50 protein-coding genes and 2 pseudogenes (2 of these 52 running past the window's edge) are annotated in these 56,502 nt (G+C 61.1%); 28 read left to right on the top strand and 24 right to left on the bottom strand.

Going from position 1 to position 56,502, the window contains the following annotated elements:
- The 3 genes in view from ACEPAJ_RS04375 to ACEPAJ_RS04365 are tightly spaced (at most 36 nt apart) and all read right to left on the bottom strand, a layout consistent with a single transcriptional unit that may run on beyond the window.
- Positions 1-161 carry the 5' portion of a DUF4399 domain-containing protein gene (locus ACEPAJ_RS04375; RefSeq protein WP_274089502.1) on the bottom strand. It extends 274 nt beyond the left edge of the window, so 161 of the gene's 435 nt are visible here — the first part of the coding sequence; the start codon lies at positions 159-161; the stop codon falls past the left edge of the window.
- A gap of 36 nt (positions 162-197) precedes the next feature.
- Positions 198-713 carry a DUF523 domain-containing protein gene (locus tag ACEPAJ_RS04370; RefSeq protein WP_274089503.1) on the bottom strand — a complete coding sequence of 172 codons (516 nt, stop codon included), beginning with the start codon at positions 711-713 and terminating at the stop codon, positions 198-200.
- A gap of 21 nt (positions 714-734) precedes the next feature.
- Positions 735-1,367, bottom strand: a complete 633-nt coding sequence (locus tag ACEPAJ_RS04365) for a 2OG-Fe(II) oxygenase (protein ID WP_274089504.1) — start codon at positions 1,365-1,367, stop codon at positions 735-737.
- Between the two features lie 122 nt (positions 1,368-1,489).
- Between ACEPAJ_RS04365 and ACEPAJ_RS04360 the strand changes: the two genes are divergently transcribed.
- Entirely contained in the window at positions 1,490-2,257 is a 768-nt protein-coding gene (locus tag ACEPAJ_RS04360; RefSeq protein WP_274089505.1) for a hypothetical protein, read from the top strand.
- Here the strand turns inward: ACEPAJ_RS04360 and ACEPAJ_RS04355 are convergent.
- Positions 2,254-3,186, bottom strand: a complete 933-nt coding sequence (locus tag ACEPAJ_RS04355; RefSeq protein ID WP_274089506.1) for an alpha/beta hydrolase — start codon at positions 3,184-3,186, stop codon at positions 2,254-2,256. The genes ACEPAJ_RS04360 and ACEPAJ_RS04355 overlap by 4 nt on opposite strands.
- Before the next feature lie 122 nt (positions 3,187-3,308).
- Between ACEPAJ_RS04355 and ACEPAJ_RS04350 the strand changes: the two genes are divergently transcribed.
- Both ACEPAJ_RS04350 and ACEPAJ_RS04345 read left to right on the top strand, forming a co-directional pair.
- The gene (locus ACEPAJ_RS04350; RefSeq protein WP_274089507.1) at positions 3,309-3,881 is read left to right on the top strand and encodes a DUF6436 domain-containing protein; all 573 of its coding nucleotides are present in this window, start codon (positions 3,309-3,311) and stop codon (positions 3,879-3,881) included.
- A 282-nt stretch (positions 3,882-4,163) separates the two neighbouring features.
- On the top strand, positions 4,164-5,663 hold the full coding sequence (locus ACEPAJ_RS04345; protein WP_274089508.1) for a methyl-accepting chemotaxis protein: 1,500 nt from the start codon (positions 4,164-4,166) through the stop codon (positions 5,661-5,663).
- Here ACEPAJ_RS04345 and ACEPAJ_RS04340 read toward each other — a convergent pair.
- The gene (locus ACEPAJ_RS04340) at positions 5,613-6,686 is read right to left on the bottom strand and encodes an AraC family transcriptional regulator (protein ID WP_274089509.1); all 1,074 of its coding nucleotides are present in this window, start codon (positions 6,684-6,686) and stop codon (positions 5,613-5,615) included. The genes ACEPAJ_RS04345 and ACEPAJ_RS04340 overlap by 51 nt on opposite strands.
- A gap of 117 nt (positions 6,687-6,803) precedes the next feature.
- Here ACEPAJ_RS04340 and ACEPAJ_RS04335 point away from each other — a divergent pair, with 117 nt between their 5' ends.
- The 4 genes from ACEPAJ_RS04335 to ACEPAJ_RS04320 all read left to right on the top strand — a co-directional run bounded on the left by ACEPAJ_RS04335 (position 6,804) and on the right by ACEPAJ_RS04320 (position 10,934).
- Entirely contained in the window at positions 6,804-9,188 is a 2,385-nt protein-coding gene (locus ACEPAJ_RS04335; protein ID WP_274089510.1) for a penicillin acylase family protein, read from the top strand.
- A gap of 146 nt (positions 9,189-9,334) precedes the next feature.
- Entirely contained in the window at positions 9,335-9,913 is a 579-nt protein-coding gene (locus ACEPAJ_RS04330; protein ID WP_425913747.1) for a hypothetical protein, read from the top strand.
- A 232-nt stretch (positions 9,914-10,145) separates the two neighbouring features.
- Complete coding sequence (locus ACEPAJ_RS04325; protein ID WP_274087323.1) at positions 10,146-10,478, top strand: YegP family protein; 333 nt, start codon at positions 10,146-10,148, stop codon at positions 10,476-10,478.
- Positions 10,479-10,682: 204 nt separating this feature from the next.
- Positions 10,683-10,934 carry a TIGR03643 family protein gene (locus ACEPAJ_RS04320; RefSeq protein ID WP_274087324.1) on the top strand — a complete coding sequence of 84 codons (252 nt, stop codon included), beginning with the start codon at positions 10,683-10,685 and terminating at the stop codon, positions 10,932-10,934.
- Positions 10,935-11,049: 115 nt separating this feature from the next.
- Here ACEPAJ_RS04320 and ACEPAJ_RS04315 read toward each other — a convergent pair whose 3' ends face one another.
- The 8 genes from ACEPAJ_RS04315 to ACEPAJ_RS04280 all read right to left on the bottom strand — a co-directional run bounded on the left by ACEPAJ_RS04315 (position 11,050) and on the right by ACEPAJ_RS04280 (position 20,082).
- Positions 11,050-11,943, bottom strand: coding sequence for an ABC transporter permease subunit (locus ACEPAJ_RS04315; protein WP_274087325.1), 894 nt, complete (start codon positions 11,941-11,943; stop codon positions 11,050-11,052).
- On the bottom strand, positions 11,940-12,821 hold the full coding sequence (locus ACEPAJ_RS04310; RefSeq protein WP_274087437.1) for an ABC transporter permease subunit: 882 nt from the start codon (positions 12,819-12,821) through the stop codon (positions 11,940-11,942). Before ACEPAJ_RS04310 ends, ACEPAJ_RS04315 begins: the two co-directional genes overlap by 4 nt.
- Positions 12,822-12,847: 26 nt before the next feature.
- Positions 12,848-13,990, bottom strand: coding sequence for a polyamine ABC transporter ATP-binding protein (gene potA / locus ACEPAJ_RS04305; protein ID WP_274087326.1), 1,143 nt, complete (start codon positions 13,988-13,990; stop codon positions 12,848-12,850).
- A gap of 53 nt (positions 13,991-14,043) precedes the next feature.
- Positions 14,044-15,135, bottom strand: coding sequence for a polyamine ABC transporter substrate-binding protein (locus ACEPAJ_RS04300; RefSeq protein WP_274087327.1), 1,092 nt, complete (start codon positions 15,133-15,135; stop codon positions 14,044-14,046).
- 68 nt (positions 15,136-15,203) lie between these two features.
- The gene (locus tag ACEPAJ_RS04295) at positions 15,204-16,301 is read right to left on the bottom strand and encodes an extracellular solute-binding protein (protein WP_274087328.1); all 1,098 of its coding nucleotides are present in this window, start codon (positions 16,299-16,301) and stop codon (positions 15,204-15,206) included.
- A gap of 158 nt (positions 16,302-16,459) precedes the next feature.
- The gene (locus tag ACEPAJ_RS04290) at positions 16,460-17,833 is read right to left on the bottom strand and encodes an aspartate aminotransferase family protein (protein WP_274087329.1); all 1,374 of its coding nucleotides are present in this window, start codon (positions 17,831-17,833) and stop codon (positions 16,460-16,462) included.
- Between the two features lie 94 nt (positions 17,834-17,927).
- A complete protein-coding gene (locus tag ACEPAJ_RS04285; RefSeq protein WP_274087330.1) occupies positions 17,928-19,286 on the bottom strand; it encodes a glutamine synthetase family protein in 1,359 nt (452 codons plus the stop codon).
- 43 nt (positions 19,287-19,329) lie between these two features.
- Entirely contained in the window at positions 19,330-20,082 is a 753-nt protein-coding gene (locus tag ACEPAJ_RS04280) for a gamma-glutamyl-gamma-aminobutyrate hydrolase family protein (RefSeq protein ID WP_274087331.1), read from the bottom strand.
- A 276-nt stretch (positions 20,083-20,358) separates the two neighbouring features.
- Between ACEPAJ_RS04280 and ACEPAJ_RS04275 the strand changes: the two genes are divergently transcribed.
- Positions 20,359-21,735: a glutamine synthetase family protein gene (locus ACEPAJ_RS04275; protein WP_274087332.1), complete on the top strand. Its 1,377-nt coding sequence runs from the start codon at positions 20,359-20,361 to the stop codon at positions 21,733-21,735.
- A 147-nt stretch (positions 21,736-21,882) separates the two neighbouring features.
- Complete coding sequence (locus ACEPAJ_RS04270) at positions 21,883-22,941, top strand: polyamine ABC transporter substrate-binding protein (protein WP_274087333.1); 1,059 nt, start codon at positions 21,883-21,885, stop codon at positions 22,939-22,941.
- A gap of 132 nt (positions 22,942-23,073) precedes the next feature.
- Here the strand turns inward: ACEPAJ_RS04270 and ACEPAJ_RS04265 are convergent, their stop codons facing one another.
- Positions 23,074-24,438 carry an inorganic triphosphatase gene (locus ACEPAJ_RS04265; RefSeq protein ID WP_274087334.1) on the bottom strand — a complete coding sequence of 455 codons (1,365 nt, stop codon included), beginning with the start codon at positions 24,436-24,438 and terminating at the stop codon, positions 23,074-23,076.
- A 112-nt stretch (positions 24,439-24,550) separates the two neighbouring features.
- Between ACEPAJ_RS04265 and ACEPAJ_RS04260 the strand changes: the two genes are divergently transcribed.
- The 4 genes from ACEPAJ_RS04260 (at position 24,551) to argA (ending at position 29,178) form a co-directional block, all read left to right on the top strand.
- Positions 24,551-25,228, top strand: coding sequence for a TIGR00153 family protein (locus ACEPAJ_RS04260; RefSeq protein WP_274087335.1), 678 nt, complete (start codon positions 24,551-24,553; stop codon positions 25,226-25,228).
- Between the two features lie 39 nt (positions 25,229-25,267).
- Positions 25,268-26,533 (top strand): inorganic phosphate transporter, encoded by a 1,266-nt coding sequence (locus ACEPAJ_RS04255; protein ID WP_274087336.1) that lies wholly within the window; start codon positions 25,268-25,270, stop codon positions 26,531-26,533.
- A gap of 65 nt (positions 26,534-26,598) precedes the next feature.
- Positions 26,599-27,780 carry an acetylornithine deacetylase gene (argE, locus tag ACEPAJ_RS04250; RefSeq protein ID WP_274087337.1) on the top strand — a complete coding sequence of 394 codons (1,182 nt, stop codon included), beginning with the start codon at positions 26,599-26,601 and terminating at the stop codon, positions 27,778-27,780.
- Positions 27,781-27,879: 99 nt separating this feature from the next.
- The gene (gene argA / locus ACEPAJ_RS04245; protein ID WP_274087338.1) at positions 27,880-29,178 is read left to right on the top strand and encodes an amino-acid N-acetyltransferase; all 1,299 of its coding nucleotides are present in this window, start codon (positions 27,880-27,882) and stop codon (positions 29,176-29,178) included.
- 194 nt (positions 29,179-29,372) lie between these two features.
- Here argA and ACEPAJ_RS04240 read toward each other — a convergent pair whose 3' ends face one another.
- The 3 genes from ACEPAJ_RS04240 to trpB form a co-directional block, all read right to left on the bottom strand.
- On the bottom strand, positions 29,373-30,017 hold the full coding sequence (locus ACEPAJ_RS04240) for a TetR/AcrR family transcriptional regulator (RefSeq protein WP_274087339.1): 645 nt from the start codon (positions 30,015-30,017) through the stop codon (positions 29,373-29,375).
- A gap of 254 nt (positions 30,018-30,271) precedes the next feature.
- A complete protein-coding gene (gene trpA / locus ACEPAJ_RS04235; RefSeq protein WP_274087340.1) occupies positions 30,272-31,081 on the bottom strand; it encodes a tryptophan synthase subunit alpha in 810 nt (269 codons plus the stop codon).
- On the bottom strand, positions 31,078-32,289 hold the full coding sequence (trpB, locus tag ACEPAJ_RS04230) for a tryptophan synthase subunit beta (protein WP_274087341.1): 1,212 nt from the start codon (positions 32,287-32,289) through the stop codon (positions 31,078-31,080). Before trpB ends, trpA begins: the two co-directional genes overlap by 4 nt.
- A gap of 135 nt (positions 32,290-32,424) precedes the next feature.
- Between trpB and ACEPAJ_RS04225 the strand changes: the two genes are divergently transcribed.
- From ACEPAJ_RS04225 to ACEPAJ_RS04210, 4 genes are all read left to right on the top strand, one after another.
- On the top strand, positions 32,425-33,312 hold the full coding sequence (locus ACEPAJ_RS04225) for a LysR family transcriptional regulator (RefSeq protein WP_425913742.1): 888 nt from the start codon (positions 32,425-32,427) through the stop codon (positions 33,310-33,312).
- Between the two features lie 74 nt (positions 33,313-33,386).
- On the top strand, positions 33,387-33,602 hold the full coding sequence (locus ACEPAJ_RS04220; RefSeq protein ID WP_425913741.1) for a dodecin: 216 nt from the start codon (positions 33,387-33,389) through the stop codon (positions 33,600-33,602).
- Between the two features lie 177 nt (positions 33,603-33,779).
- Positions 33,780-34,775, top strand: a complete 996-nt coding sequence (locus ACEPAJ_RS04215) for an LLM class flavin-dependent oxidoreductase (RefSeq protein WP_425913740.1) — start codon at positions 33,780-33,782, stop codon at positions 34,773-34,775.
- 82 nt (positions 34,776-34,857) lie between these two features.
- Positions 34,858-35,283: an OsmC family protein gene (locus ACEPAJ_RS04210; RefSeq protein WP_425913739.1), complete on the top strand. Its 426-nt coding sequence runs from the start codon at positions 34,858-34,860 to the stop codon at positions 35,281-35,283.
- Between the two features lie 150 nt (positions 35,284-35,433).
- Here ACEPAJ_RS04210 and ACEPAJ_RS04205 read toward each other — a convergent pair whose 3' ends face one another.
- The gene (locus ACEPAJ_RS04205) at positions 35,434-35,853 is read right to left on the bottom strand and encodes a hypothetical protein (RefSeq protein ID WP_425913737.1); all 420 of its coding nucleotides are present in this window, start codon (positions 35,851-35,853) and stop codon (positions 35,434-35,436) included.
- An 88-nt stretch (positions 35,854-35,941) separates the two neighbouring features.
- Here ACEPAJ_RS04205 and ACEPAJ_RS04200 point away from each other — a divergent pair, with 88 nt between their 5' ends.
- Positions 35,942-37,012, top strand: coding sequence for an aminopeptidase (locus tag ACEPAJ_RS04200; protein WP_425913736.1), 1,071 nt, complete (start codon positions 35,942-35,944; stop codon positions 37,010-37,012).
- A 46-nt stretch (positions 37,013-37,058) separates the two neighbouring features.
- On the top strand, positions 37,059-37,289 hold the full coding sequence (locus ACEPAJ_RS04195) for a DUF1161 domain-containing protein (RefSeq protein ID WP_425913735.1): 231 nt from the start codon (positions 37,059-37,061) through the stop codon (positions 37,287-37,289).
- Positions 37,290-37,392: 103 nt separating this feature from the next.
- Here the strand turns inward: ACEPAJ_RS04195 and ACEPAJ_RS04190 are convergent, their stop codons facing one another.
- On the bottom strand, positions 37,393-38,040 hold the full coding sequence (locus tag ACEPAJ_RS04190; protein ID WP_425913733.1) for an HAD family hydrolase: 648 nt from the start codon (positions 38,038-38,040) through the stop codon (positions 37,393-37,395).
- A 2-nt stretch (positions 38,041-38,042) separates the two neighbouring features.
- Complete coding sequence (locus tag ACEPAJ_RS04185) at positions 38,043-38,585, bottom strand: gamma carbonic anhydrase family protein (RefSeq protein ID WP_425913731.1); 543 nt, start codon at positions 38,583-38,585, stop codon at positions 38,043-38,045.
- A gap of 172 nt (positions 38,586-38,757) precedes the next feature.
- Here ACEPAJ_RS04185 and prlC point away from each other — a divergent pair, with 172 nt between their 5' ends.
- The 4 genes and pseudogenes from prlC (at position 38,758) to ACEPAJ_RS04165 (ending at position 41,875) form a co-directional block, all read left to right on the top strand.
- Positions 38,758-40,806, top strand: coding sequence for an oligopeptidase A (prlC, locus tag ACEPAJ_RS04180; RefSeq protein ID WP_425913729.1), 2,049 nt, complete (start codon positions 38,758-38,760; stop codon positions 40,804-40,806).
- Complete coding sequence (locus ACEPAJ_RS04175; RefSeq protein WP_425913728.1) at positions 40,803-41,090, top strand: YheV family putative zinc ribbon protein; 288 nt, start codon at positions 40,803-40,805, stop codon at positions 41,088-41,090. The genes prlC and ACEPAJ_RS04175 overlap by 4 nt, the downstream gene beginning before the upstream one ends.
- Positions 41,091-41,095: 5 nt before the next feature.
- Positions 41,096-41,446: pseudogene (locus ACEPAJ_RS04170) on the top strand (DUF1835 domain-containing protein); the annotation flags it as partial.
- 45 nt (positions 41,447-41,491) lie between these two features.
- Positions 41,492-41,875: a DUF3658 domain-containing protein gene (locus ACEPAJ_RS04165; protein ID WP_425917932.1), complete on the top strand. Its 384-nt coding sequence runs from the start codon at positions 41,492-41,494 to the stop codon at positions 41,873-41,875.
- Here ACEPAJ_RS04165 and ACEPAJ_RS04160 read toward each other — a convergent pair.
- The 4 genes from ACEPAJ_RS04160 to recC all read right to left on the bottom strand — a co-directional run bounded on the left by ACEPAJ_RS04160 (position 41,865) and on the right by recC (position 51,542).
- Positions 41,865-42,632, bottom strand: coding sequence for a substrate-binding periplasmic protein (locus tag ACEPAJ_RS04160; protein ID WP_425913727.1), 768 nt, complete (start codon positions 42,630-42,632; stop codon positions 41,865-41,867). The two genes, ACEPAJ_RS04165 and ACEPAJ_RS04160, sit on opposite strands and share 11 nt — an antisense overlap.
- Positions 42,633-42,704: 72 nt before the next feature.
- On the bottom strand, positions 42,705-44,528 hold the full coding sequence (gene recD, locus ACEPAJ_RS04155; RefSeq protein WP_425913725.1) for an exodeoxyribonuclease V subunit alpha: 1,824 nt from the start codon (positions 44,526-44,528) through the stop codon (positions 42,705-42,707).
- 181 nt (positions 44,529-44,709) lie between these two features.
- Positions 44,710-48,255, bottom strand: a complete 3,546-nt coding sequence (gene recB / locus ACEPAJ_RS04150; protein ID WP_425913723.1) for an exodeoxyribonuclease V subunit beta — start codon at positions 48,253-48,255, stop codon at positions 44,710-44,712.
- On the bottom strand, positions 48,252-51,542 hold the full coding sequence (recC, locus tag ACEPAJ_RS04145) for an exodeoxyribonuclease V subunit gamma (protein WP_425913722.1): 3,291 nt from the start codon (positions 51,540-51,542) through the stop codon (positions 48,252-48,254). Before recC ends, recB begins: the two co-directional genes overlap by 4 nt.
- Positions 51,543-51,676: 134 nt before the next feature.
- Here recC and ACEPAJ_RS04140 point away from each other — a divergent pair, with 134 nt between their 5' ends.
- From ACEPAJ_RS04140 to ACEPAJ_RS04120, 5 genes and pseudogenes are all read left to right on the top strand, one after another.
- Entirely contained in the window at positions 51,677-51,988 is a 312-nt protein-coding gene (locus ACEPAJ_RS04140) for a hypothetical protein (protein WP_425913721.1), read from the top strand.
- Positions 51,989-52,148: 160 nt separating this feature from the next.
- Positions 52,149-54,398, top strand: a complete 2,250-nt coding sequence (locus ACEPAJ_RS04135) for an EAL domain-containing protein (protein ID WP_425913720.1) — start codon at positions 52,149-52,151, stop codon at positions 54,396-54,398.
- Positions 54,395-55,093 (top strand): annotated as a pseudogene (locus ACEPAJ_RS04130) (PAS domain-containing protein); the annotation flags it as partial. The gene ACEPAJ_RS04135 and the pseudogene ACEPAJ_RS04130, both read left to right, overlap by 4 nt.
- 87 nt (positions 55,094-55,180) lie before the next feature.
- Positions 55,181-55,984 (top strand): methyl-accepting chemotaxis protein, encoded by an 804-nt coding sequence (locus ACEPAJ_RS04125; protein WP_425917930.1) that lies wholly within the window; start codon positions 55,181-55,183, stop codon positions 55,982-55,984.
- A 348-nt stretch (positions 55,985-56,332) separates the two neighbouring features.
- Positions 56,333-56,502, top strand: the 5' end (the start) of a protein-coding gene (locus tag ACEPAJ_RS04120) for a PilT/PilU family type 4a pilus ATPase (RefSeq protein WP_425913718.1). Its footprint extends 961 nt past the window's final position; only the first 170 of its 1,131 coding nucleotides appear in the window; the start codon lies at positions 56,333-56,335; its stop codon lies beyond the right edge, outside the window.

The raw sequence follows: 56,502 nt of genomic DNA, 5'->3' as shown, positions 1-56,502 counted from the left end.
TTAACGGTGAAGGTCTGATCGACCGTGGCGCCGTCTGCCGGCTCAATGAAATACACCGCGGCATCCGCTGGCGCAGCGCTGCGTGGCATCTCTGCCCAGGCCGACGACGCGGCGCCGAGCAGGGTGGCGCACAGGCCGGCGCCAATCATTAAGGCTTTCATAGTGACTCCTTCAGGTGAATGTTGCTGAAGTCGACCCTAGCCCGCCTCGATTGTTCCGCCGGCGCCCTGTTCCAGCGCCAGTAACGCGGCCTCGGCAGCCGGCAATTCTTCTTCGCTGAACACCTGCACACCCATGCGCCGCAAGGCGGCCGCGGTAACGCCCTCACCGGCCACCTTGGTGCCGCTAAACGTGCCGTCGTAGTTCTCGCGGTTACCGCACGAAGGGCTGCGCGCCTTCAGTAGCGCGATGTGAATCCCATGCTGAGCGACCAAGGCCAGCGCCTGCTTGGCCCCGGCAATAAAGGCGGCGCTGACATCCTCGCCCTCCACCGTCAGCACGGGTATCCGCCCATCCAGCACCTGCGCGCCCTGACCACCGGCAATTTCCGCAGGTGGGCGTGGGGTTGGCAGGCCACCAGCCACTTCCGGGCACAGCGGCACAACCCGGCCTTGCGCCTGCCAACGCTCAAGCAGGCTAAACGGGCCATGGGCACCGCCGTCATAGCGCACGCGTTGGCCCAACAGGCAGCGACTCACCAGAATTTTCTGCATACCCCCCTCTCGCTATGCCGGTTACAGCGGCCCGCTACCCCGGCGACGCAGCCAACCGGTCAGTGACAGCCGCTCGCGGGTTGCCGGCAGCACTTCATGGGGCATCTCTGCCGAGAGAAATACCAGCAGGCTGCCCGCCACAGGCAATACGTCATGGTGGCTGCCGTCGGCTAAATGCAGGCGCAACTCACCGCCTTGCTCAGCCTGCCATTGCTCATTCAGATAAAACACCACCGACACCGCACGACGGTCATCATCACGAAAACGATCCAGGTGCCTTTTGTAATAAGCCCCCGGCGGATACAGGGCAAAGTGGCTTTCAAAATCTTCCAGCCCCAGATACAGCGCCTGATTAAGCGCTTGGCGCAGGCCATCCATCAGCGCCAGGTATTGATCACAGGCGGGGTTTTGCCCGGCCTCCAGCCACTGAATATGGTCACCGCGCAGCCCTTCGTTGATCACCGCCAGGGCGCTACGACCGACGCCAGCCCGCACCAATAAGCCGGCGGCCGCACGTTTACGGCACTCTTCGGCCAGTTCAAGGGTCAGAGTGGGGGCAATGAAGTGTGTTTGCAGTGACCAGCCACGTTCGGCCAAGTCATCGATAATGCACGCCACACGGGCGTTGAGGTCGTTAGATGAGCAGGTGTTCAAGGATCGCCCCGAAGGAATGAGTACCTGCCTAGATACAGGTTTGCGATTCTAGCAGCCCGCTGACTGACCTCGACAAGCTCTTAATGCACACCGAAAATAGCCGCCCCACGAATGGAGTCACTATGCGCGCCCTTGCCGTTGTTCTAACCCTGCTGCTGAGCCTGCCCGCCTTGGCGGATGATTACCTGCAGCTGTATCAGGCGGCCGGCTGGCCGCAGCAGCGCATGCACTTCAGCGACGCCTTGCAGGCCGCCCAGGAACGCTACCGCAGCAGCTTGCCGCCGGCGGTGCATCAGGCGTTGGTGAATAACAGCAACCAGCGCTTTGCCGCTGCCGCCGTGGATCAGCGCGCGCAACAGGGCTTGCGTCAGAACCTCGAACAACCCACCGCCGCCTTGCAGTTTTTCCAGTCGCCCGTGGGCCGCAAGATTGTCGATGCCGAACTGCTCGCCACCCGTAGCGACCAACTGGCGCGCTACGCCAACGGCTTGCCGCGCAGCGACGCCAGCGCCACCCGACGCCTACAGATCCGTCATCTGGCTCAGGCTCTGCCCGCCAAAGAGGCCGGTGCCGAAGTCAGCCTGGCACTCGCTGGCGTGGCCGCCGACAGCCTCAGCCAGATGCTCCCCGGCTTACTCGGTGGCGACAGCGCGCAAGCCCTGCTTAACAGTCAACGCCAGCGCCTGATGGAGCAAATCGGCGCCGACCTGGATAACACCCTGCTGCACGTTTACCGTGAGCTGAGTGATGCCGAGCTGGAGGAATTTGTCAGCTTTTCCCAGTCAGACGCCGGCAAGGCCTATTACCAGGCTGCCCTGGCCGCCATCCGCAGCGGCCTGGCTGTTGGCCAGAACACGGCTAACCTGGCCCCGGCCCCCAGCGGCATCTAGCCCAGCCGCTGGCTGAGAAAGTCGAAATAGCGCTGGCGCAAGGCCGGCGCTTCATTGGCCAGATGGTGGCCCGCTTCGGGCAGGCGCAGGATCTGCGGCGCGGCGAACTTGTCCTGTAACACCTTGAGGTTATGCCGCCAAGCCACGGTCATGTCCGCTTCCCCCTGCACGATCAACGGGCTGCGCGTACTGCGCGGCGCGGCCTCAATGTGCGGCACCCAGCGGCTCAGCGCCCCAACCCAGGCGGTCGGTAAATTACGCGGCTGCAACGGATCGTGGTGATGGACGAACTCGATAAACGCCGCATCGCTGGAGTTAACGCTAAAGCGCCGGGGGATCTCGCTGACGAAGTGGCGCATCACCCGGTAGCTCAGCTGCGACCAACCCCAGGCACGCGGACGCACCAGCGGGGCCAGCAGGATGGTTTCGCCAATTTGCGCGACAGGCTCACCCGTCAGCAGGTAGTCAATCAGGATCGCCCCACCCGTGCTCTGCCCACACAGGTGCCAGGGCGGCGGCAAAGCCAGCTCAGCAGCAGCGGCCAGCAGCGCACGTAACACCGTCTGGTACTCAGCAAAATCACCAATGCTGGCGCGCGCACCGCTGGATAAGCCATGCCCTGGCAGGTCGCAGGCGAGCACGGCAAAGCCTTGCCCCAGCGCCCACTCGATCACATGCCGATACAGGCCCACATGATCGTAATAACCGTGCAGCAGCAGCAGAGTGGCGCGCGGCTGCTCTGGCCACCACGCTTGCGCGGCAATCTGATAGCCCCCCGCCTGCAACCAACCCATGCAGGTGCATGTAGCCAACGCATCGCTGAAGCCATAGAACTGCCGATACGCCTGCTCCGCTGACGACAGCGAATGCGCTGCGGCCAAGGGTCGCAGACTGGCAATCAGGTTTTGCGGCTGAAACGGCTCTGGCATGGGGCTTCCAACAATCACACAGGGGCACTCGCAGGGCATCTGGAGCGGCTTTATCCGGTGGCCGATATTCTGCTGTCGCGCCAGCCATGGCAAGCTGCACGCCTGTTTAACGAAGACTGCTCATGACCCTACCCTCGCGTAACACCCTACTCGCCAGCCTGCTGATTCTGCTCTGGGCCGCCGCCATGCTTGTTGCCTACTGGTGGTACGAGGCGCGCTACCTGCGCAGCTTCAGCGACCAGACCGCCCTGTTCTATGGTGAACAACTGCGCCTACCGGACGAACTGGCCGGCCCTGGGCCGATCCGCCTGGTGCACTTCTGGGACCCAACCTGCCCGTGCAATATCGGCAACCAGCAGCACCTGGCCGATTTGACCGAGCGTTTTGGCCCGCAAGGCGTGAGCTTTTATGCCGTACAAAAGCCTGGCACCAAAGGCCAACTGCCGAGCATTCTGAGCGCCTTGCAACCACTGGCAGCACTGCCTGGTAGCGATCAGATTCCGGCCAGCCCGGCGGTGGCCGTTTGGGACCGAAACGGTCAACTGGCCTACTTTGGCCCCTACAGCGAAGGGGCCACCTGCACCTCAAGCAACAGCTTTATCGAACCGATTCTCGACGCCCTGATCGAAGGCCGCGCGGTGAATGCCAGCAACACCCTGGCGCTCGGCTGCTTCTGCGACTGGCAGGACAACTGACGCCGGCAATCGCTCTGATACTGGCTGCCGAGTGCAGGTGCTACCGACGGAGCCAGTAGTCGCGCCGCTGCAAAAACGCACAGACCCGCGTTCATGCCTAGACTGAATTTGTCGATATAGGGGTTGTAAGGCCCATCGCTGGCTCAATACGAGGCCTATAAATTCTCAACAAGAATTGTACAAAGCTACTATAATGTACAAGTATTATGTTTAAAAAAGACATCACCACGTGACGGTTACCAGCCCATCACGACGGCAACGCAACCTTTCGAGTCTCTCGCCATGCCTAACAGGCTTTCCCCACTGCAGCAGCACTACCGTAAAGCGGATCGCATCATGTTGGGTGTGCTCTGGCTGATGGTCCTCTTCTCGCTCGGTCTCGCGGCATGGCATGGCACCTGGGGCCAGGCACTGCTGGTGGGTGGCGGTACGGCGGCGGTGGTGAGCGTGCTTAACCAACTGATCAGCGGCCAACGCCTGCTGCGTTGCGTGATGGGCGCGGCGTTTATGGTGATGTCGGCGCTGCACATCAACCAAGCCGGCGGCATGCTGGAAATGCACTTCGGCATCTTCGTGCTGCTGGCCGTTCTGGTGTACTACCGCGACTGGCTGCCGATTGTGGTCGCCGCCCTGGTGATTGCCGTGCATCACCTGAGCTTCTACGCCCTGCAAGCGCGCGGAGTTGATGTCACGGTACTGCCGAATGGCAGCTGGCCGATCATCTTCCTGCATGCGCTGTATGTGGTGGTGGAAAGCGCAATTCTGATCTATCTCGCCGTGCAGACACACTCGGAAGCCGTTGAAAGTGCTGCGCTGATGCAAGCCGCCGAAAAACTCACTGAGAACGATGACGAGGTCGACCTCAGCTACCGCAGCAGCGCCCAGGGCAAAGTGAGCAAAGGCTTTAACCACTTTCTCGACACCCTTGATGAGCTGGTCGGTGAAGTGATCAAAGACACCCAAGGCCTGCAACGCATGGGGGACAGCCTGCTGCAAGCCACCGACCAACTGCGCACCGGCGCAGACAAGCAGCAAGGTGAAATCATCTACATGAGCTCAGCCATGCTGCAGATGAGCACCGCTATTGATGAGGTCGCCGGGCATGCTGATGGCGCCGCCACCGCCGCCCAAACCGCCAACCAGCAAGCCGCCGAGGGCAGCCGGTCGGTCAACCATGTGCGCAGCGAGATCGGCAAACTGGCCACACAAATCGACGTCACTGAGACCGAGGTGAAGGCGCTGGCTGCGCAGTCCGAGCAAATCGGCAAGGTGCTGGAAGTGATCCGTTCGATTGCCGACCAAACCAACCTGCTCGCCCTCAACGCAGCGATCGAAGCCGCCCGCGCCGGCGAGCATGGCCGTGGCTTTGCCGTGGTGGCGGATGAGGTGCGTAACCTGGCGCAGAAAACCGCACTGTCTACCGCTGAAATCCAACAAATCATCAGCGGCCTGCAACAAGGTAGCCGCCAAGCCGCGACTGCCATGCAGGAAAGTCGCGACAGCGTGCGCAGCTGTGTGCAGGACAGCCAGGCCACTGCCGAACTGCTCGGTGCCGTGGCCCAAGACATCAACGCCATCACCCAAATGAACGAGCTGATCGCCGCCGCCACCCACGAGCAAGCCGCCACAAGCGCGGAAGTCAGCCAGCACCTGCACAGCGTGCAGCAAGTGGCCGAAGAAGCCCTCGCCGATGCGCAAAAGCTGAGTAACGATGGCCAGCAACTCAGCCAGCTAGCGCAGCGCTTGAGCCGTTTGAGCGGGCGCTTCCGCGTCAGTCGCTAATAGGCGATAGGCCTGCGGCGTGTCGCCCTGCCAGCGGCGGAAGGCGCGGTAGAACGGCGACAACTCGGCAAAGCCGCAGGCGCGGGCCACTTCGCGGATGGCCAGCCCTTGCTCCAGCAGGCTTTGCGCGCGCAGGCGGCGCACTTCATCGTGCAGTTGGCGAAAGCTCTGCTGTTGCTCAGCCAACGCCCGCTGCAACGCCCCCGCGCTAAAACCAAGGGCCTTGGCGCAATGCGCCAGCGCACACAGCTGCACCCCCAAGTTGACCTCCAACCAGTAGCGCACGCGATTGAGCAGCTGGTTTTCCTGCAGCTCCGCCAACTCCACTTCAGCCTGCGCCCACAGCACCGCAAACAGCCTGGGGTTGGCGCTGCGTGACGGCCGGCCGAGCCAGGCACGCGTAAAAATCAGCGCATCGTGGGCCTGGGCAAAGCGCGGCAGCAGGCCAAACAAGCGCCGGTGCTCACTTTGCCGACGCGGCGCCGGATGGCGGAAATCCAGCCCCGACAGATGAAAACTACCGTCGTTATTAATGCTCGCTAGCATCTTCTGCAGCAGCAACGCCAGGCACTCCATCTGCTGGCGCAACGAGCCAACGCCGCGGTAATTGAGGTCAACAATCAGCCGCGCCTGCTCACCCTCCAGCTCCAGACGCGCGGCAAAGCCACCGGAGAGGATGTGCTGGAAACGCACAAAGCTCTCCAAGGCCTGCCCCAGGTCACGGCTGGCCAGCAGCAGGTAGCCGACCACATCCATCGGACGCGGCTGCATGGTCTCGCCCAGGTGCAGGCCAATGTCCACATCACCGCTGATACCTTCCAGCGCCTGCCAGAAGCGTGGCGCATTGTCGTGGTCTTCACGGGCATTGAGCAGCGGCGGCGCCAAGACCACCCCCTGATAGGCCTGCCGGTAGGTGTCGGTTGGGTCAAGGCCAAGCGCGGCCAAGGCCTCATAGAGCAGGCGGCGCAGGGTCGAGGAATGGGTCAACGTGCTGGCAATGCTGTTATGCGGATCGTGCTTCATATAAACCCCATCAATTGACCAAAGACTTTCACTCCAGCTCTATTTGGTCAATGCCTGCGCACCCGGCAGCCCGCACAATGGCAGCGCTGATAAAACCTATAAAACAAGGAACACCCGATGAAACGCACCCTGACTGCCCTGGCCGTTATCGTTGCCGCCACTGCTGGCGGCGCTTACTGGTACATCGACAGCAAGCAGCCGCAACGTGCCGGCGAGCTGCAGCTGAACGCCCTGCAGGCGGCAGTCACGGTTGATTACGACGAGCGGGGCGTACCGCATATTCAGGCGCAAAATGAGGCCGATATGTACCGCGCCCTGGGTTATGTGCACGCCCAGGACCGCTTGTTCCAGATGGAAATTCTCCGCCGCCTGGCGCGTGGCGAGCTGGCGGAAATTCTTGGCAGCAAACTGGTCGACACCGACCGCCTGTTCCGCACCTTGGGCATCCGTGAACATGCCGACCGTTACGCCGCGAAGATGGACATGAGCGCCACGGCGAGCAAAGCGCTGCAGGCTTACCTCGACGGCATCAACCAATACCAGGCCAACCATCCGGCGCCGATTGAGTTCGATGTTCTGGGCATCGACAAACGCCCCTTCACCACCGCCGACACCCTCAGCGTTGCAGGCTATATGGCCTACAGCTTCGCCGCGGCGTTTCGCACAGAACCGGTGCTGACGCATATCCGCGATCAGCTGGGCGCGGACTACCTCAAGGTCTTCGACCTCGACTGGCACCCGCAGGGCGTGGTGGGGCAACAACTGGCCGCTGGCGACTGGCAGGATCTGAACGCCATCGCCGAGCTGAGCCTCGCCGCCTTGGAAGAAGCCGGCCTGCCGCAGTTTGAAGGCAGTAATGCCTGGGCTGTATCCGGCAGCCGCACGGCCAGCGGCAAACCGCTATTGGCCGGCGACCCGCATATTCGCTTCGCCGTGCCGTCGGTGTGGTACGAGGCCAACCTCAGCTACCCGGGTTTCAGCCTGTACGGTCACCACCAGGCGCTCAACCCGGTGGCTTCGCTGGGGCATAACAACGAATTTGCCTGGAGCATCACCATGTTCCAGAACGATGACCTCGACCTGATCGCCGAAAAAACCAACCCGGACAACCCCAATCAGGTCTGGTACCGCGGCCAGTGGGTCGACCTGCAAAGCCGCGAAGAGCAGATCAGCGTCAAGGATGCCGAACCGGTCAGCCTGACCATTCGCCGCTCGCCGCACGGGCCGATCATCAACAGCGCCCTGGGTGAAACCGCCGGCAGCACACCGATTGCCATGTGGTGGGCGTTCCTCGAAACCGACAACCCGATCCTCGACGGCTTTTATCAGCTCAACCGTGCCAACAGCCTGGATACGGCACGCGCCGCCGTGGAAAACATCGAGTCGCCAGGCCTGAACATTGTCTGGGCCAATGCCAGCGGGGACATTGGCTGGTGGGCTGCGGCGAAACTGCCGCGTCGCCCAGCCGGGGTCAACCCGAGCTTTATCCTCGACGGCGCCAGCGGTGAAGCGGAGAAAGACGGCTACTTCCCCTTCAGCGCCAACCCGCAAGAAGAGAACCCCGCGCGCGGCTATATCGTCTCGGCCAACTACCAGCCCGTGTCGCCCACCGGCATGGCGATTCCCGGCTACTACAACCTGCCCGACCGCGGCCAACGCCTGAATCAGCGCCTCAGCGATAACAGCGTGAAATGGGACCTGAACAACAGCCAGGCGCTGCAACTGGAACCCGGCACTGGCTACCCACAACGCCTGCTCACGCCGCTGGCCGCCGACCTGCGCGCCGCCGCAGGCGATGCCGAAGAGCAAGCGCTGGTCGAGCAACTGCTGGGCTGGGATGGCCAGCACACCCTCGACGCCACGGCCGCCACGCTGTTCAACCAACTGGTATATCAGCTGACGGTTGAGGCCATGGCCGACGAGCTGAGCGAGGCCTTTTTCGCCACGCTGCTGCAAACCCGCGTACTCGACAGCGCCCTGCCGCGCCTGGCCAGCGACGCCACATCGCCGTGGTGGGACAAACGCGGCAGCGACGCCGTGGAAAGCCGCGCCGATACCGTCAAGGCCGCCTGGCAAGCCAGCCTCGCCCACCTGCGCAGCACCCTCGGCAATGACGCGAGCACATGGGCCTGGGGCAACGTGCACACCCTCACCCACAGCCACCCGCTGGGCCAGCAAAAGCCGCTGGATAAGCTATTCAACGTCGGCCCATTCGCCGCACCGGGCGGCCATGAAACGCCGAACAACCTCTCGCAACCCATCGGCCCGGCGCCCTGGTCCGTGGTCTACGGCCCCTCAACCCGCCGCCTGATCGACATGGCCGACGCCAGCAGCGCCTTGGGCATCAACCCGGTCGGCCAGAGCGGCGTGCTGTTCGATAAGCACTACAAAGACCAAGCCGAGCGCTATATGCGCGGTGAGTACGTACCCATGCACCTGGATGCCGAAGCGATCAAAGCCAACAGCCGCAGCCAGCTGGTACTGCAACCACGCGCGGATTAAAGCAAACGCCGTGCTGCCGTTCGCGGCGAGAAACAGCGATGTTTCTCGCCAGACGACACATCACCTACCGCTCGCGCAAAGCACGCACCTTAACCAAAAGTTAGCTTCTTCTCTTTAATCCGTAGCCAGGCCAAAGGACTTAAAAATTGGAAAATCTAGGAAATGTAACTTTGGCTGCACTCACATCACTCATTGAGTTTTGGGGCCAAAAAGAAGTCATAGGTATCCTCGTTGGCGTAGCGGGAAGTGCTATTTGGTACCGCGTTACTGGTGCCGTGGAACAAAAACAGAAAAACGAGCAGGTTGTTTCAATAATCCGAGCAGCAATAGATGAAACAGCAAGGATAGCGAATCAAAATCTCGGAATCGTCGCAAATGAACTAGTCAGACTACGTGAAGAAAAATTAACATTAGAACCGCAAACAGATTTCTCACCGACATCAGCAGACTTACTGCTTTTAGTTTCAAACTTCAAACCAAACAAAAGCATTGAGTTATGGAGCTCTCTTAAGAAAATTGAGGCGTTAAGCAGTCAAGCAGAAAGGCTCGCATTAGAAACGGTTCAATTGAGGCGTGCAATAAAACTAGAAAGCAAAACAGAAATTTATCTGTTTGAGCTAATCCCATATTTACAGTTACATGATGAGCTGCATGCGAGAGTTCTAAGTCAAATCATTGAAGAATGCAAAAAATCCAGCATTCTACTAGAGAGTTTCAGTAGCTAACAATGTATATGCACTCTCCCACAAGTAGTGAGCAAAGCTTTCCTAGCCCTGTCGTCAGTTCGATTACATTCGTATAGCCGGTCTATTGTTGGCTTTTTCGCCTTGGCCATTCAGCAGTTCACTCAGCGGGATTCAATCAATCACGAAGATCATCATTGCTATCCGCCGCCCAGCCTTATTCTTTCGACTACACTCTTCACGCACATTAGCAATCTAAATAACGGAGATGCATATGGCTGGCTGGTATGAGTTGACGAATAGCAGTGACGGGCAGTTTCGCTTTGTGCTTAAAGCGGGCAATGCGGAAATCATTCTCACAAGTGAGTTATATAAAACCAGAGCAAGCGCCGAGAACGGTATTAGCTCGGTGCAAAATAACTGCCAAGCAGATGAGCGTTACGACAGGAAAGAGTCGGCGAACAATAAGTTTTACTTTAATTTAAAGGCAGCTAATCATCAGATCATTGGCTCCAGCCAGATGTATGCGACGGCGGCGGCGCGTGATAAGGGCATTGAGTCCGTAAAAAATAACGGGACGTCTGAGACAGTCAAAGACCTGACGTAAGCCATCAGCGCTTATGCGCTGAACGCTGTCGCTCTACCGGACACTGCGCCGCACGCTCTGCAGTGTCCGGCTTTACCGCCGCCCGCCTAAACGCCACGCCACGCACAGTTCACCTCGGCTACAAAGACTTTCACAGCCTGCGGCCAGCCTCTTATGATGGGCGCCGTATCAGCGCCAGATTAATCAGCATGCGATGAGGTCAGGGTGGTGTTTTCAGAGAGTGAGTTATCACGTGTTATCGAGATGGCTTGGGAAGATCGAACGCCGTTCGAAGCCATTCAATTGCAGTTCGGCTTGGATGAGGCTGGGGTGATTGCGCTGATGCGACGCAGCCTCAAGCCCGGCAGCTTCAAGCTATGGCGTGAGCGGGTCAGTGGTCGGCAGACCAAGCACCTGCAGTTGCGCGACCCGCAGGTGGGCCGAGGGTATTGCCCGACGCAGTACAAACACCGTTAAACGCCATTCGGTCTGGACGGTTATCTGCCAGCACTTGCGAGCCCCCTTTATGGGGTGAGCGCCACAGCAAAAAGGGCCACATGTGTGGCCCTTTTTGTTTTAACCCGCTGTGCGATCAAGCATGCACTTGCGAGGGGTCGCGGCGGTTATCGGGGCCGTCTTGCAGGTGGGCACCGGTGGATTCATCCATCGCTTGCTGCAGGGCTTTCTTGCGCTTTTCTTCGGCACGGTGGGCGAAGAACCACACCAGGAAGGTGGCGAAGGACACCGACAACAGGATCAGGCTGGCCACCGCGTTGATTTCCGGCTTCACGCCCAGACGTACGGCGGAGAAGACTTCCATCGGCAAGGTGGTCGAGCCCGGCCCGGAGACGAAGCTGGCGAGTACCAGATCGTCCAGCGACAGGGCAAAGGACATCATTGCGCCGGCCGCCAGCGAAGGCGCGATCATCGGGATGGTGATCAGGAAGAACACCTTCCACGGCTTGGCACCGAGGTCCATGGCCGCTTCTTCGATGGACAGGTCCAACTCACGCAAGCGCGACGACACCACCACGGCCACATAGGCCGAACAGAAGGTGGTGTGGGCGATCCAGATGGTCAAGATGCCGCGCTCAGCCGGCCAGCCGATCAGCTGGGCCATCGCCACAAACAGCAGCAGCAACGACAGACCGGTAATCACCTCGGGCATCACCAGCGGGGCGGTGACCAGGCCACCGAACAGCGTGCGGCCCTTGAAGCGGGTGACGCGGGTCAGCACGAAGGCGGCCATGGTGCCCAGCGCAACGGCGGCAATCGCGGTGTAGCAGGCGATTTCCAGCGAGCGCATCACCGAGTTCATCAGCTGGGTGTTGTCGAGCAAGCCGACGTACCACTTCACCGACCAGCCGCCCCACACCGTGACCAGGCGCGACTCGTTGAACGAGTAGATCACCAGGATCAGCATCGGCAGGTAGATAAAGGCAAAACCGGCCCACAACATAAAGTTGGAGAAACTAAAACGCTTCATGGCCGGCCCTCCATTTCTTTCGCTTGGTGACGGTTAAACAGAATGATCGGGATGATCAGGATCGCCAGCATGACCACCGCCAGGGCGGAGGCTACCGGCCAGTCGCGGTTGTTGAAGAACTCTTGCCAGAGCACCTTGCCGATCATCAGGGTTTCCGGGCCACCGAGCAGTTCAGGAATCACGAACTCACCCACCACCGGGATAAACACCAGCATGCAGCCGGTGATGATGCCGCCTTTGGCCAGCGGTACGGTGATTTTCCAGAAGCTGTTGAAGGTGCTCGACCCCAGGTCGGCGGCGGCTTCCAGTAGGCTCTGGTCGTGTTTAACCAGGTTGGCGAACAGCGGCAGGATCATAAACGGCAGGTACGAGTAAACGATACCGATGTACACCGCCAGGTTGGTGTTGAGGATCTGCAGCGGTTCGTTGATCACCCCCAGCCACAGCAGGAAGCTGTTGAGCAGGCCGTTGTTGCTGAGGATGCCCATCCAGGCATACACGCGGATCAGAATCGCCGTCCAGGTCGGCATCATGATCAGCAGCAAAAAGACCATTTGCTTGGCTTTGTCGGCCCGCGCGATGGCATAGGCCATGGGAAAGCCAATCACCAGGCAAAGCAGCGTGCTGATGGCGGCGATTTTCAATGAGCCTAAGTAAGCCGCCAGGTACAGCGCATCTTCACTGAGGAAGATGTAGTTACTCAGGTTAACTATCAGGGTGAAGGTGTTGTCCACCCAGCTGAACACCTCGGTGTAGGGCGGGATGGCAACGTCGGCTTCGGCAAAGCTGATTTTCATCACAATGATGAAAGGCAGCAGGAAGAATAGGAACAGCCAGAGGAAGGGCACCCCAATTACCAGGTGCCGGCCCTTGGGCATACGGCGGCTGATGCTTCGGCTGATATTCATGAGCGTAATGTCACCCCGCTGTCGTCCTCCCACCAGACGTAGACTTCATCGTCCCAGGTAGGCCGTGCGCCACGCCGTTCGGCGTTGGCGACAAATGACTGGACGATCTTGCCGCTTGGCAGCTGCACGTAAAACACCGAGTGGCCGCCCAGGTAGGCAATGTCGTGCACGGTGCCGCGTGACCAGTTGTACTCAAAGCCTGGCTGCTCGGTGCTGAAGAGCATTTTTTCCGGGCGAATGGCGTAGGTGATGCTCTTGTCCTGCACCGAGGTATTAACCCCGTGGCCGACGTAGATGTTGCGCTCAAGATCGGGGCTGTCGATCAGTGCGTGGTCTTCCATGTCCTCGACTACGGTGCCTTCGAACAGGTTGACGCTGCCGATGAACTCGCAGACCAGGCGGCTGGTCGGGGTTTCGTAAATGTCGACCGGGCTGCCGATCTGGGCGATCCAGCCGAGGTGCATGATGGCGATGCGCTGGGCCATGGTCATGGCCTCTTCCTGGTCGTGAGTCACCATGACGCAGGTTACGCCGACGCGCTCGATGATCTCGACCAACTCAAGCTGCATCTGCGAACGCAGCTTTTTGTCCAGTGCGCCCATGGGCTCGTCGAGCAGCAGCAGCTTAGGCCGCTTGGCCAGCGAACGCGCCAACGCCACACGCTGACGCTGACCACCGGAGAGCTGATGCGGCTTGCGCTTGGCGTACTGGCTCATGTGCACCAGCTTGAGCATTTCTTCAACGCGGGCGGCGATTTCCGCCTTGGGCATTTTGTCTTGCTTGAGGCCGAAGGCGATGTTCTCGGCCACGCTCATGTGCGGGAACAGGGCGTAGGACTGGAACATCATGTTGATCGGCCGCTCGTAGGGCGGCAGATCGGTGATGTCTTCACCGTCGAGGAAAATGCGCCCTTCGGTAGGCCGCTCGAAGCCAGCGAGCATGCGCAGCAGGGTTGATTTACCCGAACCCGAACCACCGAGCAGGGCGAAAATCTCGCCCTTATTGATGGTCAGCGAAACATCATCTACGGCGATGGTTTCATCAAATTTCTTGGTGACGCGCTCAATCTTGACCAACACCTCTTTCGGTTGCTGATCGCCTTCAAGCACTTTCTTATAGGCACTGGAAGCAACTGCCATTCCCAACACTCCCGCAAAAGTAGCGCCCGGCCAATTGGCCGGGCGTTTTAAAGTTATTGGCCGGACTTAATCTTGGTCCAGCTGCGCGTCATCAAGCGTTGTACTTTCACCGGCAGTTCCGCCGAGATGTACAGCTTGTCGAGGACGTCCTGCGGCGGATACACCGACTCATCGTTACGCACTTCTGGATCCATGAACTCGCCTGCCTTGGTATTAGGGTTGGCATAACCGACGTAATCGCTGACCTGGGCAATGGCCGCTGGGTCGAGCAAATAGTTGATAAAGGCGTGGGCTTCTTTCGGGTTACCGGCATCAACCGGAATGGCCATCATGTCAAACCACAGGTTGGCGCCTTCTTTCGGGATACTGTAAGCGATCTCGATGCCCTTGCCGGCTTCTTCAGCACGGTCGGCGGCTTGCAGAATGTCACCAGAGAAGCCCACCGCTACGCAGATATTGCCGTTAGCCAGGTCACCGATGTATTTCGAGCTGTGGAAGTAACGCACGTAAGGGCGCACGGCCAGTAGTTTGGCTTCAGCCTTGGCGTAGTCGGCGGCGTCACGGGTGTTGGGGTCGAGGCCCATGTAGTTGAGCACGCCGGGGATCATTTCGTCGGCCGAGTCGAGGAAGCTAACGCCGCAAGCCGCGAGCTTCTTCATGTTTTCAGGCTCGTAGACCATGGCCCAGGAATCGATCTTGTCGACGCCCAGCACTTCTTTGATTTTGGCGACGTTGTAGCCGATACCGTTGGTGCCCCACAGGTAAGGCACTGAATACTGGTTACCGGGATCGTTAACGTCCAACTGCTTGAGCAGCGCTGGATCGAGATTTTCCCAGTTCGGCAGCTGACTGCGGTCGAGCTTCTGAAACGCGCCCGCCTTGATCTGCTTGCCGAGGAAATGGTTGGACGGCACCACAATGTCGTAGCCGGAACGGCCCGCCAGCAGTTTGCCTTCCAGGGTTTCGTTGCTGTCAAAGACGTCGTACAAGGCTTTGATGCCCGTGGCCTTCTGGAAGTCGGCCAGGGTGGTTTCGCCGATGTAGTCGGACCAGTTGTAGACCTTGACCACAGGCTCGGCGGCTTGCACGGCGGAGACGCTGACGGCGGCGGCCAGCAGACCGGCCAGAAGTGGAGTACGACGCATAGTGATTTCCTTATTGTTGTGGGTGAATGCGGTGGAGGAAGCCACCGCACACCTTTAGGGCTATGGCATTACTGACCAGATTTGATCTTGGTCCAGCTGCGCGTCATGGTGCGCTGCACCTTGGCGGGCAGATCCGGGAAGGTGTAGATCTTGGCCATGGTTTCGGCGTCCGGGTAGATGCCCGGGTCGTTACGCAGCACGTCATCCACCAGCGGCGTGGCGGCGGCGTTGCCATTAGGGAATTGCACGACGTTGGTGATGTTGGCCATGACGTCTGGCTTCATCAGGTAGTTGAGGAACACGTGAGCGGCTTCAACGTTTTTCGCATCGGCTGGGATGGCCAACATGTCGAAGAAGCTGCCAGCACCTTCTTTCGGGATGCTGTACGAGATGTTCACGCCATTCTTGGCGTCTTCAGCACGGGACTTGGACTGATACAGGTCACCCGAGTAGCCAATCGCCACGCAGATGTTGCCGTTGGCCAGGTCGCCGATGTACTTGGAGCTATGGAAGTAGGAGGTCGAAGGACGAACCGAGAGGAACAGTTCTTCGGCTTTCTTCAGCTCACCGGCATTGGTGCTGTCCGGCTTGAAGCCCAGGTAGTTGAGTGCAGCCGGGAGAATTTCAGTCGGCGAATCGAGGAACGACACGCCGCACTCTTTCAGCTTGGCCATGTTTTCTGGCTTGAATACCAGGTCCCAGGAATTGACCGGTGCGTCTGCGCCGAGCGCAGCCTTGACCTTGTCGACGTTGTAACCAATGCCGATGGTGCCCCACATGTAGGGGATCGAGTACAGGTTACCCGGGTCGCTCGGATCGAGGGCTTTGAGCAGGTTCTTGTCGAGGTTTTCCCAGTTGGGCAGCTTGGACTTGTCCAGCTTCTGGTAAACGCCGGCCTTGATCTGCTTGGCCAGGAATGGGTTAGACGGCACCACGATGTCGTAACCGGAGCTACCGGCCAGCAGTTTGGCTTCCAGGGTTTCGTTGCTGTCAAAGACGTCGTAGACGACCTTGATGCCGGTTTCCTTCTGGAAGTTATCGATGGTGTCTTCTGCGATGTAGTCGGACCAGTTGTAGACGTGAAGGACTTTGTCATCCGCGTGTGCGGCACTCACCACAGCCCCAGCAAGGGACAACGCGAGAAGGGTTTTGCCGAAAGTTTTCATGCGTACAGCTCCTGTTGTTGTAGTCATATCCGAAAGATGCGCAGCCATCTGCAGCACCTTCCGGTGAGCCTGACACACGCATTGGCGCAGTCTGGCAAGGTCACACCCCTGTTTCAACATTCAGACATAAGTGCCTGAAAAACAAAGAATATTAAACCTTAAACCAGCACCTCTGCGGCAGTCAGGTCGAGGCATTTACGGGCCTTTTCCAGCAGTTCGTCGATTTCCGCATGGCTGATCACCAGCGGCGGCGAAATAATCATGGTGTCGCCTACGGCGCGCATGATCAGACCATTATTAAAGCAGTGTCCGCGGCAGATCATGCCCACACCCACATCGCCGGAGAAACGCTTACGGCTGGCCTTGTCCTGCACCAATTCAATGGCGCCCAACATGCCGACGCCGCGCACTTCACCCACCAGCGGGTGATCGGCCAGCTCACGTAAACGTTTCTGCAAATACGGTGCCGTTTCTGCCTTGACCCGCTCAACAATCTTTTCTTCACGCAGAATACGCAGGTTTTCCAGGGCCACCGCAGCAGCCACCGGGTGCCCGGAATAGGTGAAGCCGTGGTTGAAATCGCCGCCCTGGTTAAGCACCTCGACGATGTCATCGCGCACGATCAGCCCGCCCATGGGGATGTAGCCGCTGGTCAGGCCTTTAGCGATGGTCATCATGTGCGGCGTGTTGCCGAAATAGTCGCTGCCGAACCACTCACCGGTGCGGCCGAACCCGCAGATCACTTCATCGGCGACAAATAGAATGTCGTACTTGGCGAGAATCTCGCGGATGCGCGGCCAGTAGCTGTCCGGCGGAATAATCACCCCACCGGCGCCTTGGATCGGCTCGGCAATAAAGGCGGCAACATTCTCTTCGCCGACTTCGAGGATTTTCTGCTCCAGCTGATCGGCCGCCCAGATGCCGAACTCGTCAGGGCTCATGTCGCCGCCCTCAGCAAACCAGTACGGCTGCGGGATGTGCACGATGCCCGGGATCGGCAAATCGCCCTGTTCGTGCATGTACTTCATGCCGCCCAGGCTGGCGCCGGCTACGGTGGAGCCGTGGTAGCCGTTAACCCGACTGATGATGACCTTCTTGTTGGGCTGCCCCTTGATTGCCCAGTAATGGCGCACCATCCGCAGCATGGTGTCGTTACCTTCCGAACCCGAGCCGGTGAAGAACACGTGGTTCATGCCTTGCGGGGCCAGATCAGAAATCGCCTTAGCCAGCTCCAGCGCCGGCGGCGTGGCGGTCTGGAAGAACATGTTGTAGTAGGGCAGCTCTTGCATCTGCTTAGCAGCGGCGTCTGCCAGCTCTTTGCGACCATAGCCAATCGCCACACACCAGAGCCCGGCCATGGCATCGAGGATCTTGTGACCCTCGCTGTCCCACAGGTACACGCCATCGGCCTTGGTGATAATGCGCGGCCCGTTTTCCGCCAACTGTTTGAAGTCGCTAAACGGCGCGAGGTGGTGTTCGCGGCTCATGGCCTGCCACTCGCGGGTTTTCGGGTTGGTCACTTGACTGTTCATAACAACACCTTGATTACACAGGCTGCGCATTGCAGCCCAGGAAAATACTTGGCAGTGGCTGGCGCCGGGGTCACCCGCGCCAGCCACCTGACGGTTACACCGACAGCAGCAGGAACTCGCGTTCCCAGGAGCTGATTACGCGTTTGTAGTTCTCGTGCTCGGCACGCTTAACGGCTACGTAGCCGCGCATGAACTTCTCGCCCAGGTACTTCTCGGCGGCCTTGCAAGCCTCCATCCGCTCCAGCGCATGCTCGATGGTGATCGGCAGACGCAGGTTGCGGCGCTCGTAAGCACGCCCTTTGACTGGCGCACTTGGCTTAATGTCTTCAACCATGCCCATGTAGCCGCACAGCAGCGAAGCCGCGAGGACCAGATAGGGGTTGGCGTCAGCACCGGCCAGGCGGTTTTCGACACGGCGGTTCTGCGGCGTGGCTTCCGGTACGCGCAGGCCAACCGTGCGGTTCTCTTCGCCCCATTCGACGTTCACCGGCGCCGAGGTGTCCGGCAGGAAGCGGCGGAACGAATTGACGTTTGGCGCGAACAGCGGCAGCAGCTCAGGGATGTACTTCTGCAGGCCGCCGATGTGGTTCATAAACAGCTGGCTCATGCTGCCGTCGGCATTGGAGAACAGGTTCTTGCCGGTCTTGATGTCCACCACGCTCTGGTGAATGTGCATCGCGCTGCCTGGCTGATCGGTGATCGGCTTGGCCATAAAGGTCGCGGCCACATCGTGCTTGAGCGAGGCTTCACGCATGGTGCGCTTGAATACGGTGATCTGATCCGCCAGATGCAGCGCCTCGCCGTGACGGAAGTTGATCTCCATCTGTGCCGGGCCGTCTTCGTGGATCAGCGTGTCGAGGTCCAGGCCCTGGATTTCGCACCAGTCGTAGACGTCTTCAAACAGCGGATCAAATTCGTTGGCGGCATCGATAGAGAACGACTGGCGGCCCACCTCAGGACGCCCGGAGCGGCCCATCGGCGCTTCCAGCGGGAAATCCGGGTCGCTGCAACGCTTGGTCAGGTAGAACTCCATTTCCGGCGCGACGATCGGCTTCCAGCCCTTATCGGCATACAACTTGAGAATATTCTTGAGGATGTTGCGCGGCGACAGCTCGATCGGATTGCCCTGCTTGTCGAAGGTGTCGTGGATCACCATCGCCGTCGGCTCCAGCGCCCATGGCACCAGGAACGCGGCGTTCTCATCCGGGCGGCAGAACATATCAATGTCCGCCTCGTCGAGCAGGTCGTAATAGATGTCATCCTCGACGTAGTCGCCGGTCACTGTCTGTAGCAGCACACTCTCGGGGAGGCGCATGCCCTTTTCGTCGAGGAACTTATTGGTCGGCGAAATCTTACCGCGGGCAATGCCGGTAAGATCGCTGATCAAGCATTCAACTTCGGTGATTTTGCGTTCTTTCAGCCAGCTCGAAAGCTGGTCTAATTTGGTGCTCATAGAGACCTCAGGGTTGGTGAGAACCGACTTATATAGAGTCGGTTCAGCGTTGCCCCGCCGTCTTCCTGCAAGCCTCACCAAAGGCCTGGAAGATGGCGAGATAATTCGGGTTAGATCGTACCTGCCATTCAGGGTGCCATTGCACCCCCAAGGCAAAGCTTTTGGCACCTTCGACGGAGAAGGCTTCGATCAACCCGTCAGGCGCCAGTGCTTCTACGCGAAGGCCCGGCGCCAGACGCTGAACGCCCTGGCCATGAATGGAATTAACTTGAATCTCGTCCGGCAAGCCGATGCCGGCGAGCAGCCCGCCCGGCTGCACATGCAGCGCGTGACGCAGGCCATATTGTTGTTCTACGGGAAGATCAGCGGGTTCACGGTGGTCCATTAACCCGGCAACCTCATGCACACGCTGATGCAGTGCACCACCAAAGGCTACGTTCATCTCCTGAAAACCACGGCAAATGCCCAACACCGGGATACCGGCAGCAATTGCTGCTTTAATCAAAGGAAGTGTCGTATTGTCACGCGCCGGATCATGCGCAGTGCCGGGTTCACTGGCGTCGCCAGCATAGTGATGGGGTTCAACGTTGGAAGGCGAGCCGGTAAACACCAGGCCGTCGAGTTGCTGCAGCAGGTAAGCCTGATCAAGCTGCTCACCCAGTGCTGGGATGATGACTGGCATACCGCCTGCCACCTGAACAATTGCTTGCAGGTATTTATCACCGGCAGTGTGGTAGATGTTGTGCCCGATCTGCTTGGTGCAGGCACTAACGCCGATTATCGGCTGGCGCGACATGAGACACCCGTTTTATTGCTGTTATGGGTTTTGGCCGAGCTTAGCCTTGTTCATTTTTTTTCACAATAGCCATGTAAAAAATTGAACACACCCGACTGAGCACCGCGAAAGACAAGGGTTTCAGCTAGGCTGCACTGCCCTGTAATGCCCTGAAATTGGCCACTAAGCACCAATTAAGGGCAAAACGCGCCTCTCTTGACAGCATCAGGTGTTTAAGATTGACTCACACCCGTGCAATTGCATGATTGATATTTTTAACATAAAAGGTGTTGCATCATGTCGGTACCCCCGCGTGCCGTTCAGCTTAACGAAGCGAACGCGTTCCTTAAGAAACATCCTGAGGTCCTGTTCGTCGACCTTCTGATCGCAGATATGAATGGTGTGGTGCGCGGTAAGCGTATCGAGCGTGCGAGCCTGCATAAGGTTTACGAACGCGGCATCAATCTCCCGGCGTCTCTATTCGCTCTGGATATCAATGGCTCAACGGTGGAAAGCACCGGTCTGGGTCTGGATATCGGCGATGCCGATCGTATCTGTTATCCCATCCCCAACACCCTGTGCTACGAGCCTTGGCAGAAGCGCCCTACCGCGCAACTGTTAATGACCATGCATGAACTGGAAGGCCAGCCGTTCTTTGCCGATCCACGGGAAGTGTTGCGTCAGGTGGTCGAGAAGTTCGACGAACTGGGCCTTACCATTTGTGCAGCCTTCGAGCTGGAGTTCTACCTGATTGACCAGGCCAACGTGAATGGCCGTCCGCAGCCACCGCTGTCGCCTCTGTCAGGCAAACGTCCACACTCGACTCAGGTGTACCTGATCGACGACCTCGACGAATACGCCGAGTGCCTGCAGGACATCCTTGAAGGTGCTAAAGAGCAGGGCATCCCTGCCGACGCCATCGTCAAGGAAAGTGCGCCCGCGCAATTCGAGGTAAACCTGCACCACGTCGCCGACCCGATCAAGGCGTGCGACTACGCGCTGCTGCTCAAGCGCCTGGTTAAGAACATCGCCTATGACCATGAAATGGACACCACCTTCATGGCCAAGCCGTACCCCAACCAAGCGGGTAACGGGCTGCATGTGCACATCTCGATTCTCGACAAAGACGGCAATAACATTTTTGCCTGCGAAGATCCTGAGCAGAACGATGCACTGCGCCACGCCATTGGCGGCGTGCTGGAAACCATGCCTGCTTCGATGGCCTTCCTCTGCCCCAACGTCAACTCTTACCGTCGCTTCGGTGCGCAGTACTACGTACCTAACTCACCAAGCTGGGGTATCGACAACCGCACCGTAGCTCTGCGCGTACCGAATGACACGGCCGATGCCGTGCGCATCGAGCACCGCGTCGCCGGCGCAGACGCCAACCCGTACTTGCTGCTGTCGGCGGTATTGGCTGGTGTGCACCACGGCCTGACCAACAAAATCGAGCCGGGGCCGCCTGTAGAAGGCAACTCCTACGAGCAAAACGAGCAAAGCCTGCCGAACAACCTGCGCGATGCCCTGCGCGAGTTGGACGACAGTGAAATCCTGGCACGCTATATCGACCCGAAATACATCGATATCTTCGTCGCCTGCAAGGAAAGCGAGTTGGCCGAGTTCGAGAACTCCATCTCCGACCTCGAGTACAACTGGTACTTGCACACCGTTTGATGCAACACCCAACGCCGGCCTTCGAGCCGGCGTTTTTTATTCTGCGCGCTGCGCCACGCCTGCCCTTTATTCACGTCTCGGCGCGATGACGGGCAAGCTGCGCCGCACATTCCTGCTGACGCGACACGACCTCTTCGGGAGATCACCATGCCTCGCCTGTTTGCCTTACTGCTGCTTGCCCTGACGCCGCTGCTGGCCAGCGCCGAAGAGGTGATACGCGTCTACAACTGGAATGACTACATTGCCCCGCAGGTGCTCAAGGACTTCGAGGCCGAAACCGGTATTCGCGTGGAATACCACACCTTCAGCACCGCCTCCGAGTTGGACACCATACTGGCCAGCGGTGAAGCGATTGATATTGCCATGCCTTCGCACGATGCGCTGCCAGCGATGATCAAGAACGGCGCCCTGCAGCCGCTGGATTTCAAGCGACTGCCCAACCGCAAACACCTCGACAAGCAACTGCTCAGCACCCTGGTCGCCCTCGACCCCGCCAACCGGCATGCCGTGCCCTACCTATGGGGCGCCGTGGGCCTGGCAATCAATACACCGCTCGCGGAAGCAGCCTTTGGTGGCCCGCTACCGGACAGCTGGAGCCTGCTGTTCGACGCGGAACAGAGCGCGCGGCTAGCCCCTTGTGGCATCAGCCTGCTGGATGCACCCGACGAGACCCTGACCGTACTACTCAGTTATCAAGGCCGCAGCCTGGCACGCAGCTCGCCGAGCCGGATCAAGCGCAGCAGCCAAGTGCTCGACGGCCTGCGCCCCAACCTGCGCTATATCGACAGCGAGCGTTATATCGACGACCTCAACCAGGGCAAACTGTGCGTCGCCATGGCCTGGGTTGGCGATGCGCTAGCCGCTGCCGACGCCGGCCAACCCGTGCGTTTTCTGGTGCCGGATGAAGGCTCGGTGCTGTTTATCGACAGCCTGGTCATCCCCAGCAGCGCCAAACGTCCAGACCTGGCTCATCGCTTTATCGACTACCTGATGCAGCCCAAGGTCGCCGCACTGATTACCGCCGAAACCCTGTACCCCAGCGGTAATGCCGACTCACAGGCGTTTCTCGACGAAGCCCTGCGCAACCAGCCGGGCTTGTACCCGGATCGCGAAACCAAACGCCGCCTGCACGCATTGGAAACCCTGCCGGAAAAGCACAGCGCGACCCTGGAAGCCGTGTGGACACGCTTTCGTGATGGCAGTTGAGTGATAGAACAGGGAGAAGCTGTTGGCTCTGGCATTCTGCGTCGCACTACGTCCTGCATCCCTGCAGTGGTAGCCGCACCAAGAGCCGCCAACAAGACTGATGCCCCGCAAGGGGCATCAGTCGGCAGCCGCTTACTTGACCAGCTGACGCCAGGCCTTTAGCGAACCGATGGTCAATAGCTGCGCCTTGCGCGCCGCCAGTACATCCGGGTCAATGGTCTGATTGGCCAGCTCGACCAGTTTGTTCAGTTCACCATAGAGCCGGTCGACTTCTGGCACCTCCAACACCTCACGCGCCAAATGCAGCCACACCTGCAGGCGCTCGATACGCGGCAGCTGTTCGGCCAGATCTTCCGGCTGCTGCTGATAACGACGCAGCTGCAGGGCAGCGCCCTCTTCCGCAATCAAGGTCGGCAACCAGTTACCCAGTGGCGCAGCACCTTGGCGGTTGCCACGGTTATTGCGCTCCTGGGTCCAGCTGCGCGCCAGCAACCAGCGCGAGGTGGTCAGGGAGAACAGGCCCCAGCGGGTGTTTTCAAGCTCGGCCGCGAACTGCGCCGGAGCATTTTTGCGCACCTGCTCATCCAACTGACCGGCCAGCAGCAGTGGCCGCCATTCCAACAGCAACGCATCAAGCAATTCACGCAAGGCATGACTGCTCGCACGCGGCGCGGCCTGGCCGAGGCTACCGAGCAGCGCTCGCAAACCGATCAACTGCTCCAGCCACTCGACCAGCAAGCGCCAGTGGCCATTGAAGCGGTATTGTTCCGCCAGGCGCTGGCTGCTGCCCAGCAGGTACCAGCCCAGCGCGACGACGCTGTCGTCGAGGCTGGTTTCCGCGCTCACGGCAGGCGCCGGCAGATTCAGGCTGTAGCTGCTGGCATCGAACAGCCGATAACCGCGTTCGGCCTTGCTGATATCGCAGGGCATCAGCGCCAGATCAGCCGCCAGCTCGGCAGCCAGCTCCAGCAACGCATCGGGTTCACCCTGGCGCAGCTCCAGTTCCAGCTCGCAGATTTCTTCCTCGCCTTCGCCGGCAATCACCTTGCCCAGGTCCAGCGCGGCCTCGATCACCACCTTGGCCTTGCCGCGACCCCAGGCGATTTCCGCCTTCTCACGGATAAAATCAGTGGTGAAGATCGGTACCAACTGCTTCTTGTCCAACTCGGCCAAGGCCGCTGGCCAGCAGCTGTCATCGAGTTTTTTCAGGTCCAGCTTGGCTTTAGCCAGGTTCCAGTCCCACTCATTGCGCTCCGACAGGCCGGCCACGCTTTGCCCACGGGTTTTCAGGGTCTGAATAAACTGCTCACCGTCGCGGCGCACGCGCAGAGCCACCTTGGCGGCTGCCAGATCGCGCTCGGGGGTATCGAAGTACTGATTGAACAGTTCGCGCGGCTCCCAACCACTCTTGTTGCGCTTCTTCAGCAACGGGTGATCACGCAGGGCGGCCAAGGTTGCACGGCTAACCCGCAGTTTGATTTCGGTTTCTTTGTTCATGATGATGGGAGTCAACGCCTACTATGAAATTGTGACAGTCCGATTACCTGCGCTAGCGGGCCTGCGGACTGATCCGTATACTTGCCGCCTTCTTAACGCCGGGGTTCACCCTATGCCAGTCAATCCATTTGCCAGCCTGTTTGGCCGCTCACCGATTGGGCCAATGCAAAAGCACTTTGCCAAGGCTCACGAGTGCGCAGCGAATCTGGTGCCGTTCTTCGAAGCCGTAATGGTCGAGGATTGGGCCAAGGTAGAACAGGTACAGCAGGAAATGGCCAGCCTCGAAGGTGAGGCCGACAAGCTCAAGAAAAACGTGCGCTTGCACCTGCCCAAGAGTCTGTTCCTGCCCGTACCGCGCTCGGATCTGCTTGAGCTGCTGAGTGTACAGGACAAAGTTGCCAACCGCGCCAAGGACATCGCCGGCCTGATGCTCGGCCGCGAAATGACCATTCCGCAGCCGCTGCAACAGCTGATGCGCGCGTTTGTACAACGCACCGTGGATGCCAGCGCCCAGGCGCTGAAGGCCATGAACGAACTCGACGAGCTACTGGAAACCGGCTTTGGTGGCCGCGAAGCAGTGCTGGTCGAATCCATGGTCATGGAACTGGAACAAATCGAACGCGACACCGACAAGATGCAAATCGAAGTGCGACGTACGCTGTTCAAACTGGAAAAGGATCTTCCTGCGGTCGATGTGATGTTCCTCTACAAGATCATCGAGTGGATCGGCGACGTAGCCGACCGTGCCGAACGTGTCGGCAACCGACTGGAACAACTGCTGGCGCGCTAAGCGCCAGTGTCCTTTCTGGAATCTACGGATTAATTATTTATGTCTCTGATTGCGGACTACGGCCTCGTATTGCTGCTGCTTGCCTGTCTCTTCGGCTTTTTCATGGCCTGGGGCGTGGGTGCTAATGATGTGGCCAATGCCATGGGCACCTCGGTGGGCTCGCGCGCACTGACCATCAAACAGGCGATCCTGATCGCCATGGTCTTTGAGTTTGCCGGTGCCTACCTGGCCGGCGGCGAGGTGACCGATACCATCAAAAACGGCATTGTTGATGCCACCATGATCACCCCGGACCTCATGGTCTTGGGCATGATGTCCGCCCTCTTGGCAGCCGGCACCTGGCTGCTGGTGGCGTCGACACGTGGCTGGCCGGTCTCTACGACGCACTCCATCGTCGGCGCGGTGATCGGCTTTGCGGCCGTTGGCGTGTCCATGGATGCGGTGCACTGGAGCGGTGTGGGTCCGATCGTGGCCAGCTGGGTGGTGTCGCCGCTGCTCTCGGGCTTTGTCGCTTTCTGGCTGTTTACCAGCGTGCAAAAGCTGATCATCGACACCGACAATCCCTTCCTTAATGCCAAGCGTTTCGTGCCGCTGTACATGTTCATCACCGGTTTCATGGTCAGCATCATGACCCTGACCAAAGGCCTCAAGCACATCGGCTTGCACCTCTCCAACACGGAAGGGCTGATGCTCTCACTGGCTATCGGCGCGGTCGTCATGCTGCTGGGTATCGCCCTGCTCAGCCGGATCAAGGTCGATGTAGAAGCCGACAAAGACTTCCACTACGCCAGCGTGGAAAAGGTCTTTGCCGTCCTGATGATCTTCACCGCCTGCGCCATGGCCTTCGCCCACGGCTCAAATGACGTGGCCAACGCTGTCGGCCCGCTGGCTGCGATTGTTGGGGTGATTCAGTCCGGCGGCGAAGCCGTGATTGGCGCCAAATCTGCCGTACCTGGCTGGGTATTGCTGCTCGGCGCGGTGGGCATCGTCATCGGTTTGGCCACCTACGGTTACAAGGTGATCGCCACCATCGGTAAAGAAATCACCGAACTGACCCCAAGCCGTGGCTTTGCGGCCGAACTGGCGACCGCCACCACCGTGGTCGGCGCCTCGGCCATGGGCTTGCCGGTCTCCACCACCCACACCCTGGTGGGTGCGGTACTGGGTGTGGGCCTGGCGCGCGGTATCGGCGCGCTGAACCTGGGCGTGATCGGCAAAATCTTTATCTCCTGGCTGATCACCCTGCCGGTGGGCGCTGCGCTGTCGATTTTCTTCTTCTTTATCCTGCGCGGTATCTTCCTCTAAGCACCTCACGGTTTTATCTGCGCAAGCGTTAGCCCTATGATGGGACTCGCTTGCGGAGATAGCCGATGCCCCTGCCTTCCCTCAAAGACCAATTCGCCGCCCTGATCGCCGCCCCATCGGTCAGCTGTACGCAGGCGCATTGGGATCAGTCCAACCGTCCCGTCATTGACCTGCTATCCGGCTGGCTTAGCGACCTCGGCTTTGCCTGCGACGTGCAGCACGTGGCACCCGGCAAATTCAACCTGCTCGCCAGCTATGGCAGCGGCCCTGGCGGCTTAGTACTGGCCGGGCACAGCGACACTGTGCCGTTCGATGCGCAGTTGTGGCAAACCGACCCGCTCAAGCTCACCGAAGTCGATGGCCGCTGGGTTGGCCTGGGCAGTTGCGACATGAAGGGGTTCTTTGCCCTGATCATCGAAGCCGTGCAGCCGCTCCTCGGCCAAGCGTTCAAACAACCGCTACTGATTCTCGCCACCTGCGATGAAGAAAGTTCGATGTCTGGCGCGCGCGCCCTGGCCGCCGCCGGCCAGCCACTGGGGCGCGCGGCGGTGATTGGTGAGCCAACCGGGTTACGGCCGATTCGCCTGCACAAAGGCATCATGATGGAGCGCATCGATATTCTCGGGCAGAGCGGCCACTCCTCGGACCCAAGCCTCGGCCACAGCGCGCTGGAGGCCATGCAGGACGTGATGCTCGCGCTACGCGACCTGCGTGCGCAGTGGCAGCGCGAATTCAACAACCCGCAATTCAGCATGCCGCAGCCAACCCTGAATTTCGGCTGCATCCATGGCGGCGATAACCCCAACCGCATTTGCGGCCAATGTGCACTGGAGTTCGACCTGCGCCCCTTGCCCGGCATGCAGCCGGAGGCCCTGCGCGCGGCGATCCGCCAGAAGCTGCAACCGCTGGCCGAGCAACACCAGGTAAAAATCGACTACGCGCCCCTCTTCCCCAGCGTGCCGCCGTTTGAGCAAAACGCCGACGCCGAACTGGTGCGCGTTGCCGAACGCCTGACCGGGCACACCGCCGCCTCAGTGGCATTTGCCACCGAAGCGCCTTATCTTCAGCAACTTGGCTGCGAAACCCTGGTACTCGGCCCCGGCGATATCGACTGCGCCCACCAGCCGAATGAATACCTGGACATGTCACGTTTGCAGCCGACCGTGCGTCTGTTGCAACAACTGATCGAACATTACTGTCTGAATCCCAGCCAACCGGCTGTGCCATCTGGAGGAGAGAACGCGTGAAGCTGCCCCAACTGCGACGATAAAAGCGCTCCCGGCTGCCTCGTCTGGCGCACGCGCGCCACCCCATGCGTTCCATACTCGACACAGGTTCTTCAGGTAATGCACGACCACGTTAATTGGCTCCGCCACGCTTCGCCCTATATCAACGCTCACCGCGACTGCACCTTTGTCGTCATGCTGCCGGGCGAGGGCGTTGCCCACGCCAACTTCGGCAATATCGTTCACGACTTGGTGCTGCTGCACAGCCTGGGCGTGCGCCTGGTGCTGGTGCACGGCTCGCGCCCGCAAATTGAAACGCGCCTGGCGAGCAACGGTTTAACCCCACGCTATCACCGCGACCTGCGCATCACCGACAGCCCAACCCTGGACTGCGTGATTGATGCCGTCGGCCAGTTGCGCATCGCCATCGAAGCGCGCCTGTCGATGGACATGGCGCGCTCGCCCATGCAGGGCTCACGCATGCGCGTGACCAGCGGCAACTTCGTCACCGCACGGCCGATTGGCGTGGTCGATGGCGTTGACTATCACCACACCGGCGAAGTGCGGCGCATCGACCGCAAGGGCATCAACCGTCAGCTGGATGAGCGCAGCATCGTGTTGCTCTCGCCACTGGGCTATTCGCCCACCGGCGAGATTTTCAACCTGGCCTGCGAAGACGTCGCCACCCGCGCCGCCATTGACCTGGATGCCGACAAGCTGCTGCTGTTCGGCGCCGAGTGCGGCCTGCTCGACGCCGCCGGTAAGCTGGTGCGCGAACTGCGCCCACAACAAGTACCCGCGCACCTGCAACGCCTGGGCAACAGCTACCAGGCCGAGTTGCTCGACGCCGCTGCCGAGGCCTGTAAGGGCGGCGTGCGGCGCAGCCATATCGTCAGCTACGCCGAAGACGGTGCGCTGCTCAGCGAGCTGTTTACCCGCACCGGCAACGGCACCCTGGTGGCGCAGGAACAGTTCGAGTCGCTCCGCGAGGCGACCATTGAAGATGTTGGCGGCTTGATGGAGCTGATCACCCCACTGGAAGACCAAGGCATTCTGGTACGCCGTTCACGCGAGGTGCTGGAGCGCGAGATCGAGCAATTCAGCATCGTCGAGCGTGAAGGACTGATCATCGCCTGCGCCGCGCTGTACCAGATTGCCGACTCAGATTTTGGCGAGCTGGCCTGCCTGGCGGTCAACCCGGCCTATCGCCATGGCGGCCGTGGCGATGAATTGCTTGAACGCATCGAGGACAGGGCACGGGCGCAAGGCCTGAAAACCCTGTTCGTGCTCACCACCCGCACCGCTCACTGGTTCCGCGAGCGTGGCTTCGAGCTCAGCAGCGTCGACCGCCTGCCCGCCGCCCGCGCCTCGCTGTACAACTACCAGCGCAACTCACAGGTGTTTGAAAAGGCACTGTAACAAGCACAACCTGCTCACCCTGTAGAGTGGGTTAGCGACACCTCGCGCATGACTCAAGGAAGGCTGCGCTAAAAGGGTGTCGCGTAACCCACCAAGCGGTATCAGCCCATTTGGCGGGTTACGGCGCAGCCAAATGCGCGCCAGGCTTAGCTATGCAATAAGCGCCTAACCCACCCTACGACGCTTGTCTGTCGCTAATCCGCCTGGGCGTGATTGCGTTTCGGCAGATGGGTTGGCAGGTACAAACCGATATAGGCATCGAACACCCGCATGCCTTCCTCGGCCATACGTGGGGTGATTTCGCCGTGCAGCTGCACCGAGCGCGCATACACGCGGTCGCCCAGTTCCATAGCCAAGGCGAACACGTCCACATCGTCCGGCAGCTGCGGCAACGGGAAATGGCGGTCGAACAACACCTGCATCGCCTGGCCCAGCTCGATGTCGTGCTGGCGATCGGCCTGGGTCACTTCAGCCAGGCCGTGCTGCGCCAAAATCAGCTGGCGCGCAGCGGCATCGGCCGCGTAGATCGCCAACATGCGCTGCTCGACCAACCGCGACAGATCCCGCCAGTCGCGCAGGCTGGCATGCTCCACCGGTTCCTGCAGGCAGGCGCGAAACGCCGCGTGAATATCAGCCGTCAGCGCTTCAAGCAATGCCGGCACGCTGGCGAAGAAGTGATACACCGACGAGGGCGGAATCTGCGCGCGCTCAGCCACGCTGTAGATCGACAGGCTGGCCACGCCCTGCTCGGACAGTAACTCACGCGCAGCCGCCAGGATGCCAGCAATGCGGCTCTGGCTACTGGCGCGGGGTTTGCGGGCAACAGGCGGACGTGACATGACGAGACTCTAGAGCAAGGGTGCGCTATTGGACGCCAAGCAGCGTCCCGCTCGCAAGTTTCTCAGACGCGGTTTCGGATCTCGCGAGCTAGAGCGAGACAAGGCAAAAATGGCCGAGGAAGCGGAGTTTACGAGTTGTAAATGAGCACTACTCGCTTCACTCGCCCTCCGGGCCGCGCTAAAGCGCGTTAGCCGCAAGCGGCTTGCCGAGGCCATTTTTAACGCAGTATCGCCGACGCGCAGCAGATCCGAGGTCAGACGCGCGCGCCGCGCACACCTTCAGCCAATGCCGCACACAGACTCAGCACGCCCTCTACGGCCTGCTCGTTGCTGCTGGCATTGGCGACCTGATCGATCAGCGCCGAGCCCACTACCACACCATCGGCCAGACGGGCGATGGTCGCCGCGTGCTCCGGGGTACGGATGCCGAAACCGATGCACAGCGGCAGGTCGGTATGCCGACGCAAACGGGCAACAGCCTGCTCGACGTGCTCCAGCGTGGCAGAACCCGCGCCGGTCACACCGGCCACCGAGACGTAATAGACGAAGCCGGAGCTGCCGTTAAGCACGGTCGGCAAGCGCTTGTCATCGGTGGTCGGGGTGGTCAGGCGGATAAAGTCGATGCCCGCCGCTTGCGCAGGGTCGCACAGGTCGACGTTATGCTCTGGCGGCAGATCGACGACGATCAGGCCATCAACACCGGCGTCTTTGGCTTCAGCGATAAAACGCTCGACGCCATATTTGTGGATTGGGTTGAAGTAGCCCATCAGCACCAGCGGCGTTGCTTGCTCGCCTTCACGGAAGGCGCGGACCATCTGCAGGGTTTTCGCCAGGTCCTGCTTGCCTTCGAGGGCGCGGATATTCGCCAGCTGAATCGCTGGGCCATCGGCCATCGGGTCGGTAAACGGCATACCCAGCTCGATCACATCGGCACCCGCCGCCGGCAGGCCCTTGAGGATGGCCAGGGAGGCGTCATAGTTCGGGTCGCCGGCGGTGACGAAGGTCACCAGGGCGGCGCGGTTCTGTTGTTTCAGCTCGGCAAAGCGGCTTTGCAGGCGGCTCATGCGTGCTTCTCCTGTTGTTCCATGTGGTGCACGATGGTTTGCATATCTTTGTCGCCACGCCCGGACAGGTTGACCACCATCAGGTGATCCTTGGGCAGGTTCGGCGCACGTTTGAACACTTCGGCCAACGCGTGAGCGGTTTCCAGGGCAGGAATGATGCCTTCCTGGCGGCAGCAAATATGGAAGGCTTCCAGGGCTTCGGTGTCAGTCACCGAGGTGTACTCAACGCGACCGATCTCATGCAACCAGGCGTGTTCTGGGCCGATGCCCGGGTAATCAAGACCGGCAGAAATCGAGTGCGCGTCGATGATCTGGCCGTCGTCGTTCTGCAGCAGGAAGGTACGGTTACCGTGCAGTACGCCCGGCACGCCACCGTTCAAGCTGGCCGCGTGCTTGCCGGTTTCGATGCCATGACCAGCCGCTTCAACGCCGATGATTTTCACGTCTTTATCGTCAAGGAACGGGTGGTACAGGCCGATGGCATTCGAGCCACCGCCGATGCAGGCGATCAGGCTGTCGGGCAGGCGACCTTCCTGGGAAAGCATCTGCTCACGGGTTTCCTTGCCGATGACCGCTTGGAAGTCACGGACCATTGCCGGGTACGGGTGCGGGCCGGCCACGGTGCCGATCATGTAGAAAGTGGTGTCGACGTTGGTGACCCAGTCACGCAAGGCTTCGTTCATCGCATCTTTCAGGGTGCCAGTACCGGCGACCACGGGTACCACGGTGGCGCCCATCAGCTTCATGCGCAGTACGTTGGCGTTCTGGCGATGGATGTCGGTGCTACCCATAAAGATCACGCATTCCATGCCAAAGCGCGCCGCCACGGTGGCGGTGGCCACGCCGTGCATGCCCGCGCCAGTCTCGGCGATGATGCGTTTTTTGCCCATGCGTTTGGCCAGCAACACCTGGCCGATGCAGTTGTTAATCTTGTGCGCGCCGGTGTGGTTGAGCTCTTCGCGCTTGAAGTAGATCTTCGCGCCGCCGCACATGTCGGTCAGACGCTCAGCGAAGTACAGCGGGCTGGGGCGGCCGACGAAATCACGCTGAAAGTAGGCCAGTTCCTTCTGGAACTCAGGATCAAGCTTGGCCTTCTCGTATTCGGCGGCCAGGTCGTGGATCAGCGGCATCAGGGTTTCGGCGACATATTGGCCACCGAACGAGCCAAACAGGCCGTTGGCGTCAGGGCCAGCGCGGAAAGAAGTCATGGCGTTCTCCTTGGGAAAGTGGCGCTGTAGTTCGCGGGCACAACCCGCTTCTCTACGGCAATGGGCACAGGATAAAGCTGCAGCCCGCGCGACAAAAGCGATAAGATCGCCGCAACCTGTTAGGAAAACTCACACATGAGCCAGGACCTTCCACCCCTGAATGCCTTGCGCGCCTTCGAAGCCGCTGCGCGGCTGAATAGCATCAGCCAGGCAGCAGATGAGCTGCATGTCACGCATGGCGCCGTCAGCCGACAGGTGCGCCTCCTCGAAGAGCACTTGGGTGTGGCCTTGTTCAGCAAGGAAGGGCGGGGCCTTAAACTCACAGATGCAGGGATTCGTTTACGCGATGTCAGCGCGGAGTTGTTCGGCCGCCTGCGCAGCACCTGCGCCGAACTGCAGCAGGGCCAGGCCGATGCGCCGTTTGTCTTGGCCTGCCCGGGCAGCCTGCTGGCGCGCTGGTTTATTCCGCGCCTGGACCGCCTCAATCGCGAGTTGCCGGAACTGCGCTTGCAACTGTCCGCCAGCGAAGGCGAACTGGACCCGCGCCGCAGCGGTGTGGACGCCACCCTGTGGTTCGCCGAGCCGCCGTGGCCGGCGGATATGCAGGTGTTCGAGCTGGCGGCCGAACGCATCGGCCCTGTGCTCAGCCCGCGTTATGCGCACTTCGACGCACTGCATCAGGCGCCTGCAGCGGCCCTGCTGAGCGAGCCGCTGCTGCACACCAGCTCACGCCCGCAAGCCTGGCCCAGCTGGGCCAGCAGCAATGCGCTGGACGCCTCGACATTGAGACTCGGCCAGGGCTTCGAACACCTTTACTACCTACTGGAAGCCGCCGCCGCAGGTTTGGGTGTGGCGATTGCCCCGCAGCAACTGGTCGCCGATGACCTTGCCGGCGGTCGCCTGGTTGCGCCCTGGGGCTTTGTCGAAACCTCGGCACGTTTGGCCTTGTGGGTGCCGGCGCGCCGCCTGGATAAACGCGCACAGCGACTGGCCGAGTGGTTACGCAACGAGCTGGCGCGCTGAGCCGTCCCCCCTACAGATCGGGCAATCCGCTGGGGTTCAACTAGCGTTGAACTATCAGCCAAAGGAGAACGCTCATGTCCGATCATCACACCTACAAGAAAATCGAAATCGTCGGTTCCTCGAAAACCAGCATCGAAGATGCCATCGAGAATGCCCTCGCTGAGTGCGCCAAATCAGTCCGCAATATGGACTGGTTCGAAGTGGTGGAAACCCGCGGGCATATCGTCGACGGCAAAGTCGGTCACTATCAAGTCAGCCTGAAAATCGGCTTTCGCATGAGCAACAGCTAGCCCGCACCCAACAACCTGGCCACCGCGTGCTGGCTGGCCAGATTTAGCGGGCTGATCATCACCGTCCGCCCGACAAACACGCCCGGCCCTTGGAATCTGCAGAATAAACCCCACTATCTAACTCAGGTATTGGCGCACTGCTGCGCCGTGCAAACGGATAATCCACAGGCAGGCCCGATGAGCGCACTCGCACAGAGCAAATTCTCCACCCTTGATCTCGCCCCGATTCGTGACGACGGCAACGCCGCCCAGGCCCTGCATAACTCCCTGGCGCTGGCGCAGCATGTCGAGCGCCTGGGCTTCGAGCGCTTCTGGGTGGCTGAACACCACAATATGGATGGCATCGCCAGCTCGGCCACCGCCGTACTGCTGGGCTATCTGGCCGCCGGCACCTCGCGCATTCGCCTGGGCTCTGGCGGCGTGATGCTGCCCAACCATGCCCCGCTGGTGATTGCTGAACAGTTCGGCACCCTGGCAACGCTGTATCCGGGCCGCATCGAACTGGGCCTGGGCCGCGCGCCGGGTGCGGATCACTTCACCGCGCAAGCACTGCGCCGCGACCGCATTGGCAGTGCCGATGACTTCCCCGCCGATGTTGAAGAGCTGCAACGCTACCTGGGCCCGCGCACGCCGGATCAACGAGTGATCGCCATGCCGGGTGCAGACACCAACGTGCCAATCTGGCTACTCGGTTCCAGCTTATTCAGCGCCCAATTGGCGGGTGAAAAAGGCTTGCCCTATGCCTTCGCCTCGCACTTCGCACCGCGCTATATGCACGAGGCGATCCGCGTCTACCGCAACCACTTCAAGCCCTCGGCGGTGCTCGACAAACCCTATGTGATGCTCGGCGTACCGCTGATTGCCGCCGACACGGATGAACAGGCCGAATACCTGGCCACCTCGGCTTATCAGCGCATTCTGGCGCTGATTCGCGGCCAGAGCCTGGTGCAGAAGCCGCCCGTCAGCAGCATGCAGGGCCTGTGGCTGCCGCATGAGAAAGAGGCGGTGAGCAGCTTCCTTGGCCTGGCGATGATCGGCGGTCCGGAGAAAGTTCGCGCGCGCCTGGAGGTGTTGCTGGAACAGACCGGCGCCGATGAACTGATTTTCACCTGCGACCTGTATGACTTCGCCGACCGCCTGCATGCCTTTGAACTGCTGGCACAGCTGCGCTGATTTACCGGCAGCGGATCAATTGACGAACTTGTGCGGCGAATAGCACTCCCAACCCTGTAACCCCACGCACAGGAGACGCCCGATGAAGAAGACCGCATCAGCCCACTGGCAAGGTGGCATCAAGGATGGCAAAGGCACGATTTCGACCCAGAGCGGCGCGCTGAACAAAGTGCCTTATGGCTTTAATACGCGCTTCGAAGACCAGCCCGGCAGCAACCCCGAAGAGCTGCTCGGTGCGGCGCACGCGGGCTGCTTTTCCATGGCCCTGTCCAAGGAGCTGGGCGACGCCGGAATGACCGCCGAAAGCATCGAAACCCGCGCTGAGGTCACCCTCGACAAACAGGATGGCGGCTTTGCCATCACCGCCGTGCACCTGTCCTTGCACGCGAAAATCCCCGGAGCCGACCGCGCTGCCTTCGAGAAAGCCGTAGAAACCGCGAAGAACGGCTGCCCCGTCTCCAAAGTGCTGAACGCTGAGATTACTCTGGAAGCGGTACTCGATAGCTGATCGCTAATCTAGAACCTGCTAACGATATAGCGAGCTAGAGCCCTGCAAGGCAAAAACACGCAAGGAAGCGGAGTGTACTGGTGTACATGAGCATTCCGAGCCTGTTTTTAACGCCGCAGGGCCGACGCGCAGCAGATCGTGGACAGGTTCTCAGAACGTACCGCAGCGCAACACTTTGCCGCGCGCCAGCACATTGCGCTGTGCATCATAGAGCCAGGCCTGGGCCTTCATCTGCATGGGCCTGGCCTCTAGTCGGTAGCGCTGACCGGCGACAAAGTTGTCATGCCGCACACGGATTTCGCAGGTCACCTGCCGCGGTTCGGAGAGGCCATCCTGGCCACCGCCGCTGTTTACCTCAAACTGAAAACGCGCCTGTAATTCATGGGCACCGGCCGGCACCTGAAAGTAGCGACCATCGTTCAGCCGCTGGCCATCGAGGCGATCGGCCATGAGCAAGGTGCCAGCGTTGCTGCGCAGTTCAACCCAGGCTTGGCTTGGGTCAGGCGATGGTACGGGCGAGGCGCAGGCACTGAGCACCAGCACACCACTCAACAAACCTAAGTAACGCATGGGATACCTCCCTCATTTAACTGCCCACTAGCCTACGCCGATCCTGCGCTGGTAGCGTGGCAGCCTGTCAATTCATCGGTAACCGGTCATGTTCGACACGCTGTCCTGGCGCTGGGTTGCGCTGGCAACCACGCTGCTGCTGAGCGGCTGCAGCAGCCTGGATTACTACAGCCACTTGGCCAGTGGACAGCTGCAGCTGCTCAAGGCCCGCGAACCCATTGCCGAGCTGCTGGACCGGCCAACTGTCGAGCCCAACCTCAAGCAGCGCCTGGTTCTGGCGCAACGCGCCCGCGACTATGCCAGCGCACAACTGGGCATGCCAGACAACCAGAGCTATCGCCTGTATGCCGATATCCAGCGGCCCTATGTGGTGTGGAATGTGTTTGCCACCGAGGAATTTTCCCTCGCACCAAAGCTGCACTGCTTCCCCATCGCCGGTTGCGTGGCCTATCGCGGCTACTACAGCCAGAGCCGCGCACGCGGTGCAGCGGCGCTGCTGAAACAGCAAGGGCTGGACACCTACCTGGCCGGCATCGAGGCCTATTCCACCCTGGGCTGGTTCGATGACCCGATCCTCAACAGCATGTTGCGCTGGAGTGATGAACGCCTGGTGGCGGTGATCTTCCACGAACTGGCGCACCAACAGCTGTATGTGGTCGACGACACCGCATTCAATGAATCCTTCGCCAGCTTTGTCGAACGTGAAGGCTTGTGCCAATGGCTCACCGCGCAAGGCCTGCCGCCCAACGATGCGCTAGGCGATGCGCAACGCGAGCAATTCGTCGCCTTGGTATTGGCCAGCCGAGCACGCTTGCAGCAGCTCTACGACACTGACTTAGCGCCGGCGCAGATGCGCAGCGGCAAACAGGCCGAGTTCGCACGCCTGCGCGCCGAATACCGCTCGCTGCAGGAACGGGAGTGGAACGGTGCAGGTCTGTACGACAACTGGATTAATGCACCACTGAACAACGCCAAGCTGTTGCCTTTCGGCCTTTATGATCGATGGGTGCCAGCCTTCGCGGCACTCTTTGCACAAGCCGGCCACGACTGGCCACGCTTCTATCAGCGCGTCGCGGTGCTGGGCAAGCTGCCGCAGGCCAAGCGGCATCAAGCCTTGGTCAAATTATCTGCAGATACTGAGAACTTGCCTAACCAATAGCCAGTCCAAGAGCTGTAAGCCGTGTTCGCGCAAAAGGAGCAATGCAATGAACAAAGTCCCCCTGGCCATACTGCTTGGCCTGCTCAGCAGCAGCCTGTTGGCTGCCCCTAAACCCTGCGAAGAGCTGCGCGCGGAGATTGAAGTAAAAATTCAGGCCGCCGGCGTGGCCAGCTACACCTTGGAAATCGTGCCCAACGAAGACGCCCAAGACCCCAGCATGGTGGTCGGCAGCTGCGACGGCGGCACCCAGAAAATCATCTATCGGAAAAATGGCTAAGCGCGGGTCGGAGGATGGGTTAGACGCGCAGCGACGTAACCCATCGTCTGCACCGCATGGGTATCGCTAGGCTCAACCTGCGCGGCCCGACCCACCCTACGCGTCACCCCACAAACGCCTGATGCAACTCGGCCAGGCTGTTGAAGTGATAGGTCGGTGCTTCGGCCTGCAACTCTGCAGCACTGCCAAAACCATAGCCCACCGCCGCCGCATGCAGGCCATTACGCTGCGCGCCGATCAGGTCGTGCTTGCGATCACCGATCATCAGCGTGGCGTCGCGCGGTAACTGTTCCTGCTCCAGCAGATGGGCGATCAGCTCGACCTTGTCCGTGCGCGTGCCGTCCAGCTCGCTGCCATAGATCACTTTGAAGTGCTTCGCGAAACCAAAGTGCTTAGCAATCTGCTCGGCAAACACCGTCGGCTTGCTGGTGGCGATAAACAACGTGCGCTGCTGGTTCTGCAGCAACTGCAACAACTCGCCTACACCCTCGAACAGCTGATTCTCATAAAGGCCCACTTCACGAAAACGCTCGCGGTAATGATTCACCGCCTGCCAGGCCGTGGCCTCGTCAAACTGGTAAGTCTGCATAAAACACTGCAACAGCGGCGGCCCGATAAAGTGCTCAAGCGCTTGCAGATCAGGTTCATCGATACCCAACTTGGCCAGCGCATGCTGCACCGAACGGGTAATGCCCTCACGCGGGTCGGTGAGGGTGCCGTCGAGGTCGAACAGGATATTGGTGTAGTGCATCATCAGCTGCCGTAGCCTTCCATCAGGTGCTGGTCCTTCAACCGCACGTAATTGTCAGCGCTGTAGCGGAAGTAGCTGCGCTCTTTCTCGCTCAGCTCGCGGGCTTTTTTCGCCGGGCTGCCGAGGTACAAAAAACCACTTTCCAAGTGGCTGCCGGGCGGCACCAGGCTGCCGGCGCCGAGCATGACTTCCTCATCAATCACCGCGCCGTCCATAACGATGCTACCCATGCCGATCAGCACCCGGTTGCCGATGTTGCAGCCGTGCAGGGTGACGTTATGGGCGATGGTGACATCGTCGCCGATCGTCAGCGGGTAACCGCGCGGGTTGAAGGGACCGGCATGGGTAATGTGCAGCACGCTGCCGTCCTGGATGCTGGTGCGCTCGCCGATGCGGATGCTGTGCATGTCGCCACGGATCACCACCAGCGGCCAGATCGAGCTGTCCGCGCCAATCTCCACATCGCCCAAAACCACGGCCGAGGCATCCACAAAGACCCGTGAGCCAAGCAGTGGAGTGAATTGCTGGTAAGTACGAATCGCCACGATAGAAACCTCTTAAGCTGCGTCTGACCTTGATTGTAATTAAGATGGCACCCATGTTCAGGGTATGCGCGCTGTTTTACCAACCGCCACTGCCCATTCAAGCCTACCCTGGGAGCCTTTTGTGCCCGCCGGGGTCACAGCTGCAAACCCATTTCGTTACAGGTGACCTGTCGTGACTGCCAACAACCCCCTGCTGCAAGCCTTCGATCTGCCGCCCTATTCCGCCATCCGCCCGAAGCATGTCGAGCCGGCAGTGGACAGCATTCTTGCCGACAGCCGTGCGGCCATGGCACGCCTGCTTGAACAACAAGCCGGCACCCCCACCTGGGATGGCCTGGTGTTAGCGCTGGATGAACTGGGCGCACGCCTGAGCCAGGCCTGGAGCCCGGTCAGCCACCTGAATGCAGTGTGCAACAGCCCCGAGCTGCGCGCCGCCTACGAGGCGTGCCTGCCCAAATTATCCGAGTACTGGACCGAAATCGGCCAGAACCAGCCGCTGTTCCAGGTTTATCAGACGTTGGCCGAAAGCCCGGCAGCCGCCGGTTTCGATGTGGCGCAGACCACCATTCTCGAGCACGCCCTACGCGACTTCCGCCTGTCCGGTATCGACCTGCCGGCCGAGCAGCAGAAGCGCTATGGTGAGATCCAGATGAAGCTCTCCGAACTTGGCAGCACGTTCTCCAACCAGTTGCTGGATGCCACCCAAGCCTGGACCAAGCACGTCACCGACGAGGCCGCGCTGGATGGCCTGACCGATTCGGCCAAAGCACAGATGAAGCAGGCTGCCGAGGCCAAGAACCTGGACGGCTGGCTGATCAGCCTGGAATTCCCCAGCTACTTCGCGGTAATGACCTACGCCAACGACCGCGCCCTGCGCGAAGAGGTGTATGCCGCCTACTGCACCCGCGCCTCCGATCAAGGACCGAATGCTGGGCAGAATGATAACGGCCCGGTGATGCTGGAAATCCTCGCCCTGCGTCAAGAACTGGCCAAACTGCTGGGTTTCGGCAACTACGCCGAGCTGAGCCTGGCCAGCAAAATGGCTGAAAGCACCGATCAGGTGCTGCACTTCCTGCGCGACCTTGGCACACGCGGCAAACCATTCGCCGAGCAGGACCTACGCGAGCTGCAAGCCTTTGCCGCCGAACAGGGCTGCAACGACCTGCAAAGCTGGGATGTTGGTTACTACAGCGAGAAACTGCGCGAGCAGCGCTACAGCATTTCCCAGGAAATCCTGCGCGCCTACTTCCCCATCGACAAAGTGCTTAGCGGCCTGTTCGCCATTGTCGAAAAGCTCTACGGCATCCAGATCAAGGAGCTGTCCGGCTTCGACGCCTGGCACCCGGATGTGCGTCTGTTTGAGATCACCGAGAACGGCGCCCACGTCGGCCGTTTCTTCTTCGACCTTTACGCCCGCGCCAACAAGCGCGGCGGCGCGTGGATGGACGGCGCCCGCGACAAGCGCCGCACGGCCGATGGCAGGTTGATCAGCCCAGTGGCCAACCTGGTGTGCAACTTCACCCCAGCAGTCGGCGGCAAACCCGCGCTGCTGACCCACGATGAAGTCACCACCCTGTTCCACGAATTCGGCCACGGCCTGCACCACCTGCTGACCCGCGTTGAACACGCTGGCGCGTCCGGTATCAACGGCGTGGCCTGGGATGCAGTCGAACTACCGAGCCAGTTTATGGAGAACTGGTGCTGGGAGCCGGACGGCCTGGCGTTGATCTCTGGCCATTATGAAAGCGGCGAGCCACTGCCACAGGACCTGCTGGACAAGATGCTGGCGGCGAAGAACTTCCAATCCGGTTTGATGATGGTGCGGCAGATCGAGTTCAGCCTGTTCGACTTCGAGCTGCACGCCACCCACGGTGACGGTCGCAGCGTGCTCGACGTACTCGAAGGCATCCGCAGCGAGGTGTCGGTGCTGCGTCCGCCGGCCTACAACCGCTTCCCCAACAGCTTCGCGCACATCTTCGCCGGTGGTTATGCGGCCGGTTACTACAGCTACAAGTGGGCCGAAGTGCTGAGCGCCGATGCCTTCTCCAAGTTCGAAGAGGAAGGCGTGTTTAACAGCGAAACCGGCCGGGCCTTCCGCGAAGCGATTTTGGCGCGCGGCGGTTCGCAGGCACCAATGGTGCTGTTTGTTGATTTCCGTGGCCGCGAGCCGTCAATCGACGCCCTGCTGCGCCACCTCGGTTTGAGTCAGGAGGCCGCATGAGCGACGCACCGATGAATGTCACCGCCAAACGCTTTATCGCCGGCGCGGTCTGCCCGGCGTGCAGCGAAATGGACAAGATCCAGATGTGGAACGTCGACGGCGTGCCGAACCGCGAATGCGTGGCCTGCGGCTATGCCGACACCTTGGACGAGCGCGGCAACTCGGTGCCCAAAGAGCTGCCCACGCGGGTCAATATCAGCGCGCTAAAACCCAAGGTGGCCAACCCCAAGGTACAGACGGTGCAGTTCTTCCCTAATCCGAAGTTGAAGAAACCGAGCGAGTAGATCGGATGTGGCATCTGATCTGTGGTGATGCAGCCACCGCAGGCGTGCGCTTTGCCCTCGGCCAAGACGTGGCTGACGAATCCCTGCGGGTGATGCGTGACGACCTCGCCGTCGGCCCGCTGCAGGATATCGAGATGCCGCCCTGCATCGCTCGCAGCGCGTTCTGGCAAGGGGTCTGGCCGCAATCAAAACGGCCAATACCCGACTTCACGGCCAGTTTGAGTGAGGACGCACGCTAGCTCGCCGGGCTAGCGAACGCTGGCCGCGCCGTCACCGTCTGGCATGGCGACAGTTGTTCGGAGCAATTACTGCTAGCACGTCTCGCTCATGCGCTGGCGGGCTCGGCTGTCGAGTTGTGGGAAGTCGCGTGCGGCAATCCGCAGCTGCCGCCGCGCCGCGCGGTGTCCCTGCGGCGTCCAGAGGAGTTGCCGGCGCTGTATCAGCAGCGGCAACGGCTGGATGCAAACAGACGTGCCGTGCTCGCTGAACAATGGCTGCAAGCCACACACCACAACGCAGCTATTCGCACCTGGTATGCCGGCAGCTTTCAGCACCACGAACATGCGATGGTCGATAAGCCGTTGCTGCAAGCGTGTACCGCAGAGTGGCAGCCGCTGGCACGGGTCATGGCCAGTGTGATGGCGCAGAGCGATGGATTCTTTCCCACGGACTTCTTCTTGCACTGGCGTGCCCGTGAGTTAGCCCAGGCTGGTTTGCTGGAGCTGGCTTTGCCGATGGCCTGTGCTTACCCAGAGCAGCAGGTCCGCCTACCTACTACTCACTAGCCATCAGCCCGCGCGCTTGCATGTAGCCTTCAAGCACCTGCTGATAGCCACCACTGAGCCTAAGACTGGCCAAGCCTTCGTTGAACACATCGATAATCGTGGTTGCACGCGGGCTATTGCGCGGCACGATAAGGTGCAAAGAGCTGCTACTGATCATGCTATGGGAACGACTCACCTGCCGCGGTGAGTCCGCCAATAGCTGCAACGCCGTTTCGCCAAGGCGTCGATCCACAACAAAGAAGTCATCACGGCCAATCATCACCAGCCGCGCGCATTCCTTGAGGCCAACGGGTGAATGACGGATCAAAACGTTCTGGTCCAGCAGCGCCTGGATAATGGGCGGTGGCTGCCAGCCCAACGGAATACACACGCGACGGCCCTGCATGGTCTGCACAGTCGCCTGCTCGATCGGGTCATCCGCGCGGCTGAAGAAATGATATTCAAGCACTAGCAGTGGCGCGGAGTAGAGATAATCCTGCTCACGCTCAGGCGTGCGGACATAGGGAAATGTCGCGTCGTACTCGCCACGTAAGGTCTTCAGGTAACCACGATTCCACGGCTGCCACTCCAGCGTGCTATCAACACCGCCCTGCTCTAGGGCGGCATGCACAACCTGAGTGAGCAAGCCGCCAGCCGGTAACGCGCTACCGGTAAAAGGGGCGTAATCATCTCCGGTGACTAAACGCAGGTCCTCGCTCATCGCAAGATGGCAATACATCAGGCCCAGCAGCAGGTAGACAAATCGTCGAGCAAGCATCCGTTCTCCGCCCCTAGCGCCGAACACCGCGACGCGCATTAAAAGACCAGTGTAGGCACATCACTGCCCTGGCTAATCAAATAATCCCAGTTGCGTGGTCGCAGTGCTCTGAGCGAGCCCAGGCAGTGCCGTGATCGTCAGCCGCTGCGCCAGCCCGGCCGCCCGTTCGGCGCGGGTCGCCACGGCTTCAGCCAAACGTGGCGGCAAGCCCCAGATTTCCACCTTCTGCTTGGCGCGGGTAATGCCGGTGTAAAACAGACTGCGGCTGAGCAAAGGGCTGGGCTGTTCGGGCAGCACCAGCAGCACTTCGGCAAATTCCGAACCCTGGCTTTTGTGCACGGTCATGGCGAAGGCGCTGTCGTGGCTGGGCAGGCGCGCCGGAGCGAAGGGGCGGTAGCCGTCCTCACCCTCGAAGAACACGCGCAGCCCGTATTCAGTGTGCAGGCAGATGCCGATATCGCCATTGAACAAGCCCAGCGCGTAATCGTTCTGCCGCACCATCACCGGCCGGCCGACGTACCAGCGCTCGCGGCTGGCCACCTGGCTGCGGCGTTTGATCCGTGCTTCCAGTGCCTCATTGATCCCCGCCACGCCCCACGCGCCTTCGCGCTGGGCCGTCAGGGTGCGAAAGCTGTTGAAGGCGGCGAACGCAGCGGCGGCGTCTGCGCTTTTCGCCGCAGCCATATAGGGTGCGTAACCCTGATCGAGGCGGTAGAGCAAGTCCGCCGGCGTTGGCTCGGCGTTCCAGGCCAGGTCGCGGCGACCCTCCTTCAGCAAATTGAGCGTACCGCTAACATCGCCGCCATTAATGCGCCGCGCCAGCTCACCGATGCCGCTGTCACCGGCAAAGCGGTGGCTATGGGTCAGCAGCACCACGGCGTCGCCCAGCAGTGAGGCCGGCTCGAACACCGGCACGGGTTGGCCGGTGATGCGTTGCAAGTCAGCGGCAGCCTGGGCATCGAAGCCACGCCCTTCGCACAACTCGGCGAACACCGCGCCGGCTTCCACGGCGCACAGTTGGTCTTTGTCACCCAGCAGAATCAGCCGCGCCGTCGGCGGCAGTGCATCAAGCAGCTTGGCCATCAGCGCCAGATCGACCATCGAGGCTTCGTCCACCACCAGCACATCCAGCGCCAGCGGGTTGGCCGCGTGATGCCGCACCTGCGGGCTGTCGCCACGGCTGCCAAGCAAACGGTGCAAGGTACGCGCTTCATCTGGCAGCGCAGCTTTGATCGCCTCGCTAACCGGCAGCTGGGCCTTGGCATTGCGAATGGCTTCGGCCATGCGCGCAGCAGCTTTGCCCGTGGGCGCGGCCAGGCCGATGGCCAGATACTCACAGCCGGGCTGTTCAAGAAGGGCAGCGAGCAGGCGCACCACGGTGGTGGTTTTGCCAGTGCCGGGGCCGCCGGAGATCACCGCCAGCTTGCGCCGCACCGCTTGCGCAGCAGCCAGACGTTGCCAGTCCGGCTGTTGCTGGTTAAAGGCAAACAGTCGAGTCAGGCTTTCACTCAACTGGGCCTCGTCGACCTCAGGCAGATCAGCAGCGCGTTGCAGCAGCTGCGCTGCCAGGTGGCGTTCATAGGCCTGATAACGCGCCAGATACAGCCGGCCATGCTCAAGAATCAGCGGAGTGAAATCGCCATCCGCGCCGACCAGCGGCGACGCGAGCAACTGCGCCTGCCAGTCCGCCAGTTTCGGTAGATTGAGGGCATGCTCAGGCCAAGGCCGCTGCCCTGCCAGCCGCGCCAGAGGCAGGCACACATCGCCCTTGTCCAAGGCCATGCAAAGCAGCGCCGCCGAGGCCAACACCAGCGGCGACGCCTGCGGATCGAGACGCTGCAGGCTATCGACCAGCGCGCGCTCCAGCGGGCCGAGGGGTAAGTCAGCGAGGTTCATAGTGCCCTCCCGTAGGGTGGATGACGCTTCACCCATCCACCGTTAACCGTGGTGGATGAAAACAGCGTCATCCACCACACCCAGCCCATCCCCATCGATCCCGTAGCCCGGATGCAATCCGGGGCATGAGTTAGACGGCGCGAAAACCTTTCCCGGATTACATCCGGGCTACCAGGCAACATCATTTACCCTCCGCGAACAAGGTATCCAACGCATCGAGCAAGCCATCCGCCGGGCGCGAGAAGTACACCCCGGCGCTCGGCATGCCGCGCAGAAACAGGTAGTAGGCACCGCCCAGTTGCTCGTTGTGGAAGTCGTCCAGGCGCTGACGCAGAAAGCGTCGTAGCGCCACCAGGTAGATCAGGTATTGCAGGTAGTAATGCTCGGCGGCCAGGGCTTGTAGCAGACGGTCGCCGCCGTAGTAGCTGGCGTCCGGACCGAGCCAGTTGGACTTGTAGTCGGCGATGTACCAGCGCCCGTCGTGCTCGAAGGTCAGGTCGATAAAGCCTTTGAGAAAGCCCTTGAGGCTGTCGAATTCCAAACGCGCTGCCGCCTCACGCATCGCCGTCGGCAGACCGTGGGCGGGATCGCTGAGGATCGCCCGCAGGCGATGCATATCCAGCCCGGCGACCGGGAAGGTAAAGCCCAGCTCGGGCAGGCGGCGCACAGGGTTTAGCCCGCTCAGGGTCAGGCCCTGGCCATCGAGGTCGCAGTCGACCACCTGTTGCAGTTGTTCCAGCGCTACCGCGTTCCACTCATTGCTGATGCCATGACCGCTCAGGCCCGGTTCAATCAGCTCCGCCAGCGCGGCTTTACCGCGCGCCCAGTCTTCCAAAATGGCGTGCAGACAGGTGCCGGCCCGTGCGCCACGGGGGAAGGCGAAAAAACCGCTACCCGGTTCGCTGGCATCGGGCATCACCAAACCGTCGCGATCCGGCGCCTCCATGTGCATGCCGGCGGCTAAACCGGAGAAGCTGCCGACACGCCAAGCGCTGTGCAAGCTGCGTTGCAACGTGGAGAGCTGCTGCGGAGCCTGCGCACGCTGTTCACCGGCGGCGCTGGCTTCGGCGTGACGCAGCGGCTGCAGGCTCATATGGCCGTGGCTGCTGCTAACCAGTTGCGCAACTTCCGCACGCAGCCCTTGCGGGCTAAGGCTTTGCAAGTGCCCAGCAAGCTCGGCGAGGGCATCTTCACCCGGCAATTGCCGGCCGTGCAGCAGCCAGGCCAGGGCGCTGCTGTGCAGGCCGCTGTCGCCGAGGGTGCCGTCTTTTCGCGGTTTGCAGTCCACCGGCCCCCAATGCAGCCACAGGCGGTCACGGGCGCGGGTCAGGGCCACGTAGGTCAGGCGCAGTTTCTCGGCGAAGCGCTCATGGCGGGCCCGCTCGCGGTGCACGTCGAGCTGTTCGCTGCCGAGGTCGAGCAACGGCGTGCCGTCGTCGGCGTGGCAGCTGATGTCTTCATGCTGACGCAGCAACGCGCCGTCCCACAGGTAAGGGCAGAACACCAACGGGTATTCCAAACCCTTGGAGGTGTGGATGGTAACGATCTGCACCCGCTCGGCATCGCTTTCCAGACGCAACAGAGCGTCCTCGCCATGGGCTTCGGCGCTGCGCTGGGCGTTAAACCACGTAAGCAATTGCTCCAGCCCCGGGCGTTGCAGGCTCTCGGTTTGCAGCAACTCGGCCAGGTGCAGCAGGTTGGTCAACCGTCGCTCACCATCGACTAAGGCCAGCAGCCGTTGGGCGACTTTTTGCTCATCCAGCCAGGCGCGGAAGGCGCGCATAAAGCCCTGCTGCTGCCAGAGCTGGTGATAGCGCTCGGCCGCTTCGCGTTCAGCGTCCCAGGCCTGGGCATCCTCGGTGCAGGCGGCCAGATCGGCGGCGCTGCGGCCAAGCAAACGGCTGGCAAGGGCATAGCGCAACGCACCTTCGCGGCCCGGCTCGGCGTAAGCGGCGAGCAAGGCGCTGAGTTCATCCGCCTCTTCGCTGTGCCAGACGTTCTCTTTACCGCGCCGCACGCTGGGCACGCCACGGGCAGACAGTTCTGCGGCCACTTCGCCCGCCTGACGATGGCTGGCGACCAGCACGGCAATATCGCCACCCTTGATCGGCGTGCGCGTGTCGCCTTGGGCAAAGTACGCCTCGCCGTGACTGCTGGCGGCCAGCACGGCAGCGATGCGCCGCGCCGTATCGGTGGCGACCAGCGCGCCCGCCTGGCCCTTGCCCAAGTGCTCGTCATCCAGCCAGACCAACGCCAGCGGCGCGTCCTGCTCGCTTTCAATCGGCGGCAACACCAGCTGCGCGCGCGCCTTGTCGCTGGCCCCGACCTGCTGATAATCCAGGCCAGGCTCGGCGAACGGCATGGGTCGGTCGAACAGTTGATTAAGTGAGGCAATCAGCTCAGGCGTGGAACGGTGATTGGTGGTCAGGCTGTATTGGCGCGCCGCCTCGCTGCGCGCTTGCAGGTAGGTCGCTAGATCCGCGCCGCGAAACGCATAAATCGCTTGCTTCGGGTCACCGACAAAACACAGGTCGCCGGCGTCCTGATAAATGCGATGAAACACCCGGTACTGCACCGGGTCGGTGTCCTGAAATTCGTCGATCAGCGCCACCGGGTATTGCGTGCGCAGGGTGCTCGCCAAGTGCTCGCCGCCCTCGCCCTGCAGCGCTTGTTGCAGCTTGTTGAGCAGGTCGTCGAAGGCCAACAGACGCTGCGCCGCCTTGCGCGCCGGCAGTTGCTCATTGAGCTGAGCGATCAGGCGGACTTGCAGGTCGATCAGCCGTTGTTCGGCTTCTGGCTGAGCAGTATCCAGGGCATCACACAGCTCTTGCAGCGCAGCGGCTAGCGGGTTGGCCGGCGCGTCGCAGCCCTTTTTGCTGGCCTTGTTCAGCCCTTCACGGGCCAGGCGGCGGTGTGCTTCGGTTTTGCTGAACAGCGCGGCAGCGTCGCTGAAGTAGCCATCCAACTCGGCCTGCCAAACGCCCAGCTTGGCCGGGTTGCACATATTGCTTTTGAAGCCGTCGAAGGCTTTCAGCTGCTCCAGCCAACCCGCGCTTTCGCCCTGCCAAAGACGCTGCGCCTGTTGCCAGGCAGCGCGCAGGGCAGCCATGTCGCTGTGCGTGCCCGGCTGCGGCTCGATGCGCAGATAGGGTTTACCCAGATGATTACGCAGGCGCTGACGCAGGCTTTGCGGGGTGATCTTTTGCTGCACCAGAAACGCCGCCCATTCTGGCTCGGCCGCTGCCAGCTCATGCCGCCAGAGGTCGGCGAGCAGCGCGTCGATAATCTCGCGGTCGTCGTGGGTCAGCTCGTTGTCGAAGTCGCCACCGGCCTCGAACGCCGCGTCCTGCAAGGCGCGCTGGCAAAAACCGTGGATGGTGAAGATCGCCGCTTCGTCAAAACCATGCACCGCCAGCAGCAACCGGCGATGACTGGCAGCGTCCGGGTACTGCGCATGCAGCGCGTTAAGCAGCGCGTCATCGCCAGGGCCGTTGTCATACACCGCCAGCAGTTCGGCCAGGCGTTTGCGGATGCGCTCGCGCAGCTCGGCGGTGGCGGCAGTAGTAAAGGTCACCACCAGAATCTGGCTAACGCTGAGCTGCTTTTCCAGCAACAGGCGGGCGTACAGCGATGTCAGGGTCCAGGTCTTGCCGGTGCCGGCGCTGGCCTCAATCAGCGAGCGGCCGCTGAAGCTGTCGTCCAATAGGTTTAACGCTGCGCCACTCATGCCTCGTCCTCGTCACTGCCTTGCAGGGCGTCCAGCGCCGGGCCATAGAGCTGTTCGGCGAGCGCTTCAAAGCGTTCATCCAGCGGCTCGCGATCGCGGAAGGCCAGGGCATTCCAGGGGTCTTGGCCTTCGCCGGTCATATAGTCATTGCCTTGCCACATCACCCGCGCCTCGCTGCGAGCGGCGTCAATCGGCTCTTTGCGCCCGGGTTTGCGCCATTTGCTGGCAAAGCCATAGCTGCACTTGGCCAACAACGGCAGCGGTTCGCACAGCGCGCTTTTGTAGGCTTCGAGCCAGGGCTCCAGCAGTTGCAGAGGAGCCGCCAGCGGCCCCAGTCGCCATTCGCGTTTTGGCGATAGCAGACGGCTCTCGCGGCTGATGCCGGGCGTCGCGGCGCAATTTAGCAACAGGTGGCGCAGCCAGAACGGGGCCAGCTCCCACGCGCCGAGGTCGCGCAGGCGGTAATCGAATAAGCCCTCACTGGTCACCCCATCCAGCCAGCCATGAATGCGCACGCCGGCCAGCTCGATATCCACTAGCAGCGGTTGCGCGGCATCCTCCGGGCGCTCGTCGAATAGGGTTGGCGCAAAGGCGCGGATCGGCCCGCGAATCTGCCCCCAATGCGCCTGGCCCAACTCGCCCACCGGCAACCAACCGGACGCAGCCGCCACGACACGCTCCTCGCGCTCACTCCAGCCTCGCTCGACGGCCTGCAAGGCCAACTGGCGCAAGCCATGTTGGCTGGTCCACTCGACGCTGAACGGCTCGTCACCGGCCAGGGTTTCTTCTGTCTGCGCCAGGCGCAGGCCGAGGCGCTGTTCCAACAGGTAGCGCGCCGGGTGTTTGAAGCAATGGATCAGTTGGCACGGCTCAATGCTCAGCGCCGCACCGCCCAGCCCGTCTTGATCGGGGGCCGCCAATACACTGGCAAACGGCGCGGCACTTTCCACCGCCTGGCTTAGGCGCTGCGCCGCGTGGAACCAAGGCGCGGCAAAACCGGCGTGGCGGTCGCCGGCAAAGTTACCAGGAGCGAAGGGTTGCAGCGGATGCTGGTGGGTGATGCGGGCGCTGGCCGGACCGCTGGCAGCGACGGCGGTGAGGTCGACCACATCGAGCAACTCGCTGACCAGCACCGAGGGCGGCAGCTCGGCATTGCTGCGCGGGTCGCGGCCCACATAGCTGAGGTACAGGCCGCCACGGGCCGAAAGCAGGGTTTCCAGCAATAGATAACGGTCATCTAAACGCCGCGCACGGTCGCCACGGCGGGGCTTCTGCCCAATCAGGTCGAAGCCGGCAGCGGGTGTACGGCGTGGCAGCGCACCGTCGTCCAAACCCAGCAGGCAGACCAAGCGGAATGGCAGGCTGCGCATCGGCACCATGGTGCAGAAGGTCACCGCGCCGGTAAGAAAGCCCGACGCCGCACTGCCCTGCTCCAACGCCGCCGTTAGCTGCTGACGAATCAGCGCCAGCTCAATCGGCCGCTCAACGCCGGAGGCCGTGGCCTGCTCTTGCAACGCGGCGCAGGCCTTGGACAGCAGCAACAAGGTGTCGCCGGCTTCACGCTCATCAAACAGTTGGTCGATTAGCACTTGCAGCGACTCGGCCCATTCGCCCAAGGCCCGTGGCCGTTGCAGGCTCTGCGCCAGCGCGGCCAAACGCTCTACAAACCCAGCCAAGCGCCCGAGCAATTGCCCGCGAGCGCCTTCCAGAGCATCCAGCGGCCAGCTGCTGCCGAGCAAGGGCGCCGCCAATCCGGCGAGCTGCGGCGGTGCGGCAAAGCCCAGCAGCAGGCGATCCAGCCCTTGTCGCCAGGTAAACGCAGCATCAGCCGGCAAGCCCAGTTGCTCGCGGTGCGCGTCATCGCGGCCCCAGCGGATACCCGCCTCACGCAACCAGTCGCGCAGCAAACTGAGGTTTTCGGCTTCGATCCCGGCACGGCGGGCGACGGCGGGCTGCTCAAGCAGGGTGAGCACCTCTTCGGCGGTAAAGCGGCTGTCTGGCAGCGCCAGCAAGCTGAGGAAGGCTTCAATCAGCGGGATTTCCGCGCGCAGGCTGCGGTCGGCCAGGCTGAACGGCACGCGCGGCACGCCTTCACGTGGGGCAAACACGGCTTCGATATAGGGCGCATACCGCTCGATATCCGGGGTCAGCACCACCACTTGATCAGGCGTTAGTTCGGGGTCGGCGGCAAAGCGGGCGAGCAGTTGGTCATGCAGAATTTCCACTTCGCGCAGCGGCGAGTGAGCGATGTGCAGCTCCAACGAACGGTCGTCGTCGCGCAGCTGCAGGCGCTCATCTGGTTGGCGGGTATGCAGACGCAGGATGTCGTTCTGCAGCGCTTGCAGCAGGCTGACGTCGTGCAGGTCGGCGTCCTCGGAGTACAGGCCGACTTCCTGACTGCCTTCACTGGAGGCCAGGCTAAATAGGCTGTCGAAGAAGTCGCGGCCTTGCTTGCCCAGGCTGGCCAATAAGGGATGGCCGACATCCAGATACCAGTCATCCGGGCTCAGCTCTTGATTAGCCGCTGTGCTTTGCGGTTGCCGCGCCAGCTCACGGATATCGCGAATTTCTCCCCAGGCCTCGCGGCAGGGATTGAGGGCGAAGATCACCACTTCAGTGTGCCGCGCCAAACCTTCCAGTACGCGCATGTGGTGCGGCGGCAAGCTGCTGATACCGAACACCAGCACGCGCTCGGGCAGGCCGTTGATCGGTGCGGCGTCGTACAGGCGGGCCAGCAAGTCTTCGAGCAGGCGCGCCCGGTGTGGATGACCGTCCTTGGTCAGCTCGCGCCAGAGCAGCGCTTGCCAGGCTTCATCCGGACCGAGATCGAGCAGTTCGTTGCGTTCCCAGGCGGCCAGCCAGTCGTCGCGATACAGAAGGTATTGGTCGAATACGTCGGCTATCTTGACGGCAAGTGACAGCCTCCGGCGTTCATCGCCGCCATCCAGGTAATGCGCCAAACGTGGCGCTTGCGCCAGCTGCTCGGGCTCGCACAGCCAGTCATACAGTCGCCAGCTCAGGCTGCTGGGGCTGAACGCCGATTGCTCCGGCAGCTGGCCCAGGCACAGACGCGACATATCCCAAACAAACTTGGCCGGCAGCTGCACTTCCAGCTGCATGGCGATGCCTTGCTTGCGCGCCAACTCCAGCGTCAGCCAGCGGCCCATGCCCTGGCTCGGCACCACGACCAAGGCCGGGGCAAACGGATCGCGCATCGGCGTGGCCAACAACGTTGTGGCCAGTGCACCAAGGGTTTCAAGGTCGGGGGCGTGGTAAAGGCTGAGCATCGGGTAACCGGCAGGCTGTCGAGGGCGCTAGGTTAGCAGCTCATTCGCCGCCTCGGCAGGTATCCGCATGGCACGGCCGTACTTGATCCAGATCAATAGTTTTACCCATGCCTGAGACTAAAGTGCCATCACTTATGAGTATCTCAGCCCCCACGCACCGGATCATCTGTACAGACGCTTCGCTGAGTGGGCCACTGCGTGAGTGGCTGGATAATCAGGCGGCTGCAGGAGAGGTCATCTGCAGCCCTGAGGACTGCAGCAAAGCGCCCCTGTGTCGCTGGCTCGACCAAGCACCGCTAGGCCCAGAAGGCCGCGCGCACAGCGCCTTGCTCGATGCAGTGGAAACACTGATACGTACCCGTCATGCCTTTAAATCCCGTGAGCTGGCCGAATTACGCAGGCGCCTGGAGCGACTGCTCGATGAATTGTCAGACGATGAGGAATAAGGTAGAAATATTCACCCAGTAGGTTCCGCCACAGCGGGGACCGGCTTTGCCGGGCAGGACACAGGGCCTGCAAGACGAAGCGCCGAAGCGCCATGTTCATCACGAACGTGGTGCTCGGCGCTTTTTTTATACCTGAGGAAAACAACAACAGGGAAGGAACATGGGCTCAGCTACTGCACTCGACGAGCTGATAAGGCGAATGGGGCTCAACCGTCAGGAGATTCAGCAACGCTGCAACCTGCTGAATTGGCAGAGCAGTGACGCCGCCTGCCTGAATGCCGCTGCCGATAACATGAACACCGCCCAACAGACGTTTACTGATCGCCTTTACCAACACTTAGAGGGCTTTCCTGGGGCGGCTGGGGTGATCAGCGACCCCGCCACCCAGCAGCGCCTCAAACACAGCCAGCAGGCCTATTACCAACGGCTGTGGCGCGGCCCATACAACGCCGATTACGTAGACAGCCGTCTGCGTATTGGGCTGATCCACCAGATGGCCGGGATCGAACTCAAATGGTACTTGGCCGGTTACCGGCTGTACCTCGATGAGATACTTGCCCAGCTGTTTGATGCGCACCCCAATCAAGCGCTATTCGCCAGCCTGCTCAAGGCCGTGTTTTTCGACATGACCCTGGCCATCGACACTTACAGCGCCGCGCAACGCAAGGCCCTGGAGGACAGCGAAGCGCGTTTTGCCCGGGCCTTGCGCGGGGCCAACGACGGCATCTGGGACTGGCACCTGGGGCACGACCGTCTGTATGTCTCAACCCGCTGGGCGGCCATGCTCGGCCTTGATCACGACAGCCTCGGCGAAAGCAGCGCCAGCTGGTTTAACCGCGTTCATCCGGACGACCTGCCCGCTCTACGCCAAGCCATCGAAGCCCATTGCAGTGGCAGGAACGCGCAACTGAATCACGAGTACCGTATGCGCAGTAGCACGGGCGACTACCTCTGGGTGCAGGCCCGTGGTGTGGTCGAGACAGATGCCAGCGGTCAGCAACGGATGGCCGGCTCACAAAGCGACATCAGCGCACGCAAGGCCATCGAAGAACAGCTGCAGCATGCCGCCCGCCATGATCCATTGACTGGATTAGGTAATCGCCTGCGTCTCGATGAACTGCTGCCGCAAGCCCTGCAGCAGCTGAGCCACAGCGGTGCACGGGAGGCCGCCCTGCTGTTTATTGACCTGGATCGTTTCAAGCTGATCAACGACAGCCTTGGGCATCACTGCGGCGATCAGGTGCTGATCGAGATCAGCCGCCGCCTCTCCCAATGCCTGCGCCCTGGCGATCACCTGTGTCGGTTTGGTGGTGATGAGTTCGTCGTTCTGCTCACCGATCTGGCCTGCGCCGAGGATGCCGAGCAGGTCGCCCAGCGTATGCTCGACAGCCTGCACCTGCCATTACACCTGGCCGGACAAACCCTGGTGGTCAGCGCCAGCATCGGCATCACGGCCTTGCAGCCCAGTGATGCCTCGCAGGATGCCTTGCAGGCCGCCGACCTCGCCTTGTATCAGGCCAAACAGGCCGGCAAGGCGCAATACGCCCGTTTCAGCGAGGAGCTACAGGTCAGTGCGCACTACCAGTTGGAGCTGGAAAGTGCGCTGGGCCAGGCGCTGGAGCGCGACGAGTTTGTGCTGCACTACCAACCCATCCTACGCGTAGAAGAACAGGGTACGCGCTTCGTCGGAGTCGAGGCTTTGCTACGCTGGCAGCGCGGCAACACCCTGGTCCCACCGCTGGAGTTTATTACCTCGCTGGAAGACTCGGGGGAGATTATCCGCGTCGGCGACTGGGTGCTCAGCCAGGCCTGCCGCCAGGTGCGCACCTGGCAACTGGCCGGGCAACCCCACCTGCATTGTGCGGTGAACCTCTCCAGCCGCCAGTTGCTCCAGGAAAACTTTGTCGAGCGGCTCAGTGAAATCCTCCGCGACAGTGGCTTGGCCGCCAGCGACCTGATCCTGGAGATCACCGAAAGTCAGTTACTGGAAGACAGCACCGCCACCCTGATTACCCTACGCGCCCTGGCCACTCTCGGTGTGCGGCTGGCGCTGGATGACTTCGGTACCGGTTACTCCTCCCTCGGTTACCTCAAGCGCTTCCCGCTGCACATTCTTAAAGTCGATAGAAGCTTCATCAGTGGCGCCTCACAGAATGCCGAATTAACAGCGATCAGCCGGGCGATTATCGGCCTTGGTCAGAGCCTGGGTTTAGAGGTGGTGGCCGAGGGGGTTGAACGCGCGGAACACCTGGACTTTCTGCGCGTACAAGGCTGCCACATGGCCCAGGGCTACTGGTTTAGCCGCCCCCTATCAGCTACCGAGCTATACAAGCAGTTCATCGATGCCCCTGATGAACCGTGCCCCAGACGTACCTCCCGCGCATCACTTGAAGAGCCGACAGAACAATGAAAATAAATCTGCCCGTCAGCCAGCGTGAAATTGATGTCCCCGCCAATGCCAACATCCTCTCCACCACCGATCTAAAAGGTGCGGTCAGTTACATCAACCCTGACTTCATCGCCATCAGTGGCTTTAACGAAGAAGACCTATACGGCCATAACCACAATCTGGTGCGTCACCCCGACATGCCGCCAGCGGCGTTCGGGGACCTCTGGCAAACCCTGAAAGCAGGAAAGGCCTGGATGGGTCTGGTGAAAAACCGCTGTAAAAATGGCGACCATTACTGGGTGAGCGCCTATGCCACGCCCGTGGTGCGTAACGGCCAGACGGTGGAATACCAGTCGGTGCGCACCCGCACGACACCGGAGCGCATTGCCCGTGCCGACGCGCTGTACGCCCAGCTCAATGCCGGCGAAAAGCCTGCGCAACTGCGTGCGCCACGCCTGACACTGGACAATCGCCTGAGCCTAATACTGGCGCTGCCGGTGCTGGGCTGCGCGGTCCTGCTGGGTATCAGCAATAGCCTGCCGTGGCTGGCCGCCATAAGTGCGGGAGTCGGCCTGGCGGGTGTGCTGGCGCTGGGCGTGAAACTGACTCTGCGGCCATTACGGCAGCTGCATCAGGAGGCACAGGCCGTGGCTGACAACCCCCTGAGCCGGTGGGTGTATAGCGGCCGGCGTGACGAATTCGGGCAGATCGCGTTTGCCTTGCACAGCCTCAAAGCAGAGGCCGGCGCGGTGGTCGGGCGCATTGCCGATTCGGCGCGCCAGCTCAGCCAGGAAGCCGGCGAAATGGCCAGCGCCGTGGATTGCAGCAACCAGGCCAGCCTGCAGCAGCAGTCAGAAACCGAGCAGGTGGCCAGCGCCATTGGCCAGATGGCCACCAGCGTGCAAGAAGTGGCGCGCCATGCGCAACTCAGCGCCAGTGCGGCCAGCGCAGCTGATCTGGAAACCAGCAGTGGCTTGCAGTTGGTTGAGCAAACGCGTCAGCAAATCAGTTCATTGGCCGCAGAAGTCTTGCAAGGCCATACGGTGATCCAGCAGCTGGAGCTGCACAGCCAGGACATCAATCAGGTGCTCGATGTGATTCAGAGCATCGCCGAGCAAACCAATCTGCTCGCGCTCAACGCCGCCATCGAGGCCGCGAGGGCTGGTGAGGCCGGGCGTGGTTTCGCGGTGGTCGCCGACGAAGTCCGCGGGCTGGCGCAGCGCACCCAACAATCCACAGCAAAAATCCACAGCATCATCCAGGCCCTGCAACAGGGCACACGTGATGCCGTGGTGATGATGGAACGCAGCCAGGCGCAGGCGCACAGCAGTGTCGAACAGGCCATGCAGGCGAGCCAGGCGCTGGATGGGATCAACCAGCGAGTGGCACAGATCAGTGACATGAGCATTCAGATTGCCGCAGCCGTCGAGGAGCAAAGTGCCGTAGGCGACGATATTCAGCGCAACCTCTGCACCATTCGCGAGGCCAACGAAGTTAGCGTTACCGCCAGCCACCAGAGCCGCAACAGCGCCCAACAATTCGCTGAATTAGCCGAACGCCTGCAATTTCTAGCCGACCAATTCTGGGGGAGTCAGCGCGCCAGCTAAACGCCGGGCGCGGAGCTGCAATCGTAGGTAACGCCAAAGTCGCCAGACACCTCGCTGCAACAGCGCCGGCGGTGGCGCCGCAGCTGGGGTTGCCTGCTCAGTCGTCGATGCGCCCGCACTATCCTGCTCAGCCTCAAGCGAGCGTCTTATCCCGCGCCAGCACTAAACGCCGCGCTGGCGGCGTGACCAACTCGCAGGCGGTCAGTTCTAAGGGGTTTGCAGAGCATCAACCGGAACAGATTAGGCATACCCATCAGCCTCTCGGCATGAGCAAAGTGCTAGGGTACAGGGACAGCCGCAGTCATACCGTGACTGCTCAGGCTTCAGTGCAAACGACGAGACGTAGTGATGAGCCCTACCTTAGAAACCGCCGAACTTGATGTATTCCTTTACTTGCAAGCGCTGCATGAGCGCGGCGGTTCAGATATGTTTTTTAGTGTCGGCGCGCCGGCCCACCTGAAACTCGAAGGCGCCAGCCAGGCATTCGATCAGCGCGTGCTCAAACAAGGCGAAGTGCA

The sequence above is a fragment of the Pseudomonas sp. GWSMS-1 genome, from assembly GCF_049847425.1.
Classification (GTDB): domain Bacteria; phylum Pseudomonadota; class Gammaproteobacteria; order Pseudomonadales; family Pseudomonadaceae; genus Aquipseudomonas.
The sequence above is the reverse complement of the archived record's forward strand: the minus strand, read 5'-3'. Positions and strand labels throughout refer to the sequence as shown.

What these genes read in the sequence shown, in the direction of transcription:
- ACEPAJ_RS04210 (WP_425913739.1), top strand. Translation starts at nt 34,858, where the DNA reads ATGAAGAAGACCGCATCAGCCCACTGGCAAGGTGGCATCAAGGATGGC.
- ACEPAJ_RS04335 (WP_274089510.1), top strand. Translation starts at nt 6,804, where the DNA reads ATGAAACGCACCCTGACTGCCCTGGCCGTTATCGTTGCCGCCACTGCT.
- ACEPAJ_RS04225 (WP_425913742.1), top strand. Translation starts at nt 32,425, where the DNA reads ATGAGCCAGGACCTTCCACCCCTGAATGCCTTGCGCGCCTTCGAAGCC.
- recC (WP_425913722.1), bottom strand. Translation starts at nt 51,542, where the DNA reads ATGCTCAGCCTTTACCACGCCCCCGACCTTGAAACCCTTGGTGCACTG.
- ACEPAJ_RS04175 (WP_425913728.1), top strand. Translation starts at nt 40,803, where the DNA reads ATGAGCGACGCACCGATGAATGTCACCGCCAAACGCTTTATCGCCGGC.
- ACEPAJ_RS04220 (WP_425913741.1), top strand. Translation starts at nt 33,387, where the DNA reads ATGTCCGATCATCACACCTACAAGAAAATCGAAATCGTCGGTTCCTCG.
- ACEPAJ_RS04300 (WP_274087327.1), bottom strand. Translation starts at nt 15,135, where the DNA reads ATGCGTCGTACTCCACTTCTGGCCGGTCTGCTGGCCGCCGCCGTCAGC.
- ACEPAJ_RS04370 (WP_274089503.1), bottom strand. Translation starts at nt 713, where the DNA reads ATGCAGAAAATTCTGGTGAGTCGCTGCCTGTTGGGCCAACGCGTGCGC.
- ACEPAJ_RS04355 (WP_274089506.1), bottom strand. Translation starts at nt 3,186, where the DNA reads ATGCCAGAGCCGTTTCAGCCGCAAAACCTGATTGCCAGTCTGCGACCC.
- argE (WP_274087337.1), top strand. Translation starts at nt 26,599, where the DNA reads ATGCCCCTGCCTTCCCTCAAAGACCAATTCGCCGCCCTGATCGCCGCC.
- ACEPAJ_RS04345 (WP_274089508.1), top strand. Translation starts at nt 4,164, where the DNA reads ATGCCTAACAGGCTTTCCCCACTGCAGCAGCACTACCGTAAAGCGGAT.
- recD (WP_425913725.1), bottom strand. Translation starts at nt 44,528, where the DNA reads ATGAACCTCGCTGACTTACCCCTCGGCCCGCTGGAGCGCGCGCTGGTC.
- ACEPAJ_RS04360 (WP_274089505.1), top strand. Translation starts at nt 1,490, where the DNA reads ATGCGCGCCCTTGCCGTTGTTCTAACCCTGCTGCTGAGCCTGCCCGCC.
- ACEPAJ_RS04240 (WP_274087339.1), bottom strand. Translation starts at nt 30,017, where the DNA reads ATGTCACGTCCGCCTGTTGCCCGCAAACCCCGCGCCAGTAGCCAGAGC.
- ACEPAJ_RS04200 (WP_425913736.1), top strand. Translation starts at nt 35,942, where the DNA reads ATGTTCGACACGCTGTCCTGGCGCTGGGTTGCGCTGGCAACCACGCTG.
- ACEPAJ_RS04195 (WP_425913735.1), top strand. Translation starts at nt 37,059, where the DNA reads ATGAACAAAGTCCCCCTGGCCATACTGCTTGGCCTGCTCAGCAGCAGC.
- ACEPAJ_RS04275 (WP_274087332.1), top strand. Translation starts at nt 20,359, where the DNA reads ATGTCGGTACCCCCGCGTGCCGTTCAGCTTAACGAAGCGAACGCGTTC.
- ACEPAJ_RS04135 (WP_425913720.1), top strand. Translation starts at nt 52,149, where the DNA reads ATGGGCTCAGCTACTGCACTCGACGAGCTGATAAGGCGAATGGGGCTC.
- ACEPAJ_RS04140 (WP_425913721.1), top strand. Translation starts at nt 51,677, where the DNA reads ATGAGTATCTCAGCCCCCACGCACCGGATCATCTGTACAGACGCTTCG.
- ACEPAJ_RS04325 (WP_274087323.1), top strand. Translation starts at nt 10,146, where the DNA reads ATGGCTGGCTGGTATGAGTTGACGAATAGCAGTGACGGGCAGTTTCGC.
- ACEPAJ_RS04340 (WP_274089509.1), bottom strand. Translation starts at nt 6,686, where the DNA reads ATGAAGCACGATCCGCATAACAGCATTGCCAGCACGTTGACCCATTCC.
- ACEPAJ_RS04265 (WP_274087334.1), bottom strand. Translation starts at nt 24,438, where the DNA reads ATGAACAAAGAAACCGAAATCAAACTGCGGGTTAGCCGTGCAACCTTG.
- ACEPAJ_RS04125 (WP_425917930.1), top strand. Translation starts at nt 55,181, where the DNA reads ATGGCCAGCGCCGTGGATTGCAGCAACCAGGCCAGCCTGCAGCAGCAG.
- ACEPAJ_RS04315 (WP_274087325.1), bottom strand. Translation starts at nt 11,943, where the DNA reads ATGAAGCGTTTTAGTTTCTCCAACTTTATGTTGTGGGCCGGTTTTGCC.
- ACEPAJ_RS04350 (WP_274089507.1), top strand. Translation starts at nt 3,309, where the DNA reads ATGACCCTACCCTCGCGTAACACCCTACTCGCCAGCCTGCTGATTCTG.
- ACEPAJ_RS04295 (WP_274087328.1), bottom strand. Translation starts at nt 16,301, where the DNA reads ATGAAAACTTTCGGCAAAACCCTTCTCGCGTTGTCCCTTGCTGGGGCT.
- trpB (WP_274087341.1), bottom strand. Translation starts at nt 32,289, where the DNA reads ATGACTTCTTTCCGCGCTGGCCCTGACGCCAACGGCCTGTTTGGCTCG.
- potA (WP_274087326.1), bottom strand. Translation starts at nt 13,990, where the DNA reads ATGGCAGTTGCTTCCAGTGCCTATAAGAAAGTGCTTGAAGGCGATCAG.
- ACEPAJ_RS04160 (WP_425913727.1), bottom strand. Translation starts at nt 42,632, where the DNA reads ATGCTTGCTCGACGATTTGTCTACCTGCTGCTGGGCCTGATGTATTGC.
- ACEPAJ_RS04270 (WP_274087333.1), top strand. Translation starts at nt 21,883, where the DNA reads ATGCCTCGCCTGTTTGCCTTACTGCTGCTTGCCCTGACGCCGCTGCTG.
- ACEPAJ_RS04205 (WP_425913737.1), bottom strand. Translation starts at nt 35,853, where the DNA reads ATGCGTTACTTAGGTTTGTTGAGTGGTGTGCTGGTGCTCAGTGCCTGC.
- ACEPAJ_RS04290 (WP_274087329.1), bottom strand. Translation starts at nt 17,833, where the DNA reads ATGAACAGTCAAGTGACCAACCCGAAAACCCGCGAGTGGCAGGCCATG.
- ACEPAJ_RS04190 (WP_425913733.1), bottom strand. Translation starts at nt 38,040, where the DNA reads ATGCACTACACCAATATCCTGTTCGACCTCGACGGCACCCTCACCGAC.
- ACEPAJ_RS04260 (WP_274087335.1), top strand. Translation starts at nt 24,551, where the DNA reads ATGCCAGTCAATCCATTTGCCAGCCTGTTTGGCCGCTCACCGATTGGG.
- argA (WP_274087338.1), top strand. Translation starts at nt 27,880, where the DNA reads ATGCACGACCACGTTAATTGGCTCCGCCACGCTTCGCCCTATATCAAC.
- ACEPAJ_RS04215 (WP_425913740.1), top strand. Translation starts at nt 33,780, where the DNA reads ATGAGCGCACTCGCACAGAGCAAATTCTCCACCCTTGATCTCGCCCCG.
- ACEPAJ_RS04280 (WP_274087331.1), bottom strand. Translation starts at nt 20,082, where the DNA reads ATGTCGCGCCAGCCGATAATCGGCGTTAGTGCCTGCACCAAGCAGATC.
- ACEPAJ_RS04255 (WP_274087336.1), top strand. Translation starts at nt 25,268, where the DNA reads ATGTCTCTGATTGCGGACTACGGCCTCGTATTGCTGCTGCTTGCCTGT.
- ACEPAJ_RS04285 (WP_274087330.1), bottom strand. Translation starts at nt 19,286, where the DNA reads ATGAGCACCAAATTAGACCAGCTTTCGAGCTGGCTGAAAGAACGCAAA.
- trpA (WP_274087340.1), bottom strand. Translation starts at nt 31,081, where the DNA reads ATGAGCCGCCTGCAAAGCCGCTTTGCCGAGCTGAAACAACAGAACCGC.
- recB (WP_425913723.1), bottom strand. Translation starts at nt 48,255, where the DNA reads ATGAGTGGCGCAGCGTTAAACCTATTGGACGACAGCTTCAGCGGCCGC.
- ACEPAJ_RS04310 (WP_274087437.1), bottom strand. Translation starts at nt 12,821, where the DNA reads ATGCCCAAGGGCCGGCACCTGGTAATTGGGGTGCCCTTCCTCTGGCTG.